Source organism: Modestobacter sp. SYSU DS0875 (assembly GCF_054050915.1).
In genome coordinates, this window is record NZ_JBJHAH010000009.1 from 1 (window position 1) to 54,174 (window position 54,174).

Sequence of the window (54,174 nt, forward strand, 5' to 3'; positions counted from 1 at the left end):
CCCCCCCCCCCCCCCCCCCCCCCCCCCCCCCCCCCCCCCCCCCCCCCCCCCCCCCCCCCCCCCCCCCCCCCCCCCCCCCCCCCCCCCCCCCCCCCCCCCCCCCCCCCCCCCCCCCCCCCCACGACCGCGGACGGACCCGGTGCTCAGGCTCCCAGGTCGGTGTCGCCGGCCGGGGGCTTGACGCCCTCACCGTCCTGGCCCGCGTCGCCGCGGTTGACCGGGTCGGTCGTGCTGCGCGGGTCGTCGCCGCTGTCCTCGACGGACTCGGGGACGAGCGGGGTCTCGTGGAGGACGTTCTCGCGCGCCTGGTCCCGGTCGGTGCCCGGGACGTCGTCGCCTGCTGTCTCGCTCATGGTGACCTCCTGTCGGGGCCCCGCCCCTACCCGGCAGCGGGGCGGCGAACCCGCCACCACCACCGCCGGCGGGTCACGGCGACCGGTTGCGGCTCGGGAACGGCCGGCTGCGCGGGCCGGGCGGCCCGCCAGCGGGCCAGCTCGGCCTCGACGTCGGCCATGCCGACCGGCACCCACACGCCCTCGACCGGGCGGCGGTAGTACTGGTCGACCCGGGCGTTGTGCGCCTCGACGACCGCGCGGGCCGCCGCCTCCGAGGTCTGGCGGGCCACCAGGGCGGGCAGCTGCTCCCGCTCCTTGCGCAGCGTGAACCCGGTCGGCAGCATCCCGGCGACCAGCGTCCCGGCGTCGCCGTCCTCCCGGCGGGCCCAGGCGAGCGCCCAGTCGTAGGCGGTCTCCTCGCGGTCGCGGCGGGGCAGCGGCTTGCCGGCCGGGCCGAGGTCGTCGAAGGCGCCGTCGGCCCGCGCGCGGTCGATCTGCCGCTCCACCCAGGTGTCGAAGGACATCCCCTCGGGCTTCCGCTCGGTCACTCCGCCCCCTCCGCTCCCGCTAACCTCCGACGATACGAGGCTCCACGGGCATGAAGCGGCGGGTGGCCGGGCACAGCCGGGACATGGACGAAACCGCTCCCGGCACCGCTGCCCCGAGCCCCGACAGCCCCCGCACCGCCGAGCTGACCGGCGAGGGTGTGCAGGTCACCACCGCCCAGCCGGACGAGACGACCGCGCAGATCCGGGTCGCCGGCGAGCTCACCGAGGAGAGTCGCCGCCCCCTGGTGCGCGCGATGACCGACCTGATGCTGAACTCGCCGTCGCTGAACCGCGTCGAGCTGGAGCTCTGCGACGTCACCTTCATGAACTCCGCCGGCATGTCGATCCTGGTCCAGCTGGAGCGGCTGGCCGAGCCCCGCGGCATCGAGATGCCCCTGGTGGTCGACTCCGGCACGGTGGCCCGGCCGCTGCAGGTGTCCGGCCTCTGGCGCCGGTTCACGATCATCGACCGCCGCGAGGGTTCCCCGCCGACGGTGCACGAGGGCATGCCGCCCGGCACCGACCACCGCTGACCGGCGGCCCCGTCCAGAGGCTCGCGCCGAGCGTGCGAGGCGTGAGGGGGACGGGGTCCTTCATCAACTGGCGTCGGGCGTCGCTCCCGGCACGCGTCCCAGCGAGACCAGCCAGCGGCGCAGCAGCCCGGCCAGCTGGTCGATCTCCTCGGCCGTCAGCCCGGCCAACATGCCCCGCTCGGTCTCCAGGTGGTCGGGCAGGGCGCCGTCCAGCGCCGTCCGGCCGGCCTCGGTCAGGGTGACGACGACGGCGCGCCCGTCGGCCTCACTGCGCCCGCGGGTGATCAGCCCCTTCTCCTCCAGCCGGTCCAGCCGCTGGGTGATCGCCCCGGAGGTGACCAGCGCGGTGCGCATGAGCGCGGTCGGGGTGAGCTGGTAGGGCGCCCCGGCCCGGCGCAGGGCGGCCAGCACGTCGAAGGACGGCGCGTCCAGGCCGTGCCGGGCGAACGTGGCCCGCTGGGCGAGGAACACCTCCCGCTGCAGCTGGGTCACCCGGCCGATGACGCCCATCGGCGAGCAGTCCAGGTCGGGCCGCTCGCGGGCCCACTGGGCGAGGATCACGTCCATCGCGTCGCCGTCGGGCACGTCGGGCACGCGCACGTCGGGCACGCGCACGTCCGGCGTGGCCCGCTCCGCCGCGGTCATGCCGGCTCGTCGTCCGGGAGGACCTCGACCGGCAGGTCGAGGTCGGCGAGGTGCTCGGCGTAGCTGCGCGGCGGGCGGCCCAGCAGGTCGGTGAGCACCCGCGGGCTGCCGGTGAACCCGTGCGCCCGGTAGTGGTCGAACATGGTGCGCCGGCAGCGGGCGGCGTAGGCCGTGGGCACCTCCCCGCCGGGGACGACGTCCTCGGCGACGATCTCCCGGCCCACCCGGGCGCTGACCAGTTCGGCGATCCGGGGGGCGGTGAGCGGCTCGGGCCCGGCCGCCTCGAAGGTGCCGCCGTCCAGGCCGTCCTCGGTGAGCAGCACGGCGGCGGCCTCGGCGACGTCGCGCACGTCGACCAGCGACTGCGCCGTCCGCACGCCCCACAGGCTGCGCAGCTCGCCCCGGGCGACCACCTCCGGCAGCTCGTCGTCGAGGTTGTCGGCGTAGGCGCAGGGCTGCAGCACCCGCCAGGAGGCGAGTCCGCTGGCGTCGAGCGCCTCCTCGGCGAGGTCCTTGGCCGCGTGGTGCGGCATCACCCGCAGCTGGGGGCGGAGGACCGAGTGGTAGACGAGCCGGGACAGGCCCGCGCGGCGCGCCTCGCGGAACAGCGCGGGCGCCCCCTCCGCCTCGTCGGGGTCGAAGTTCGGCCAGATCAGGTACATCGCGTCGGCGCCGGCGAGCACCTTCGACCAGGCCAGCGGCTGGGTCAGCTCGGCCCGCACCACCTCGGCGCCCAGGTCGGTCAGCTCCGGGCGGGGCCCTGGGCGGGACACCACGGCGCGCACCGCCTCGCCCCGCTCCCGGAGAGCACGGACCACCGCGGTCCCGGTCCGTCCGCCGGCGGCGGTCACCACGATCACACCGACACCTTAGGTCTGAGAGACCGTCCCGTCCGGTTCACCACGGGCGCGCACCCGACGGGGTGGGGTTCAGCGGGTGGGCGCGCTCAGTCGCACCGTGAGCCCGTGCGGTCCGCCGATCAGGTCGACGTGCTCCCACAGCTTGCGGGCCAGCCACAACCCCATGCCGCCCTGGGAGAGGTCGTCGCCGTGGGCGGGCATGAACCCGGCCAGCGGGTCGGCGTAGCCGGTGCCGCGGTCGGCGATGGTGCAGACCACCCAGCCGGGCTCGGCCCACACCCGGGCGGACACCGGCGGCGTGCCGTGTCGGAAGGCGTTCGCGGCGATCTCGCTCACCGCCAGGTGCATGTCCTCGCAGCGGTTCCGGTCGGGGACGTACCGGGCCAGCACCTCGGCCAGCTGGTGCCGCAGCCCGGCCAGCGTGGGGGCGCCGTCGACGGCGAAGACCGGGAGCCCGGCCTCCATCGGCTCGCGGGGCAGCGGGAGCTCGGCCAGGTAGCTGGCCGGCGGCCGGTAGTCGGGGTTGGCGGTCGGGACGCCGTCGACCAGCAGGAACGGGTGGGTGGCCCGGGCGCTGTCGACCGCCGCGGCCGGCAGCGCCCGCTCGTCGTAGGGGCACAGCGCCGACATCCGGGTGCCGGCCAGCAGCTCGTTGACCGCCGACTCGTAGCGCTGGGCCTCCCGCCAGTCGCGCGGGGCGGAGCCGAACTCCGGATGACCGAACACCCGCAGCCGGCCGGAGCCGGCGCCGGCGGCGCGGTCGAGCAGGCGCCGGGTGGTGGTGATCGCATCGGGGCCCCGCGCGCCGCGCAGGGAGACCCTCGGCTCGCGGACCACGGCCGCCCCGGCGCCACCCAGCTCGTCGACGAGCAGCTGGGCGGTCTCGTCCGGGCAGGTCAGCACGACCAGGTCACCGGCGACGAGCCCGGCGTCCAGCCACGGCAGGGCAGCGGCGAGCAGGTCCTCCTCCGACCGCAGCACCACGGCCATGTGCCCGACCTGCCCGGAGCGGCCCCTCCCGGGGGCACCGCTGCCCGGACCGCCACGGTCGACCTGCGCACGCTGCGGGGCGCGCACGGGGTGACCGCCGATCGTGGTCATCACACCTCTCCGGACGAGCGGGGACTGCGGGCACAGAACTGGTGGCATTCTCAAACACCCACCCCAGTTCTCGGCAACCACCCCCGGCAACCGGAGCCCCACGATGGGGTGACCCGGCCCCCACCTGCGGTGGGGCGAACCCCGTCACGGAGGGTGCGCACGTCACCGGCGTGTCGCCCGGGGCCGCCCCGCCGGGGACTCAGCTCCGGAAACCGTCGATCGACCGCATCAGCTCCCGCGACATCCGGACCAGGTCCTCCGTGGCCAGCTGCATCCCGCCGACGCCGGAAGAGGTCTCCTGGGCGCCCCGCGCGACGTCGCCGACGGTGGCCGCGATCGCCCGGCCGCCCTGGGCGGCGTCCCCGATCGCCCGGGTCATCTCGTTCGTCGTCGCGGTCTGCTCCTCCACCGCGCTGGCGATGGTCGTCTGGTAGTCGTTGATCGCGGCGATGACCTCGCCGATGCGGCCGATCGCGGTCACCGCACCCGAGGTGTCGCCCTGGATCGCCTCCACCCGCCGCGCGATGTCCTCCGTCGCCCGCGCCGTCTCCTGCGCCAGCTCCTTCACCTCGTTGGCCACCACCGCGAACCCCTTGCCCGCGTCCCCGGCCCGCGCCGCCTCGATCGTGGCGTTCAGCGCCAGCAGGTTGGTCTGCTCCGCGATCGAGGTGATGACCTTGACCACGTCGCCGATCTCCTTGGAGCTGTCGCCGAGCTTGGTCACCGTGCCGTTGGCGCTCTCCGCCGCCTGCACCGCCTCGCCGGCCACCCGTGCGGCCTCGGCGGCGTTGTGCGCGATCTCGCGGATCGAGGCGCCCATCTCCTCGGCTCCGGCGGCGACGGCGTCGATCGCCGTGCTGACCTCCCTGGCGGCGACGGTGACGCTCTCGGCCTGGCCGGTCGACCGGGTGGCGGCGCCGGCGATGCCCTCGCCGGTCTCCGACAGCGTGTGGGCAGACTCCTCCAGGCGGGTCGAGGCGTTGCCCACCTCGGTGACGACCTCGGCGACCCGACCCAGGGTGGTGTTGAGCGCCTCGGAGAGCTGGTCGAGCTCGTTGCGCCCGTCACCGCAGTCCAGCCGCCGCGCCAGGTCGCCGGTGGCCAGCACGTCGGTCATCCGGCGCAGCGGGCTGGTGATGCTGCGCGAGATCAGCAGGGACAGCAGCGCGATGACCAGCAGGACCGGAGCGGACCACATCGCCATGTGCAGCAGCTCGCCGCGGAAGGCGCCGTTGAGGTCGGCGACGTAGATGCCCGACCCGACGATCCAGCCCCAGCGCTCGTAGCCGGCGACGTAGGAGATCTTCGGCTGCGGGTTCTCCTCCCCCGGCTTGGGCCACAGGTACTCGACGAACCCGCTGCCGTCCCGCTCGACGACGTCGGCCATCTCGACGAACAGCTTCTTGCCGGTGGGGTCCTCGGAGGCGGAGAGGTCGGTGCCGTCCAGCTCCGGCTTGATCGGGTGCATGACCATCGCCGGCGTGCCGTCCTGCACCCAGAAGTACTCCTCGCCGGAGTAGCGGAGCCCGCGGACCGTGTCGACGGCTGCCTGCTGGGCGGCGGCGGTGGTCATCGCACCCGACGCCTCCTGCTCCCCGAAGTGGGCGAGCACGCCGAGCACCGACTCCACGGCGGCCTGCGCCTTGTTGCGCTGCTCGTCCTCGATCGTCGTCCGCACCTGCAGCGCGCCGATCACCGCGATGGTGGCCATGCCGACCACCGTCACCACGACCAGCGCCCACAGCCGTGTGCTGACCCGCACCGCACGCAGGCGTGCACCCATGTCCCGCTCCCGTCCTCGGCGCACCCGCGCGCTCGCTGCGGCCGGCCCGGTGGGCCCGCCTCACCGACGGTCTCGACCGGCGCCGGACGGAATCAAGCCGAGCTGTGATCTCCGTCTCTACGGCGGGCGACCCGGTGGTGCACCGTACGACCGCGGGTCAGCGCCTCGCCGCAGTTCCGGCACGACAGCGGACCCGCGCCCGGCTTGCGGTGCGCCCCGACCCGGCTGGCACCATGGCCGGGTGAGCGACCAGCGCGAGACGCTGACCTACGAGGACTTCGGCCGGGCGGCCCGGGAGCTCGCCCAGCAGGTCGCCGACGACGGCTTCGAGCCCGACATCATCCTGTCCATCGCCCGCGGCGGCCTCTTCCTCGGCGGCGCGCTGGGCTACGCGCTGGACGTGAAGAACCTCTTCGTGATGAACGTGGAGTTCTACACCGGCGTCGACGAGCGGCTGGAGCTGCCGGTGGTGCTCCCGCCGACCCTCGACGTCGTCGACCTGACGGGCGCCCGGGTGCTGATCGCCGACGACGTCGCCGACACCGGAAAGACCCTCGAGCTGGTCCAGGAGTTCTGCGCCGGGCACGTCTCCGCCGTCCGGACGGCGGTCGTGTACGAGAAGCCCCGGTCGCTGGTGACCTGCGACTACGTCTGGAAGCGGACCGACGCCTGGATCGACTTCCCCTGGTCGACGCTGCCGCCGGTCGTCTCCCGTGGCGGCGCCGGGCACTAGCGGCGGGTGCTGGCCGTGACGGTGAACGTGGGGTCGCGGGTCACCTGACGGGTGGGGCCGACGAGCCGCTGGAGGGCCGGGCGGTACGGCAGGTGCGAGTTGAACACGCACCACAGCTCCCCGCCGGGTCGCAACACCCGGGCGGCGCCGGCGAACAGTCGCTCGGCGGCGGTCTCGGCGACCGTCGTGCCCAGGTGGAACGGCGGGTTGCACACCACCAGGTCCACGCTCGCGTCGGGCAGGCTCCCCGCGGCGTCGTCCCGGCGGACGTCGATGCGATCGGCGAGCTCGTTGGCGGCCGCCGTGGCCGTCGCCGACGCGCAGGCGGCGGCCGACTGGTCCGACGCGAGCACCGACAGCCCGGGCCGCGACCGGGCCAGCTGCGCGGCCAGCACGCCGGTGCCGCAGCCCAGGTCCAGCGCCACCCGTGCCTCCGGGACGGCGTCCGTCAACACCCGGAGCAGGGCGCGGGTGCCGCGGTCGACCTTGGCGCCGGCGAAGGCGGCGCCGTGCGCGCACACGGTGAGGGCCAGCTCGTCGTCCTCCCGGCACCGGGGGAAGGTGGACTCGACCGGCCGGGGGCCGCGGGCCACCAGCACGCGCGACTTCTGCCGCGCCAGCGTCGCGGACACCTCACCGAAGGCCAGCCCCAGGACGTCGTTCATCGCGTGGGTCATGTGCTTGACCCGGGCGCCGACGTAGAGCGTGACGTCGGGGTCGGCGTCCGCGGCGACCACCTCGGCGAGCTCCCGCAGCGCGTGCAGGCTCTTCGGCGCCCGGGCCAGCACCACCCGGGTGCCGCGCACCAGCTCGGGCCCGAGGGGCAACGTGTCGTGGGAGCCGGTCAGCCCGACCCACTCGGCGTTGCGCGCCAGCGCGAGCTCACCGACCAGCGCGTCCTGGTGCACCCGCGGCCTGGTCACCCCGTGCAGCGCGACGGCGCCCAGGGTCAGCGCCCCGTACGCGTCGTCGATGATCGCGACGCCCTCGGGATGCCGGCGGAGGTCGGCCGCGGCCTCGTCGAGCAGCAGCCGGTCGGTGGCGTCGACGGCGACCAGGTCGGGGGCGTCCACGTCGGGGTCCCGGCGCAGCTGGGCGAAGAGTTCGGCCGGGTCCATGCCGCCCACTCTGCCGGGCCCGCCCGGGGCCGACGGCACCGCCCCGTACGCCTGATCGGGTGATCTCGTTCCGGAAAGGAGCCGGAGGTGCCGATGTGCGTTCTGCCGCGCGTGGACCCACGGGCGGCGACCGCACCCCCGGAGATCCTCATGCCCCTGCTCGGTGCCCAGTGGTTCGCCGACCGCCCCGTACGGATCAAGGTCCTCGCCTCCACGGCCGCCGCCGGCGTCGTGGCCGCCGTGATCGGCGGCCTCGGCCTGACCGCGCTCGCCGACTCCGCGGCGACCAGCGAGGCGATCTACGTCGACAACGTCCTCAGCATCGAGGAGATCGGCCTGATGATCGACGACGTCGAGCAGATCCGGCTGGCGATCGGCGCGGCGACCGCCGTCGACACCCACGCCCCACCCCTGTCCGACGTGCACACGCTGATCGCCGACTACCAGGCGCAGGTGCGCGACTACGCGGCGAAGCACCCGTCCGGGCACGAGCACGACCTGGTCGCCGAGGCGACCGACGACCTCGCCCAGATCGACACCCTCACCAGCACCGTCCTCATGCCCGCCGCATCGGCGGGCGTGACCACCGCGGTGCCCCCGGGCGCCGAGGACGTCGAGCCGCTGCTCACCGAGGTGATCGAGGACCTCGACGAGCTGCGCGCCATCGACACCCGGGAGGCGGCGGCCGCGGCGGCCAACGCCCGGGCGTCCTACGAGCACCACCGCACCATCGCCCTCGTCGTGCTCGGTGTGGGGCTGGCGGTCGCGGTGGGCATCGGCCTGCTGGTCGCCTCGGTGATCACCCGCGGCATCCGGTCGGTGCAGTACGTGGCCGAGGGGCTGGCGCAGGGCGACCTGACCCGCAGCACCGGGCTGACCAGCAAGGACGAGCTGGGCCGGATGAGCGCGGCGCTGGACGAGGCCACCGGGTCGATGCGCGCGGTCATGGGCGAGGTGGTCGGGTCCGCGGACGCGGTGGCCGCCGCGGCGGAGGAGCTGTCGGCGTCCACCACCCAGATCGCCGCCGCCGCGGAGGAGGCGAGCACCCAGTCGCTGGTGGTGAGCTCGGCCGCCGAGGAGGTGTCCCGCAGCGTCAGCACCGTCTCCGCCGGCGCGGAGGAGATGGGGGCCTCGATCCGGGAGATTTCGCTGAGCGCCAACGCCGCGGCCGGCGTCGCCGCCCAGGCGGTGGCCCAGGCGCAGGAGGCGACCGCGACCGTCACCGCTCTCGGTGAGTCGAGCCGCGAGGTGACCACCGTCGTCAAGCTGATCACGTCCATCGCCGAGCAGACCAACCTGCTGGCGCTCAACGCCACCATCGAAGCCGCCCGGGCCGGCGAGGCCGGCAAGGGCTTCGCCGTCGTGGCCGGGGAGGTCAAGGAGCTGGCCGAGCAGACCGCACGGGCGACCGAGGAGATCGTCCGCCGGGTCGAGGCGATCCAGGCCGACTCCTCCGGTGCCGTCGCGGTCATCGACCGGATCAGCGGCGTCATCGGCCAGATCAGCGACCACCAGACGACGATCGCCAGCGCGGTGGAGGAGCAGACCGCGACCACCGCGGAGATGGCCCGGTCGGTCACCGAGGCGGCCGGTGGGTCGAACGAGATCGCCGCGAACATCACCGGCGTCTCCCAGGCGGCGGACTCGACGACGCAGGCGCTGACCCAGACGACGACGGCGGTGGCCGAGCTGTCCGGGATGGCGGCCGGCCTGCGCGGCACGGTCGGCCGGTTCACCTACTGACGGCGGGCCGGTACCGGGCCCGCCGTCAGCAGCCCCCTCGCAGGACCCCGACGCGAGCCTGCGAGCGGTGGGGGCGAGGGTCAGGCCGTCAGGCCCCGTCCAGAGGCTCGCCCCGAGCTTGCGAGGGGTGAGGGGGACGGGGCCCTCTTTCAGACGCCGGGCAGGCCGACCGGGCAGCTCACGCCGGTGGAGTTCACCGGGCAGTAGCCGTTCGGCACCTTGTACAGGTACTGCTGGTGGTAGGCCTCGGCGTAGAAGAACTCGCCCAGCGGCGCGATCTCGGTGGTGATCTGGCCGTAACCGGCGGCGGTGAGCCGCTCCTGGAAGACGTCGCGGCTGACCTTGGCGGCCGCCTCCTGCTCCGGGCCCTGGGTGTAGATCGCCGAGCGGTACTGGGTGCCGATGTCGTTGCCCTGCCGCATGCCCTGGGTGGGGTCGTGCTCCTCCCAGAACTCCTTCAGCAGGCGGTCGTAGGAGATGACCGCCGGGTCGAAGACGACCAGCACGGCCTCGGTGTGCCCGGTGCGCGCCGAGCAGACCTCGTCGTAGGTCGGGTTCGGGGTGTACCCGCCGGCGTAGCCCGCGGCGGTGGAGTACACACCGGGGGTCTCCCAGAAGACCTTCTCGACGCCCCAGAAGCAGCCGGCGCCGAAGACGGCGGTCTGCATGCCCTCGGGGAAGGGCGGCTGGATGCGGTTGCCGTTGACCGCGTGCACCTCGGGGATGCCGGGGAGCGGCTCGGAACGGCCGGTCAGGGCGTCCTCCGCGGTGACCGGCTGGGTCTTGGCGCGGGAGAAGAACATGCCCCCACTGTAGGTCGGTGGTGCAACACCGACCCAGCTGCTGACCTGCACCGAGAGCCGGGCCGATCGGGAATGATCACGGTCGGCCCGGCCTTCTCCCGGCGCCACGGCGGCCGGATCCCCGACCGCCGCACGGTGGGCCAGGACAGGCCCGGCAGGAGGTCGAGAGATGAACGGACGCCGAGACTGGCCGGTGTGGGTGGCCGGCGCGTACGCGGTGGCGGTGCTGGCCACCGCGGCGTGGGTACAGGTGACCGCATCCGGTGCGGAGGACGCGAGCTTCGCGGGGATCTGGCTGCTCGCCCTCACGCTGCCCGGGTCGCTGCTCTTGCTGCTCCTGCCGGGCGAGCTGGGCTCACTGCTCACCTTCACCGTCGTGGGGCTGCTCCAGGCGGTGGGCACCTGGTGGCTGCTGACGCGCCTGCGCGTCCGTCGCGCCGGCCGTCCGGCCCGGGGTTGATGGGCATGGAGTCGATCGGCACGGCCAGGGCGGTGCGGTTCAGCCGGTACGGGGGTCCGGAGGTGCTGGAGGTCGTGGACGTGCCCCGTCCCTCCGCCGGCCCCGGCCAGGTGGTGGTCGCGGTCGTCGCCGCGGCACTCAACCCGGGGGAGATCGGCATCCGGGAGGGCGTCTTCGCCGCGATGTGGCCGGCGACCTTCCCCGAGGGCCAGGGCAACGACTTCGCCGGAACGGTCGCCGAGGTGGGCGAGGGGGTGACCGGGCTCGCCCTCGGCGACGAGGTGCTCGGCTTCTCGCCCCGGCGCGCGCAGGCGGAGTTCGTGGTGGTCGGCGCCGACCGCCTGGCGGCCAAGCCGGCCGACCTGGCCTGGGAGACGGCGGCCTCGATCGCCGGCGCGGGAGCGACGGCGTGGGCGGCGGTCGAGGCGGTGCGCCCGAGGGCCGGGGAGACGGTCGTCGTCTCCGCGGCGGCCGGCGGTGTGGGCGTCGTCGCCGCCCAGCTGGTCCGGCTGCGCGGCGCCCGGGTCATCGGCACCGCGAGCGACGGCAACGCCGACTTCCTGCGCTCGATCGGCGTCGAGCCGGTGCGGTACGGGGACGGGCTGGCCGACCGGCTGCGGGCGCTCGCCCCGGAGGGCGTCGACGCGTTCGTGGACACCTTCGGGTCGGGCAACGTCGACGTCGCGATGGCGCTGGGCGTGGCGCCGTCGCGGGTGAACACCACGGCCGACGGCCGGGCCGTCCAGCGCTACGGGGTCCGGTCCCAGGCCCAGGAGCAGGCCGACGAGCCGGCCATCTGGCGGCGGCTGGCCGAGCTGGTGGCCGCCGGCGACGTGATCGTGCCGATCACCGACACCTACCCGTTGGACGACGTCGTGCGGGCCTACCGCGACCTGGCCACCCGGCACGTCACCGGCAAGCGGGTGCTGCGCATCCGGTGAGTCCGGCCGGTTGACACCGCCGCGAACCGGGCAGGGTCGAGGGCATGTGGCTCTTCCTCACCCGCCGGTTCCGCATGTGGGTCATCCTGACCGTCCTCGCCCCGCTGGCCACCAAGGTGCTCCGTGGCCTGGGCGAGGCCCTGCAGCGGCGCAACGGCCCGAACGCCGTCAGCAACGGGCTGCTCAAGGCCGGTGACCTCGGCGAGCGGGCGCGCACCAAGCTGGGCGGGAAGCGCCGCCGACGCTGAGCACCAGACGACGCCGAGCACCAGACGACGCCGAGCACCAGACGACGCCGAGGACGACAGCGAGACTGGGGACATGGACGCCTCCGCCACGCCCGACGCCCACCGACCCGACCCGGGCTCCCCGGCGCTGGAGCAGCGGCCGGCGGCCGGCGAGACCTCCGGCATCGCGCTGTTCTGCCACGGCGGCACGGTGAGCAGCGTGGAGCCGCCCCGCGAGCGCGCGCTGAGCCTGGTCCGGATGCGGGCGTTCGAGGAGTTCGTGCACCGCAGTGCCGCCGAGCGCGGCATCGGCACCGCCCTGCTGCGCTACCGGGTCGCCGGCTGGAACGGCGAGGCCGCCGACGCCCTCCAGGACGTCCGCTGGGCCATCGGGCAGCTCCGCGAGCAGCACGGCACCGACGTGCCGATCGTCCTGGTCGGCCACTCCATGGGCGGCCGCGCCGTGCTCCGCGCCGGCGGCGAGCCCTCGGTCACCGCCGTCTGCGCGCTGGCCCCGTGGACCCCGCCCGGTGAGCCGGTCATGCACCTGCGCGAGCAGACGGTGGTCATCGCGCACGGCAGCGGCGACCGCTGGGTGCCCGCGAGGCTCTCCGCGGACTTCGCCGTCCGGGCCCGCCGCGCCGGCGCCCGGGTGGCCCGGTTCACCGTCCCCGGCGGGCACGCGATGATCCGCCGCGCGCACCGCTGGCACGCCCTCGCCCGGGACGTCGTCCTGGCCGGCAGCGGGCTGGAGCCGATGCGGCCCGACGTCGCCACCGCGCTGGAGCGGCCCAGCCCCGAGGGCCTCGCCGTCCCGCTCTGAGCCGGGAAGGGGGCGGAGGCGAGTCCACGCGGTCGTTCGCCGCGCCGGATCAGCCCAGGCCGGCGCGGAAGTGCTCGATCGTGCGCTCCAGGCCCTCGCGCAGCTCCACCGTCGGCGCCCAGCCCAGCGACTCCCGGGCCCGGGTGATGTCCGGCTGGCGCCGGGTCGGGTCGTCGACCGGCAGCGGCCGGCGGTCCAGCGTCGAGGTGGAGCCGCTCAGCTCCACGACCAGGTCGGCCAGCTCCCGGATGGTGAACTCGCCGGGGTTGCCGAGGTTGATCGGCCCGGTGACCTCGCGCGGGCTGTCCATCATCGCCAGCAGCCCCTCGATGATGTCGTCGACGTAGCAGAACGACCGGGTCTGCGACCCGTCCCCGTAGACGGTCAGCGGCTCGCCGGCCAGCGCGGACACCACGAAGTTCGAGACCACCCGGCCGTCCTGCGGGTGCATCCGCGGGCCGTAGGTGTTGAACAGCCGGACCACCTTGATGTCGAGCCCGTGCTGGCGCCAGTAGTCGAAGAAGAGGGTCTCCGCGGCCCGCTTGCCCTCGTCGTAGCAGGCCCGCGGGCCGATCGGGTTGACCCGGCCCCAGTAGTCCTCGGTCTGCGGGTGCACCTCGGGGTCGCCGTAGACCTCCGACGTCGAGGTGAGCAGGATGCGTGCCCCCGTCCGCTTCGCCAGGCCCAGCGCGTTGATCGAGCCGTGCACGGCCGTCTTGGTCGTCTGCACCGGGTCGCGCTGGTAGTGGATCGGGGAGGCGGGGCAGGCCAGGTGGTAGATCTCGTCGACCTCGACGTACAGCGGGAAGGTGACGTCGTGGCGCATCAGCTCGAAGCGGGGGTGCCCGAGCAGGTGGGCCACGTTGGCCTTCGTCGAGGAGTAGAAGTTGTCGACGCACAGCACGTCGTGGCCCAGGTCGATCAGCCGGTCGCACAGGTGCGACCCGATGAAGCCGGCTCCCCCGGTGACCATGACCCGCTTGCTCTGCGGCACGTGACGTCCTCCAGTCCACCCGCTCCAGCCCCCGGCGCGTGATCACGCAGGGCCTGCGAGATGCTCCCACGCCGGTCCCGGGGCTCAGCCGAACAGGGCGCTGTAGCCGTTGAGCGCCGGCTGCCCGCCGAGGTGCGCGTAGAGGACGGTCGACGACCGGTCGATCTCGCCGCGGCCGACGAGGTCGATGGTCGCGGCCATCGACTTCCCCTCGTACACCGGGTCGGTGACCATGCCCTCGGTGCGCGCGGCCACCTCCATCGCGGCGATCGTCGCGGCGTCCGGGATGCCGTAGGTGCCCGCGTGGTACCGCTCGTCGAGCTCGACGTCGCCGAGGGCCAGCTCGCGTTGCACGCCGATGGCCCGGGCCGTCCGCTGGGCGATGCGCAGGACCTGGTCCCGGGTCTCGGCCGGCTTCGCCGAGGCGTCGATCCCGAGCACCCGGCGCGGCCGGGCACCGGCCTCCTCCAGCCGGGCGAAGCCGGCCACCATGCCGGCCTGGGTCGACCCGGTCACCGAGCAGACGACGACGGTGTCGAAGAAGACCCCGAGCTCGGCCTCCTGGGCGGCCACCTCGTGCGCCCAGTTGGCGAACCCGAGGCCACCCAGCGGGTGGTCCGAGGCCCCGGCCGGGATCGGGTACGGCTTCCCGCCGCGCGCCTCGATCTCGGCGAGCGCCGCCTCCCAACTCTCCTTGAACCCGATGCCGAACCCGGCCCTGACCAGCCGCACGTCCGCCCCCGCCAGCCGGCTGATGAGGATGTTGCCGACCTTGTCGTAGACGGCGTCCGGCCAGTCGACCCAGCTCTCCTGCACCAGCACGCACTGCAGGCCGACCCGGGCGGCGACCGCGGCCACCTGCCGGGTGTGGTTGCTCTGCACCCCGCCGATCGACACCAGGGTGTCGCAGCCCTGCGCCAGCGCATCGGCGACCAGGTACTCCAGCTTGCGGGTCTTGTTGCCCCCGAAGGCGATGCCGGAGTTCACGTCCTCGCGCTTCGCCCAGACGGCGGCGCCGCCCAGGTGCTCGGTCAGCCGGTCCAGCCGGTGCACCGGCGAAGAGCCGAAGAGCAGCGGGAAGCGGGGGAAGTCACTCAACACGGGGGGGTCTCCAGTTCCGACAGCAGCGCCGTCCAGATCTCGGTGGTGGTGGCGACGGCGTCGGCGACGTCCCCGGCCGCGCAGGCGGCGATCAGGTGGTCGTGCAGGGCCACCGACTCCCGGCCGTGGGCCGCGGCGAACCGCTGCCGCTCCAGCCGCCGGACCGCCGGGGTGAACCGGTCGACCGTCGCCTGCACCGCGCCGTTGCCGCAGCGGGTCAGCAGCACCTGGTGCAGCTCGTCGTCGGCGGCCAGCGCGGCGGGGAGGTCGCCGGCGGCCACCGCCGCGGCGAAGCGGCTGTTGGCCGCGCGCATCGCGGCGACGTCCTCGGCCGTCGTGCGGCCGGCGGCCTCCCCGGTGGCGAGCTCGTGCATCGCCCGGACGACGACGGCGGCGTCCCGCACCTGCCCGGGGTCCAGCGGGGTGACCCGGGTGTGGCTCTGCGGCTTGGCCTCGACCAGCCCTTCGTCGGCGAGCCGGGCCAGGGCCGTGCGCACCGGGGCGACCGACAGCCCGAGCCGGGAGGCGAGCTCGGCGTCCTTGACGACGGCGCCCGGCGCCAGCTCGCCGCTGACGATCGCCGCGCGGATCAGCTGGGCGGCCTGGTCACGCAGCAGCACGCGCGGGACGGGACGGATCGGCACAACTGACATCTCAGATGTCAGCCACGCGCCCGTCAAGACCTGATCGCTGCGATTCCTGTCCGTCCTGCCCCTCGTCGGCCGTCCCGCACCGGGCCACCCTCGATGCCATGACGCTCGACTGGTCCACCCCGCCCGCGGACGCCGCCGCCCACTTCGCCCACCGGCTGGCCGTGGAGACCGACGTCTCCGACGTGCACGCGGCGCTCGAGTCCGGCGATCCGGGCTTCGTCCTGCTGGACAGCCGGAGCGCCGAGGCGTGGGCGCAGGGGCACGTGCCCGGAGCGCTGCACCTGCCCGGCCGGGAGATCACCGCGCGCGCCGCCGAGCTCGACGCGGGCGTCCCGGTGGTCACCTACTGCTGGGGTCCGGGTTGCAACGGCGCCACCCGGGCCGCGCTGACGCTGGCGACGCTCGGCTTCCGGGTGCGGGAGATGATCGGCGGCTTCGAGTACTGGGCCCGCGAGGGCCTGCCGGTGGAGACCGCAGCAGGCCTCACCCGCCCCGACGTCGACCCGCTCACCGCACCGGCCGGGATCAGCTGCGGCTGCTGAGCGCGGGCGGCGGGTCGTCGGACAGGCGCGACCAGAGGAACTCGTCGTGCTTGACGCCGTCCCCGTAGCGGTAGGACCGACGGAGACGCCCCTCGCGGGTGAACCCGGCCTTGGCCGCCACCCGGCCCGAGGCCTGGTTCTCCACCGCGTGGTAGAGCTCCACCCGGTCGATGTCGGCGGCGAACGCCCAGCGGCAGACCGCGTCGGCCGCGCGCGCCGCCACGCCCCGGCCCCGGGCGACCGGCGCGATCCAGTAGCCCAGCTGCGCATCGCCGCGCACCCGGTCGATCGAGTGCAGCGACACCGAGCCCAGCAGCGCCCCGCCGGCGTCGGTCACCGCCCAGGACGCCCGGTTCCCGCCGCTCCAGTCGGCCAGCCGGGCGACCATCTCGCGCACCTCCTCCGGTGAGCCGAAACCACGCGCGTTCCACCGCCGCAACGCCGGGTCGGCCGCGAGCGCCCACACCGCCCCCGCGTCCTCGGTGCGCCACGGCCGCAGCACCAGCTCGCCGACGGCGAGGGTGCACGGCTCCGCGTCGCTCACCCAGCGCCCAGCTCGACGGTCATCGCCACCTCGTACCGGTCGCCGCGGTAGGTCGACAGCGCGTGCTCGACCGGCCGCCCGGCGCTGTAGGAGACCCGGTCGAACACCAGCACCGGGCGTCCCACCGGCAGCCCGAGCAGCACCGCGTCCCCCCGGTCGGCCTCGGCGGCCCGCACCGTCTGCTCGGCACTGTCGATCGTGCAGCCGTAGTGCTCGGCCAGCAGGGTGTAGACCGAGCCGGTCAGGTCCTGGGCGTGCAGGTCCGGAGCGAGCGCGGCGGCGTACCACGCGTCGTCGATCGACATCGGCTGCTCGTCGGCCAGCCGCAGCCGGCGCAGGTGCCAGGCGGGCTCCCCCGGCGCCAGCTCCAGCGCCCGGCGGGTCGCCGGTGGCGGCACGGCCCGCACCAGCTCCAGCACCGCGGTGCCGGGGTGCAGGCCGAGCCGGCGCATGTCCTCGTGGAAGGACGCCAGGTGCAGCCGCGAGCGCGCCGTCCGCTCGGCGACGAAGGTGCCCTTGCCGCGCACCCGCAGCAGCACGCCCTCGCTGACCAGCTGGCCGATCGCCTCGCGCACGGTGATCCGGCTGACGCCGTGCTCGATGCACAGCTGCCGCTCGCCGGGCAGCGGCGCCCCGGCCGGCAGCCGGGCGACGAGCTCGGTGAGCCGGGCACGCAGCTGCTCGTGCTTGGGGACGACCCCGTCGGTGATGCGGCCGTCGGTGGCGCGGCCCTCGGCGGCGCGGCCGTCGGTGGTCAGGTCCGTCACGACCGCGATGCTCCCAGCCCGCTCACCAGCCCTGCTGTGGCAGCTTGTTGCCCAGCACGTACCGGTAGTAGTCCGCCCGGCCCAACCGGGCCCCGGCCGCCTCGTCGACGACGAACGTCACGTGCGGGTGCAGCTGGAGCACCGACGCCGGGCACGACGCGGACACCGGGCCCTCGACCGCCGCGGCGACCGCGGCCGCCTTCGCCTCCCCGGTGGCCACCAGCACCAGGTGCTCGGCCTCCAGCACGGTGCCCAGCCCCTGGGTGATCACGTGCCGGGGCACCGCGTCGACGTCGCCGCCGAAGAACCGGGCGTTGTCCCGCCGGGTCTGCTCGGTGAGCGTCTTCAGCCGGGTGCGGCTGGCCAGCGAGGACCCGGGCTCGTTGAAGCCGAGGTGCCCGTTGGCACCGATGCCCAGCAGCTGCACCGCCACCGGCCCGGCCGCCTTCAGCCGCGCCTCGTAGTCGCGGGCCGCCTGCACCGGGTCGTCGGCGGCGCCGTCCGGGCCGTGCACGACCGCCGGGTCCAGCCCCAGGTCGTCGGTGAGCTCCCGGCGGATCACCTCCCGGTAGGACTCCGGGTGGCCGGCGGGGAGGCCGACGTACTCGTCGAGCAGGAACGCCTGCACCCCGGTGAGGTCCAGCCCCTCCTCGGCGTGCCGCCGCAGCAGCTCCCGGTAGGCCAGCAGCGGCGAGGAGCCGGTCGCCAGCCCCAGCACGACCGGCCCGCCACGGGCCAGCGCCGCGAGCACCGACCCGGCGACGGCGTCGGCCACCACCCGGCCGCAGCCCTCGGGGGTGGGCAGCAGGACGACCTCCACGCCTCAGCGCTCCTCTCGGGTCACCCACGCACCGGCCCGCAGGACGGCGATGGGGGTCAGGTCCAGGTCGGCGACCAGCACGTCAGCACGCCGGCCGGCGACCAGCTCGCCCCCATCGTCGCGGCCCAGCAGCCGGGCCGGGGTGACGGCGGCGGAACGGACGGCGTCGGCCAGGGGAACGCCGGCGGCCACGGTGCGCCGGACGACGTCCACCAGCCGCGCCGTGCCGCCGGCGATCGCGCCGGACTCCCCCGCCAGCCGGGCCACACCTCCGCGCACCTGCACGGGCAGGGGGCCCAGGTGGTAGCTGCCGTCGGCCATCCCGGCCGCGGCCATCGCGTCGGTGACCAGCGCGATCGCGTCCGGGCCGACGAGGTCGAAGAGCATGGCCACCGTCTCCGGGGCCAGGTGCACGCCGTCGGCGATCACCTCCAGCACCAGCTCACCCCGCGCGGCGGCGGCCAGGCACGCGCCGACCGGGCCGGGGGCGCGGGACAGCAGCGGCGGCATCCCGTTGAACAGGTGGGTCGCCGAGACGCGGCCGGAGGCCGCTGCACCCCGGACGGCGGCGGTGACGGTGGCCGCGTCGGCGTCGGTGTGGCCGAAGCTCGGCAGCACGCCGTGCTCACGCAGGACGGCGACCAGCTCCGCGGCGTGCGCGGTCTCGGGGGCCAGCGTCATCGAGACGACCGTGCCGGGACTGCCCGCCAGCAGCTCGTGCAGCGCGGCCGGGTCACCGGGTACCAGCGCCGCGGGGTCCTGGGCGCCGCAGCGGGCGGCGGACAGGAACGGCCCCTCCAGGTGCACCCCGGCCAGCTCCCCGGCGGCGACCAGCGGGGCGAGGGTGGTCAGCCGGTCGCGCAGCACGTCCAGCGGGGCGGAGACCAGGCTGGCCAGCTGCGTCGTCGTCCCGTGCGCGCGGTGGTGCGCCGTCGCGGCCAGCGCACCGGCGGGGTCGCCGTCCGGGAAGCCGTGCCCAGCGGCGCCGTGGCAGTGCACGTCGACCAGGCCGGGCAGCAGCAGCCGGTCCGGCGCAGGTGGGGGCAGCGCCCCGTCCCACTCCCCCGCCGGACCGGCGAAGGCGACCCGGTCCCCGGTGACGGCGACGACGCCGTCCTCGACGACCGGGCCGCCGGTGACCAGCCGGCCCCGCAGCACGGGGCCGGCCGGGACGTCGGTGCTCAGGATGGCGGACGCTCCTCGAGGGCGGCGCCGGCGACCTGCGGCGGCGCGGTGGCCGCCCCCGCCTCGACCGGGGTGTCGGGCGTGGGCTCGACGTCGGCGGTCTCCTCCTCGCGGCCGGGTGTCCTGAGGTTCCACTTGCGGATGACGAAGCGGAACAGCACGTAGTAGACCGCCGCGTAGGCCAGCCCGATCGGGATGAGCCAGATGGCGTTGGTGGCCTGGCCGAAGTTCAGCACGTAGTCGAAGAACCCGGCGGAGAAGAAGAAGCCGTCGTGGATGCCGAGCGCGTTGGTCAGCGCGAGCGAGGTGCCGGTGAGCACCGCGTGCACGACGTAGAGCGGCCACGCGACGAAGAGGAAGGAGAACTCCAGCGGCTCGGTGATCCCGGTGAGGAACGCGGTGAGCGCGGTGGAGACCATGATCCCGCCGACGACCTTGCGCTGCTCCGGGCGGGCCTCGTGCCAGATGGCCATCGCCGCGGCCGGCAGCGCGAACATCATGATCGGGAAGAAGCCGGTCATGAAGGTGCCGGCCGAGGGGTCGCCGGCGAAGAACCGGTTGATGTCGCCGTGGACGACGTCGCCGGCGGCGGTCTCGTAGTCGCCGACCACGAACCAGACCACGGAGTTCAGGATGTGGTGCAGGCCCAGCGGCAGCAGCAGTCGGTTGACCAGGCCGAAGATCCCACCGCCGACCACGGTGTTGCCGTCGACGGCCTCACCGAGGTTGGTCAGCGCGGTGTCGAACACGCCGTAGACCAGCGACATCAGGCAGGCGACGATCGTCATGGTGAACGCGGTGATGATCGGGACGAACCGGCGGCCACCGAAGAAGCCCAGGTAGGTGGGCAGCTTGATGCGGTAGAACCGCTGCCAGAGCACGGCGGTCAGCAGGCCGACGACGATGCCGCCGAGCACGCCGAAGCTGATCAACTCCTGCGTCTCGCCCTCCGCCGGTTCGCCCAGCACGATCGGGCTGAGCGCCTCGAAGACGTTGGTCAGCACCAGGTAACCGACGACGGCGGCCAGCGCGGTCGACCCGTCGGCCTTCTTCGCCCAGCCGATCGCGATGCCGACGGCGAAGATCAGCGGCAGGTTGTCGAACAGCGCTCCGCCGGCCGCGGCCAGCACCGCGGCGACCGTCTCCAGCGCGCTGAACCGGCCGAGCATGTCCTCCTGCCCGAGCCGCAGCAGGATGCCGGCCGCCGGCAGGGCGGCGATGGGCAGCATGAGGCTGCGACCCAGGCGTTGCAGGCCACCGAGCCCGCGGACGCCGGTGGGTGGGGCGGTCAGGAAGCTCATGGGTGGTCTCCCGGGGAGGGGGCGGCGGACGGCGGCGGGTGCGTTCACCGGCCATTCCCTCCGGCGCCGTCCTACCGGTACCGTCCGGTCATGACCAGTTGACCGGGGAGGATGGCCGGGTCCGCGGACACCTGTCAACACCCTGGACGCCACCGGGTCCCGGCCGCTTGGCTGAGCGCTCCGGACCCGGCACCGACGCGGCTCCGAGCCGCGGGGAGGAGCACACGTGGGCGCCACTGACAAGGCGGAGCAGATCGTCGCCGGCCTGGGCGGGGCGGCCAACATCGACGAGGTCGAGGGCTGCATCACCCGGCTGCGCACCGAGGTCAAGGACCCCTCGCTGGTCGACCAGGACGCCTTGAAGCGCGCCGGCGCGCACGGCGTGCTCGTCGCCGGCAGCGTCGTCCAGGTGGTCGTCGGTCCCGAGGCCGACTCGCTGGCCGACGACGTCAACGACCTGCTGTGAGCTCACCGCTCACCGTCACCGCCCCGCTGCCCGGCCGGCTGCTGCCGATCGACCAGGTCCCCGACCCGGTGTTCGCGGGCTCGCTGGTCGGTGCCGGTGTGGCGGTCGACCCGGCCCCGGACGCCGGGGTGCTCGACGCGGTCGCCCCGGTGTCCGGGCGGCTGCTCAAGGTGCACCCGCACGCCTTCATCGTGCTGACCCCCGAGGGCCGGGGCGTGCTGGTGCACCTGGGCATCGACACGGTGCAGCTGGCCGGCGCGCCGTTCACGGTGCACGTCACCGAGGGCGACGACGTCGCCGCCGGTGACCGGGTCACGACGATGCACGTCGCCGCGGTGCGCGCCGCCGGGATGTCGCCGGTCACGCCGGTCGTGGTGATGGACGCCCCTGCCGAGACGGTGCCCGAGGTCGCCGCCGGGACGCCGGTGGCCGTCGGGGACACCCTGTTCACCTGGACCGCCCCGAGCTGAGCGTCTCCGTGCGGTCCGCCGGCTCACCGGGTAGGGCGCGCACGTGACCGTCGTCCGGGTCGACCCGTCGCTGCGCTTCCTGCTGCCCCTCCGGTGCCGGGCGGCCGGCGAGCGGGAACTGGGGTACGACCCGGACGCCACCGTCGCCCACCTGGTGCAGGCCGCCGGGGTGCCGCTGACCGAGGTGGGCGAGGTGCGGGTCGACGGGGTCACCGTGGACCGCACCGCCCGCCCCGCCCCCGGCGCCGTCCTGGAGGTGCGGCCGGTCGGCCGGCCGCAGCCGGTGCCGGCCGGGGGTTTCCTGCTCGACGTCGGGCTGGGGACCCTGGCCCGGCGGCTGCGGCTGCTCGGGCTGGACGCCGCCTGGCGGAACGACGCCGACGACCCGGATCTCGTGGCGCAGGCGACGGCCGAGGACCGGGTGCTGCTCACCCAGGACCGCGGCCTGCTGATGCGCCGGGCGCTGCAGCACGGCGCCCTGGTCCGCGGGAGCGACCCGGACGACCAGCTCGCCGACCTGCTGGAGCGGTTCGCCGTCGCGCCGGCGCCGCTCACCCGCTGCACGGCCTGCAACGGGGAGCTGACGCCGGTGCCCAGGGCCGAGGTCGCCGGCCTGCTCGAGCCGGGCACCCTGCACACCGCCGAGGAGTTCTCCCGGTGCACCCGCTGCGGGCGGGTCTACTGGCGCGGCGCCCACTCCCGCCGGATCGACGAGCTCATCGCGGCGGCAACGCGCGCACGTCGGTGAGCACGTGGTCGACCAGTCCGTAGGCCTGCGCCTCGGCCGGGGAGAACCAGCGGTCGCGCTCGGAGTCCCGGGCGATCCGCTCGACGTCCTGCCCGGAGTGCTCCGCCTGCAGCTCGTTGACCTGCTGCTTGAGCTGGCCGAGCATCTCTGCCTGGATGGTGATGTCGGCGGCCGTGCCGCGCAGGCCGGCCGAGGGCTGGTGCATGAGGATCCGCGTGTGCGGCAAGGCGTGGCGCTTGCCCGCCGTTCCAGCGGTGACCAGGAACTGGCCCATCGAGGCGGCCATGCCCATGGCGTACGTGGCGACGTCGCAGTCGACGAACCGCATGGTGTCGTGGACGGCCAGCCCGGCCATCACCGAGCCGCCCGGTGAGTTGACGTACAGGTGGATGTCGCGGGCCGGGTCCTCGGCCGAGAGCAGCAGCATCTGGGCGCACAGCTCGTTGGCGATGTCGTCGTCGACCTCGCGGCCGAGGAAGACGATCCGCTCGCGCAGCAGCCGCTCGTAGACGGCGTCGCCGAGGGTGGTCGCCGTCGGGGCAGCGGTCCGCATCGTGATCGGGAAGGGCGTACCGGGAAAGGTCATCGATCTTCCTCTCGGGCATCCGGAATGGACGACGCGAGCCAAGCAGGAATGCACACCCGGCGACCTGCAGAAATGACCGATTGCGCGGTCAGCGCACTTCTTGTGCCCTCGGCGAATGCGGGTTGACGGGCTGGGTCCGGCGAGCAGGGGGTGGCCGGGGCGGGCGCGTGGTCTGATCGACCGGTGAGCACTCCCCCCGTCGTCCGGCGCGCGACCCGGGCCGACGTCCCGCGGCTGGCCGCGACCCTGGCCGCCGCCTACCCCGACTACCGGTGGACCTCGTGGGCGCTGCCCGAGGACGGCCGCACCCAGCGGCTGTCCCGCTGGGCGGAGCTGTGGGGCGCGCTGGTGCCGGTGCTGTCCGAGACCGCGTGGGTCACCGACGACGTGAACTCGGCCGCCGCCTGGGCGGCCCCGGACGCGCCGCCGCACGCTGCGGACCTGCAGGCGGTGATCGACCGCGATCTGCCCCGGGTGTTCGGTGCCCGGCAGCCGGTGGTGCTGGCCAGCGAGCGGCTGGGCGCGCTGGGCCGGCCGGACGAGCCGCACTGGTGGCTGCACGCCGTCGGCACCCGCCCCGCTGCCCGGCACCAGGGCCTCGGCGCGGCGGTGCTGCAGCCGGTGATCGAGCGCTGCGACGCCGACGGGGTGCCGGCCGCGGCCACGGTCTACACCTCCACCGTCGTCCGCTGGCTGCAGCGGTTCGGGTTCGCCGTCACGCACAACACCCGCACCGCCGTCGACCACGAGCTGCCGATCTGGACCCTGGTCCGCCAGCCCCGCCGGAGTTGACCCGCGGGGGCCACGCACCGGCACCGGGGTGACGTGCGGCCCGGGATGACCCACACCGTCCGCACGCCGCGACGGAGGAGACCCCGTGCCCGAGTACACGCTGCCCGACCTGCCCTACGACTACAGCGCGCTGGAGCCGCACATTAGCGGCCGGATCATGCAGCTGCACCACGACAAGCACCACCAGACCTACGTCACCGGCGCGAACACCGCCCTGGAGAAGCTCGCCGAGGCGCGGGAGACCGGGAACTTCGACACGGTCAACCAGCAGGAGAAGAACCTGGCGTTCAACCTGGCCGGGCACGTCAACCACTCGGTGTTCTGGCCGAACATGAGCCCGGACGGCGGCGGTCGGCCCGAGGGGGAGGTCGCCGCGGCCATCGACGACCAGTTCGGCGGGTTCGACGGCTTCCAGGCGCACTTCACCGCCGCCGCCCTGGGCATCCAGGGCTCCGGCTGGGCCGCGCTCACCTGGGACTCCGTCGGCCAGAAGCTGCTGGTCAACCAGTTCTACGACCACCAGAGCAACCTGGCGGTGGGGCTGGCGCCGATCCTGCTGCTGGACATGTGGGAGCACTCGTTCTACCTGGACTACCAGAACGTGAAGGGCGACTACGTCAAGGCGTGGTGGAACGTCGTGAACTTGACCGACGTGGAGCAGCGCCTCGCCCGGTCCCGGACGGCGACCAGCGGGCTGATCGTCCCGGCGTGAGCTGAGGCTTGCCTGACCCCCGGGGGCCACAGGTCGGCCCCTGCGGCCCCCGGGGGCCGGGCAGCCACAGAGGAGCCAGCCCCCTGAGCCAGCCTGCGAGGAAGCCGTGTTCCTGTCGAAGACCGAGGCCGCCGTCCTCACCAGCACGCTGCCGCACGTCCGGCCCCCGGCGCCCCCGGCCGCCAAACGGCGGCTGTGGCCGATGCTCGGCCCGGCGTTCGTCGCCGCCGTCGCCTACGTCGACCCCGGCAACTTCGCCACGAACTTCTCCGGCGGCGCCTCCTTCGGCTACACGCTGCTGTGGGTGATCGTCGCCGCCAACCTCATGGCGATGCTCATCCAGGCACTCACCGCCAAGCTCGGCCTGGCCACCGGACGCGACCTGGCGACCAACTGCCGGGAACGGCTGCCCCGGCCGGTCACCTGGGGCCTGTGGGGGCAGGCCGAGGCGGTCGCCATCGCCACCGACCTCGCCGAGATCGTCGGTGGAGCGGTCGCGCTGAACCTGCTGTTCGGGGTGCCGCTGCCGATCGGCGGGCTGATCACCGCCGTCGTCGCGTTCATCCTGCTGGCCGCCCAGTCCCGCGGCCACCGCCCGTTCGAGCGGGTCATCACCGGGCTGCTGCTGGTGATCGGCGGTGGGTTCGCCTACACGCTGGTCGGCTCCGGGGTCGACCCGGCGGGCGTCGCGTCGGGCATGGTGCCCAGCTTCTCCGGCAGCGAGAGCCTGGTGCTGGCCACCGGCATCCTCGGCGCGACCGTCATGCCGCACGTCATCTACGTGCACTCCGCGCTCACCCCGGGCCGCTACGGCGACGTCGTCACCGAAGGCCGGACGCACGGTGGACGGCGGCGCCTGCTGCGCGCCCAGCGGATCGACGTCCTGGTCGCCATGGGCCTGGCCGGGCTGGTCAACGCCGCCATGCTGATCATCGCCGCGCAGCTGTTCACCGCCGGCGACGGCATCGAGTCGCTGGAGAGCGTGCACGCCGGTCTCGGCGACCAGCTCGGCGGCGGGGCCGCGCTCGCCTTCGCCCTGGCCCTCCTCGCCGCCGGGTTCGCCAGCTCCTCGGTCGGCACCCACGCCGGGCAGGTGGTGATGGCCGGGTTCCTGCGCAAGCACATCCCGGTGCTGGTCCGCCGGCTGATCACCCTCGCCCCGGCCCTCGGCGTGCTCGTCCTCGGCGGCGACCCGACGACGGCGCTGGTGTGGTCCCAGGTCGTGCTCTCCTTCGGCATCCCGTTCGCCCTGGTGCCGCTGCTGTGGCTGACCAGCCGCAAGGACCTGATGGGCGCCTGGGTGAACCGTCGCGTCACCACGGTCGCCGGGGGCGTGATCGCCGTGCTGATCATCGGGCTCAACGGCTACCTGCTGGTCGACATCGTCCTCGGCTGATCCGGCGGGGTCCGGCAGCGGACCGATGAGTTCCGCGGCGCGGCGCCGTCCATCCTCGTGACGGCATCCGGCGACCGACCGGGGCGACGAGCGAGGGAGCACCACGATGGGCGCACTGCGCGTGCACGAGTTCACCACCGTCGACGGCGTCGTCGACGCCCCGATGTGGACGATGGAGTACGGCTTCCCCGACGACCTGGCCGCCTCGATCGGCGCGCTCACCGCGCCGGCCCAGGGCATCCTGCTCGGCCGCGTGACCTTCGAGATGTTCGCGCCGGCCTGGTCGACCCGGACGGTCGAGGACGACGAGGGTGCCCCGTTCTTCAACGACACGACCAAGTACGTGGTCAGCTCGACGCTCACCGACGCCGAATCGGTCTGGCGGCACTCGACGGTGCTCGGCGGTTACGACGCCGACCGCATCCGGGCGCTCAAGGACGGCGTCGGCGACCTGTACGTGAGCGGCAGCGCCACCCTCGTGCGCGCGCTGCTGGCCGACGGGCTGGTCGACGAGCTGCACCTCTACGTCTATCCGCTCGCCGTCGGCACCGGGACCCGGCTGTTCCCCGAGGGGCACCCGCAGACGACGCTGTCGCTGCTCGGCACCGAGTCGCTGAGCAACGGCGTCGCCCACCTGACCTACGGACCGTCCGCCGCCTGAGCCGCGCCACCTGACGTTCCCGCGGGAACGTCAGGCCGGCGGGGCCTGGCCGCCCGGCGGGACGCCGGGCCGCTGGAACCGGCCATCGGGCCCGGGTTCGAGGACCGGTGGCCGCATCGGCCGCATCCCCACCATCGCCCGGGCGCGCAGGGTGAGCGGGAAACGACTGGTCACCCGGTGGGCGGCGGCCGCTGCCTCCGGGCTGCCGGCCGCCTCGACCAGGCGCGGGATGAGGTCCACGTCGATCCCGTCGCCTCCGGGATCCGGGCGGACGCCGGTCACGCTCGGCAGCCGGATCAGCCGGTCCGCCTCGGCCCGGAGCTCGCCGACCGGGAAACGCGTCTGCTCGACGACGACCTCCACCTCCGGGACGCCCGGGTCGTCGACCACGGCCTGCACCGCTGCCGGGAGCCGGCCGTGCCACCGGACGATCAACCGGGTGCGGTCCCGGCTGATCTCCACGTCGCCGAAGTCCGGCGAGTCCCCGGCCGCGGCGCGCAACCGATCGGCGAGCTCGACCAGCTGCACCGTCACCGGTGGCAAGTGCAGGGAGGCGAGCAGCTCGTCGTCCGGCATCGACCGGGGAGTCGGCTCGTCCGACGGCGGGAAGTCGTGCAACGACACGGCGCGCTCAGCCGGCAGCGGCGGGGACGATCTCCCCGGCCTCGACGAACAGCGGGAAGCGACTGGTCACGCCCCCGCGCGTCAGGGCCTCGTCCGCGCCGCCGGCGGCGTCGGCCGCCGAGCTGCGGATCAGGACGTCGAGGCCGTCCCCGGCCGGGCGCGCCCCGATACCGGAGATCAGATCCGGGTGCTCGGTGATCAGCCGGTCCGCCTCGGCCCGGAGCTCGCCGACCGGGTAGCGGGTCTGCTCGACGACGACCTCGATCTCCGGGACGCCCGGGTCGTCGACGACGGCCTGCACGGGTGCGGGGAGCCGGCCGTGCCACCGGACGATCAGCTGGGTGCGGTCCCGGCTGATCTCCACGTCCCCGAAGTCCGGGGAGTCCCCGGCCGCCGCCCGCACCCGGTCGATGAGCCCGTACACGTCCAGCGACACCGGTGGCAGCACCAGCTCTTCCAGCAGCTCCGGCGGCAGCGTCTCGGGGAGGGCGGGCGGCTCGTCCGGCATCGGCTCCAGCTGGACCAGGCCCGGCGGTACGGACGGCGCACCGGGGGGCTCCGGCGTCGCGGAGGCGTCCGCGCACCCGACCAGCGCCACGGCCGGGACGGCGAGGAGCGCGGCGAGTGGCCGGGCGCGACGGGTCTGCACCGCGTGATCATCGCGATCCGGACTCCCCGGGTCCAGAGGTCACCTCACGAGGCGGCACGAAACGGACCCGACCGGCCGGATGTGCCACGATCACCCATGGGCGTCTTCTGGCTGGTCATGGGCCTCGGGCTCGCCGCGCTGCTGCTGACGGCCTGGCTGATGGACCGGGCCGCCCGGCGCCGCGGGGCCCGGATGAGCCCCGGCGCCGACGTCGCCTGGGAGGTGAGGGAGAGCCGCCGGGACGCCGAGATCCTCGGCAAACCCTACAACCAGGACGTCACCTGGAGCAGCTGGAGCCGGCGCAACCACCCGAAGCGCTGACCGGCTGGGACTGACCCGCCTCGCGATCCCGGGGTAACGCCACCCGCTGCGTTCGGGTGACCGGACGCCACGCTCGGTGAAGGCACGCCTGGGCTGTGCCCGGCTGGGCGGCCCGGTCCGCCGCCGGAACCTCACATGCCTTGACCCGCACTCGGCCGCCCCGAGAGCGTGGCCGCCTGCTCGAACACCGCGAGTGACGAGGACGGCGATGGCTTCCTACGTGTACCGATGCGACGACCACGGCCTCACGGAGCACTCGCTCCCGATCGGCACCGCCGAGCCGACGACGAACTGCCCGACCTGCGGGTCCACCGCTGTCCGGGTGTTCACCGCGCCGCGCCTCTCCCTCGGTGACCCCGCGCGTCGCGCGCTGATCGACCGGACCGAGCGGACCCGCGACGCACCCGAGGTCGTGTCCTCCCCGGCCCCTCGACCGGCCCGCCCCTCACCGGTGGCCGCCAACCCCGCGCTCCGCCACCTGCCCCGACCCTGACCGCGCGCCGCCCCGACGAAGGGAGGTCCCGTGTCCAGCGTCGGACTCCTGTACGTCGGGGCCGTGCTGATCCTGAACGGGCTGATGCTGCTCGGGCGGGTGGACGCCCGAGCGGCCGCACCGTTGAACTTCTTCGTCGGCGGGCTGCAGGTGCTCACCCCGACCTTCCTGATCGTCACCTCCGGCGGTGACCCCGACACGATCCTCGCCGCCTCGGGCCTGTACCTGTTCGGCTTCACGTACCTCTACGTGGGCTGCAACCTGCTGGGTGACCTGGACGGCACCGGGCTGGGCTGGTTCTCCGCGTTCGTCGCGTGCTGCGCGCTGGTCTACGCCGGGCTCAACTTCGGACGCCTGGACGATCCCGCCTTCGGCGTGATCTGGCTCTACTGGGCTGTCCTGTGGGCGCTGTTCTGGGTCGTCCTCGGGCTGAAGCGGGAGGAGTGGACCCGGTTCACCGGCCTCGTGGCCGTCGTCGCCGGCGTGTTCACCGCCGCCGTGCCCGCGTTCATGCTCCTCACCGGCGTCTGGGACGACCACCGCACCGAGTCGGCGATCGCCCTGACGGTGATCTGCCTGGCGTCGCTGGCGCTGTACCCGCGGCTGCGCATGCCGCAGCCGGCCGCGGCGCGAGCGCCCGCCCGCGAACTCCGGGAGGGCGACGCGGACCAGACCCGCCACCCGGACGCCCCTGCCGCCGGCACCGGTGGTCCCGCCGGCGAGAGGGGGTGACGCCGACCCCGTACGCCGTACCGCACCGCGCTCTCATCCCGGACGCACACCGCCCAGACCCGGAGGTCATCCGTGCCGAAAGTCGTGTACCCCCTCGACTCGTCGAAGAAGTTCACCGAGCAGCAGTACGTCGGGCACAACCGCTGGCACCCCGACATCCCGGCCAACGTCACCGTCCGCCCGGGCGACACCTTCCGCGTCGACTGCCGGGAGTGGTTCGACGGCGCCATCCACAACGACGACTCCGCCGACGACGTCCGCGACGCGCCGCTGTCCCGGGTGCACTGCCTGAGCGGCCCCTTCCACGTCGAGGGGGCGCAGCCGGGTGACCTGCTGATCGTCGACATCCTCGACCTCGGGCCGATCCCCCAGGAGGACTCCGGTCCGCTCGCCGGGCAGGGCTGGGGGTACACCGGCATCTTCGCCAAGCAGAACGGCGGCGGCTTCCTCACCGACCAGTTCCCCGACGCCTACAAGGCCATCTGGGACTTCTCCGGGCAGACCGCCACCTCCCGGCACGTCCCCGGCGTCTCGTTCACCGGGATCATGCACCCGGGGCTCATGGGCACTGCGCCGTCGGCCGAGCTGCTCGCCCGCTGGAACCGCCGGGAGCAGGCGCTGATCGACACCGACCCCGACCGGGTGCCGCCGTTGGCGCTGCCGCCGCTGCCCCAGGACGCCATCCTGGGCACGCTGCAGGGCGACGACCACGACCGCGTGGCCCGCGAGGCCGCGCGTACGGCACCGCCCCGGGAGAACGGCGGCAACCAGGACATCAAGAACTTCACCAAGGGCAGCCGCGTCTTCTACCCGGTGTACGTCGACGGCGCGAAGCTGTCGCTCGGCGACCTGCACTTCTCGCAGGGCGACGGTGAGATCACCTTCTGCGGCGCGATCGAGATGGGCGGCTTCATCGACCTGCACGTCGACCTGATCAAGGGCGGCATGGACACCTACGGCGTCCGCGAGAACGCCATCTTCCTGCCGGGCAACGTCGAGCCGCGGTACGAACGCTGGCTGGCCTTCTCCGGCACGTCGGTGACCCTGGACGACGAGCAGCGCTACCTCGACTCGCACCTGTCCTACCAGCGCGCCTGCCTGCACGCGATCGACTACCTGACCAGGTTCGGCTACACCCCGGAGCAGGCCTACATGATCCTGGGGGCCGCGCCCATCGAAGGCCGGCTGTCCGGGGTGGTCGACATCCCGAACTCGTGCTCGACGGTCTACCTGCCCACCGGGATCTTCGACTTCGACGTGGAGCCGTCCGCGTCGGGGCCGACCCGCATCGACCCGGGCATGGGGGTCCCGCGGTCCGGCTTCTGAACGGCTGCCGGGGCGCGGCCGACCCGCTCCGGGTCGACCGCGCCCCGTCGGCGACGCCGGTCAGCCCGGCTGGGCCTCGCCTGCCTCGGGGAACAGCGGGAAGCCGCTCTCCACGCCCGCGTCGAGGACGGCGGTCTCCGCACTCCCGGCGGCCTGGACGGCGTCCGGTGCGACGAGCACCTCGATGCCGTCCCCCTCGGGCCGGGCACTGGCGGCCTGGACGACCGGGGCGTGCTCCGCGGCGATCCGCTCGGCCTCGGCCCGCAGGTCGCCGGGGCGGAACTCGGTCTGCTGCACGACGACGGTGAGCCCCTCGCCGGCTGCGTCGACCACCTTCCGGACGTGCGCGGGGAGCTCACCGAACCAGCGGACGGTCAGCCGGGTGCGGTCCAGACTGAGCCCCGGCGTCCCGTGGTCGGGCGAGTCGCCGGCGGCCGCGGACAGCCGTTCGAGAAGGTCGTACACCTCGGCGCGGGTGCCCGGGTACATCACGTACTCGCCGTGACCGACCCCCGGGGACGGCGGAGCGGACCGGCGGGGCTGCTTGCGCGGGGCCATGCGCCCATCATCCAGGCTGGGGCCATGGAGATCAGCGGAGCACGGATCTGGGTCACCGGCGCCTCGACCGGGATCGGCGCGGCGCTCGCGCGGGAGCTCGCCGACCGCGGCGCGCGGGTGGCGATCAGCGCCCGCAACGCCGAGCAGCTCGCCGAGGTGGCCGGGGACCGGATGACCGTCGTCCCGGTCGACGTCACCGACCGGGCGGCGACGGTGGCCGCGGGCGAGCAGGTGCGCGCGGCGCTGGGCGGCATCGACGTCGCCGTCGCCAACGCCGGCACCTGGTCGGGGTTCCACGTGGAACCGTGGGACTCCGACGCCTTCGCCGACCACCTGCGGATCAACGTGATGGGCGCGGTGCACACCTTCGAGGCCGTCGTCTCGCAGATGCTCGCCGACGGACGAGGGCGGCTCGTCGGGGTGGCCTCGGTCGCCGGCTACCGCGGGCTCCCCGGCTCGGAGGCCTACAACGCCGGCAAGGCCGCGCTGATCAGCCTGCTGGAGAGCCTGCGCGGCTCGCTGGCCCCGCGCGGCGTCGTCGTCCAGCTGGTCAACCCCGGCTTCGTGACCACCCGGATGACCGACCGCAACCGCTTCCCGATGCCGTTCAAGGTGCCGGTCGACGTCGCCGCCCGGACCATCGCCGACGGCATCGCCCGGGACAAGGCGGAGATCGTCTTCCCGCTGCCGATGGCGCTGCTGATTAAGACCGCCCGGCTGGTGCCGGTGCGGGCCTGGACGGCACTCACCGCCACGATGGCCCGCCGGGGCTTGCACGGCGGGCCGGGCCGGCGGGAGGGTCGAGCCGCCTGACCGTCCGTTGAGAGCCGGGTCGTGACGCGGCTCAACGGACGGCGGTGCGGCTCAACCCCGCGGCTCAGCCCCTCGGCTCAGCCCCTGCGGCTCAGCCCGCCGCGTCAGTCCTTCGGGCCGCCGGCGACGTAGATGACCTGGCCGGAGACGAAGCCGGCACCCTCGCTGGCCAGGAACGCGGCGGTGTGCGCGATGTCCTCGGGCTGGCCGACGCGGCGCACCGGGATCTCCTTGGCCGCACCCTCCTTGAACTGCTCGAACGGCACCCCGACCCGCTCGGCCGTCGCCGCGGTCATCTCGGTCTCGATGAACCCGGGCGCGATCGCGTTCGCGGTGACGTTGTAGCGGCCCAGCTCGATGGCGAGGGTCTTGGTCAGCCCCTGCATGCCGGCCTTCGCCGCCGAGTAGTTCGCCTGCCCGCGGTTGCCCAGCGCCGAGACGCTGGACAGGTTCACGATCCGGCCCCACTGTGCGTCGACCATGTGCTTCTGCGCCGCCCGGCTCATCAGGAACGCCCCGCGCAGGTGCACCCCGAGCACGGCGTCCCAGTCGCCGACGCTCATCTTGAACAGCAGGTTGTCCCGGGTGATCCCGGCGTTGTTCACCAGCACGGTCGGGGCGCCCAGCTCGGCCGCCACCCGGTCGACCGCGGCGGCCACGGAGTCCTCCCCGGCGACGTTCGCGCCCACGGCGAGCGCCCGGCCACCGGCGCCGGTGATCGCCTCCACCGTGCCGGCGCAGGCGCCCTCGTCCAGGTCGAGCACGGCCACCGCCATGCCGTCCGCGGCGAACCGCTTCGCGATGGCCGCGCCGATCCCGCGCGCCGCCCCGGTGATGATCGCCGTCCGCTGCTCTGCCACTGCATCTCCCTGCGAGTTGGTTGCTGTCGAGTCGTGTGCTGTCACTCCTGTGCATACACCCGTGCGGCCGTCAGTCCTCCGGGCGGGCGGTGAGGACGGCGAGGGCGCCGACGGCCAGTGCCCAGCCCAGCTGCACCGGCACCCACACCGCCGACGGCGTGCCCACCAGCAGGGCGATGCCGAACGGCACGGTGCCCACCACGCCCAGGTCGGTCCCACGCACCAACGTCTGGCCCACCCCGGTGGGCACCGCGCCCATCGGGGTCGCCACCACCGGCCCCGACCAGTCCAGCTCCGGCCGGTAGCCGCCGCGCACCGCGGCACCGGCCCACGCCGGGGCGACCGCGACACCGAGCCCGGCCCACACGACCATCGCGCCCGTGCCCTGGCCGACCAGCGCGCCGGAGACGCCGCACACCACGACCAGCACGGCCAGCGGCACGACCGACCGCAGCCGGACGACGACGTCGGCCGAGAGCGGCAGCACCCGGTCCAGCGCCGGGGAGGCCTGCGCCCGCCGGCTGGGCTCGCCCAGCGCCACCGCCGCCAGCGCCCACCCCAGCACGGCGGCGACCGCGACCAGCGCCGGCAGGTTCCCCAGGCCGGACGTGCGGGCGGCCAGCACCGGCAGCGCCGCGCCCACCGCCAGCTGACCCCAGCGCCACGGCGACCGGGTGAGCACCACGAGGTCGGCGGCGAGCAGCGCCGACCGGGCACCGCGCACCCGCCGCCACCGGCGCGGCCGCCGGGGCGCCCGCGGTGAGCTGGCCAGCGCCCGGCCCAGCTCGCGGGTGTCCATCGAGAACGTCGAGGCGGTCGCGTACTGCACGATCTCCCCGCGCGCCCGCAGGTCGCCGGCGCGCAGCCGGCCCAGCCGGCGGTCGGCGGCGACCACCCCGAGCACCGCCAGCACCCCGGCGACGACGGCGGCGGCTGCCAGCGGCGTCCCGGTCGGCTGCACCGCCCAGCCGGACACCGGGCCGGCGTCGACCGCGGCCAGCACCGTCCCGGCGACCGCGGCGCCCACCACCGCCGAGCAGGCCAGCGCCCCTGCGGCGGTCGGCAGCCGACGGCCTCGGCCCGCCGCCTGCAGCACCACCAGCAGCCCGGCGCCGGCCGCGGTGAGCAGGGCCGCGGCGGACACCCCGACCAGCACGTCGGCCGCCGCGGGGTTGCTCGTCGGGGTGGCGCCCGGCACGGCGAGCAGCACCGGGACGACGACCACCGCGGCCGCCGTCGCCGAGATCAGCACCACCCGGAACAGCTCGCCGCGCAGCAGCCCCCGACGGTCGGCCGGCAGCGGCAGCCACCAGACGGCCGCGGCAGGGGTGGCGCTCACCGGGCCGAGCCGGGCGAGCACCCAGGCCAGCCCGGCGACCACCAGCACGGCGGCGACCAGCGAGGTGATCGCCCCGGGCAGCACCGCGGCTCCGGTGGCCGGCCGGGCGGCGATCTGGACGCGCAGGCTGGAGACGGTGCCGCCGACGACCGCGACCAGGACGCCCAGCGAGGTCAGCCAGCCCACCACGTCGCCGACCAGGCTCACCCAGCTGGTGTCGGCCCGCGCCGCTGTCGCCCGGCGGGTGACCCGGCGGACGGCGGCGCCGCTGAGCACCGGGGCCCCGGCGGTGACCGTCAGCGGTCAGCCCTCCGACAGCACGGCGACGGCCTCGTCGGGGGAGAGCAGCGGGCACTCCTCGTCGTCGACGACCAGCACCTCGTCGGCCAGGGTGCGGAGGAACTCCGGGTCGTGGCTGGCGAACACCACCGTGGCGCCGGCGGTGACGTCGTCGCGCAGCCGGGCGGCCAGTTGCCGGCGCATCCCGGTGTCCAACCGGCGCTCGGGCTCGTCGAGCACCAGCAGCCGGGCCGGGCGCACGAGCGCTGCGGCCAGCGCGAGCCGCCGCCGCTGCCCGGAGGAGACCGCCGAGGGCAGCGCCTCGGCCCGCTCGGCCAACCCGAACGCCTCGACCTCCCGGGCGACGACGTCCTCGGGGTCGGCCACGCCGTGTCCGCGGGCGGTGAGCAGCAGGTGCTCCACCCCGGTGAGCGCCGGGAAGAAGGCGTCCTCGTCGAGCACGGTGGCCACCTCGGCGCGGAAGGACGCCGAGCGCTCGTCGACCGGCTCCCCGGCGTAGCGCACCGTCCCGCCGAGCGGGGTGAGCAGCCCGACCAGGGTCTGCAGCACGGTCGACTTGCCCGCGCCGTTCGGTCCGACCAGGCCCAGCGCGGTGCCCGGCTGCACCGCCACGGTGACCGGGGCGCAGACCGGCTCGCCCGCGGCGTAGCCCACCAGCAGGTCGTCCGCCGCGAGCAACGCCGCCTCAGGCACCGGCCCAGGCGGCGTCGAAGAAGCCCACCTCCAGCTCCATGGCCCGGCGGAAGGCGGCCCGCACCGCGACGAGCTGCTCGTCGGCCGCGCCGGCGCACAGCTGGTCGAGCAGCCGCTCCAGGGTGGCGGCGAGCTCCTCGAACTCCGGCGCGGCGTAGGTGTCCACCCACTCCCGGTAGGGCCCGGCGGCGCGCGGGGCCAGCTGCTGCCCCAGATGGGCGTACAGCCGCATGCACGGGGTCATCGCGGCGCAGGTCAGCGCCGCGTCCCCCCGGCCGGCGGCGTCGAGCAGGAAGTCGACGTAGGCCGACGTCGCCGGCAGCGGCTGGACGTCGGCGAGGTCGATCCCCCACTGCTCCGCGTAGCCCGCGTGCAGCCGCAACTCCTCCTGCACGCCCGCCCGCAGGTCGGTGAGCACCGCGCGCACGCCGGGGTCACCGCTGCTCTCCGCCCCGAGCCGGTAGGCCCGGGCGAAGGCGTCGAGGAAGAACGCGTCCTGGGCGACGTAGCCGGCGAACCGCTCGCGGGGCAGCGTGCCGTCGGCGATCCCCTGCACGAACGGGTGCGCCAGCGCCGCCGCTGCCAGGTCGGCGTCGGCCGCCCAGAGGCCCGCCGCGACGCTCACGCCGCGCCCCCCGCCGTGGTGCCCATCGCCATGTCCCAGAACGCCACCTCGGCGGCGACCACCTCGGCGAACACCGCATCCGGGTCGGCGGCCGGGAACGCGTCGGCCGCCGCGGCGAGCCCGGCCACGTAGCCGGCGAACCCCGGCACGGTCCAGTGCTCGACGAACTCGCGGTACTGCGGGGCCCCGGGAAGGGCGCCGGACCAGGCGTCGAGGTAGGTGCGCTCGATCGTCCACAGCGCGGTCAGCCCGGTCGGGACGTCGGCGCCGTCCAGCCGGGCCAGCAGCTCGGCGTAGGCGGTGGTGGCCGACAGCGTCGGGGCCTCGAGGTCGAGCCCGCGGGCCGCGGCCAGCTGCTCGAACCAGGCCAGCTCGTCGACCAGCGCGACCAGACCGCCGGCCAGCACCGCCTGCGCGGGCCGGGGCGCCCGGGCCAGCAGCCGGGCCTGGAAGCGCAGCAGGTCGGCGACGAACCGGGCGTCCTGCACCAGCCAGGTCTCGAAGGCCGCCACCGGCACGGTGCCCTCGCGCACCCCGGTGAGGAAGGGGTGGGCGGTGGCAGCCCGCCAGGCGTCGGGGGAACGGGTCAGCAGCTCGTCGACCGGCACGACCGCGACTCTAGCCAGCCCGGCGACGCCAGCCGAGTTCCGAACGGGGTGTTCCGGACGAGGGGGTTCCCCGGCGGTGCACCCCCGCGCCCCGGTGGCCTACTGTGGCGGGCGTCATGGCCGATGCCATGTGCGGGAGCTCGGGCGGAACCGGGCTGAGAGGGCGGCTGAGCGCCGCCGACCGCTGGAACCTGACCGGGTAATGCCGGCGTAGGGAGCGACACCGTGAGCACCGATACCCCTCCGTCCCCTGTCACCGGGGACGCCCCCCTCACCCTCACCGAGGCGCCGCCGCGCACCCTCGGGCTGCGCGACGCGCTCGGCCTGTGGGGCAACCTCGGCGTCAGCCTGCTGCTGCCGGTGGCCGCGGTCTACGTGGTGCTGCCCGGCCGCTCGCTGGCGGTGACGATCGGCGCCATCGTCGTCGGCGCCCTCATCGGCGCGGCGCTGCTGGGCGCCACCGCTGCCGCCGGCGCCCGCGAGCAGGTGCCGGCGATGGTGCTGCTGCGCGGCCTGCTCGGCCGGCGCAGCTCCTACCTGCCGACGGCGCTGAACCTCGTGCAGTGCGTCGGCTGGGCCACCTTCGAGATCGTGATCATCGCCGAGGCCGCCTCCCGGGTGCTCGACGCGCCGCGCTGGCCGTTCGTCCTCGGCGCCGGGGTGCTGGCCACCGCGATGGCGCTGCGGCCGCTGGGCGTCGTCCGGGTGCTAGCCCGCTACGCGGTGTGGGCGGCGCTCGCCGCGCTGGTCTACCTCTACGTGCAGGTGCTCCGCGAGCCGCTGCCCGAGCTCGCCGAGGGCAGCGCCACCTCGTTCTGGACCGCCGCGGACATCGTCATCGCGCTGCCGGTCTCCTGGATCCCGCTGGCCGCCGACTACACCCGGCACGTGCGCAGCAGCCGGGCGGCCGGCCTCGGCGCGGGCCTGGGCTACGGCATCGCCACCGTCGTCATGTTCACCCTCGGGGTGCTCGCGCTGGCCGCCTACGGCAGCGCCGGGCTGGACGTCATCGACGCGCTGCTGGTGGTGCCGCTGGGCGCGCTGGCGGTGCTGCTGCTGGTGGTCGTCGAGCTGGACGAGGCGTTCGCGAACGTCTACTCGACCGCCGTCTCCGCGCAGAACGTCGTCGCCCGGGCCGACCGGCGGGTGCTGGCGGTCGCCGTCGGCGCGGTCGCCACGCTGCTGGCGCTGACCTTCGACATCGCCGCCTACGAGCCGTTCCTCTTCCTGATCGGCGCGGTGTTCGTGCCGCTGGCCGGGGTGTTCCTGGTGGCCTACTGGCTGCTGCCCCGCGGCGCCTGGAACACCTCCGACACCGCGCCGGCCCGCCTGGAGCTGCTGCTGCCGTGGCTCGCGGGATTCGTCGCCTACCAGCTCACCCTGCCCACGTACTTCGCCGGCCCGGGTGCCGGCTGGACGACGTGGTGGACCGAGCGGCAGACCGACCTGGGCATCGACCCGGCCAACGGCTGGTCCGCGTCGCTGGTCAGCCTGGCGGTGGCCGTGCTGCTCACCCTGGTCGTGCGGGCTCCGGCGCTGGTCCGGGGGCGCCGGCGGTGACCCTGGGACGGCTGCACGTGCTCACCGACGCCCACGGCGGGGCGGCGGCGCTGGCCGCGGTCGAGGCCGCCGTCGCCGCCGGGGCGCCGGTCGTGCAGGTCCGCGCCAAGGGCGGCACCGACCGGCAGCTGTACGAGTTCGCCCGCGCCGTCGTCGCCGTCTGCGCCCCGGCCGGGGCGACCTGCCTGGTCAACGACCGGGTCGACGTCGCCCTGGCCGTCGGCGCCGCCGGCACCCACCTGGGTGCCGACGACCTGCCGCTGGCCGCCGCCCGCCGGGTCGCCGGCCCCGATCACCTGCTCGGCGGCACCTGCCGCGACCCCGGGCTCGCCCGGCAGCTGGTCGCCGAGGGCGCCGACTACCTCGGCGTCGGCCCCGCCTGGCCCACCACCACCAAGACCGGGCTGCCCGACGCGCTGGGCCCGGGCGGCATCGCGGCGGTCGCCGCCGCGGTCGACGTCCCGGTGATCGCCATCGGCGGGGTGACCGCGGCGCGGGTGCCGGCGCTGCTGGCCGCCGGGGCCACCGGGGTCGCCGTCGTGGGCGCGGTCTCCGCCGCCGCCGACCCCGCCGCGGCGACCCGGGAGCTGCTGGCCGCACTGGACGCCGCCCGGTGACCGCCCCCGCCCCTGCCCGCCAACATGGCCATCTTGGCGGAGGTGAGGAGGCCGTGGGCGGTGACCGGGTGGACGTCGTCGTCGCCGGGGGCGGGCTGATCGGTCTGTCGGTGGCCTGGCGGGCCGCGCAGCGCGGGCTGTCGGTCACCGTCGTCGACGATGCACCCGGTGCCGGTGCCTCCGCCGCGGCCGCCGGGATGCTCGCCCCGGTCACCGAGGCGTCCTACGGTGAGGAGGCGCTGCTGCGGCTGTGCGTGGCGTCCCTGCAGCGCTACCCCGCCTTCGTCGCCGAGCTCCAGCAGGCCACCGGTCTCCCCGTGGAGCTGCGCACCGCCGGGACGCTGGTCGTCGGGTTCGACGCCGACGACGTTCGCCAGCTCGACGAGCTGCACGCCTTCCAGACCGAGCTCGGGCTGGCCGCCGAACGGCTCACCCCCCGGGAGACCCGCCGCCGGGAGCCCGCGCTCACCCCCCGGGTCCGCGGCGGGCTGGCGGTCGACGGCGACCACTCCGTCGACGGGCGCGCACTGCACGCCGCCCTGCTGGCCGCCGGCACCGCCGCCGGGGTGCGGCTGGTGCGCGACCGCGCCACCGAGCTCACCGTGGCGGCCGGCCGGGCCACCGGCGTCGTGCTGGCCGGTGGCGAGGAGCTGGCCGGCGGCACCGTCGTCCTCGCCCTGGGTGCGCACAGCGGGAGCCTGCCCGGCGTGCCGCCGCTGCCGGTGCGCCCGGTGAAGGGCCAGATCCTGCGGCTGGCCGGCGCGGGCGGGCTGCTGGGCGGCACGGTGCGGGCGCTGGTCCGCGGCCGGCACGTCTACCTGGTGCCCTACGGCGAGGGCCGGCTGATCGTCGGGGCCACCGTGGAGGACCGCGGTTTCGACGCTCGGGTGACCGCCGGCGGCGTGCACGAGCTCCTGCACGACGCGATCGAGGTCGTTCCCGAGGTCGCCGAGCTCGAGCTCACCGAGACGCTGGCCCGCTGGCGCCCCGGCACCGCCGACAACGCCCCCCTGCTGGGCGCCTCCTCGCTGCCCGGGCTGGTGCTGGCCACCGGCCACCACCGCAACGGGGCCCTGCTCACCCCGGTGACCGGCGACGTGATCGCCGAGCAGCTGACCACGGGCCGGCTGCCGGCCATCGCCTCGTCGTTCACCGCCGACCGGTTCGGGAGGACCGCGTGATCACCCTCTCCGTCAACGGCGCCCCCGCCGAGCTGCCCGACGGCGCCACCGTCGCCGACCTGGTGGCCCAGCGCGCCCCCGGCCACGACCGGGTCGCCGTCGCCCGCAACGGCGACGTCGTGCCGCGCAGCAGCTGGCCGGCGACGCCCCTCACCACCGGCGACACCGTCGAGGTGCTCGCCCCGACCGCAGGAGGCTGAGCGCATGAGCACCGCAGAGGAGCTGGGCGCGGCGCTGGCCGCCGAGGAGTCCGGCGACACCTTCGCCCTCGCCGGGGAGACGTTCCGCTCCCGGCTGCTGCTCGGCACCGGGGGCGTGCCCAGCCTCGAGGTGCTCGAGCGGGCCATCCGCGCGTCGGGCACGCAGCTGGTGACCATCGCCCTGCGCCGTGTCGAGGCCTCCGCCAGCGGCGCGATGCTGCAGGTGCTCGAGCGCTGCGGCGTCCGGCTGCTGCCCAACACCGCCGGCTGCTTCACCGCCCGCGAGGCGGTGCTCACCGCCCGGCTGGCCCGGGAGGCGTTCGGCACCGACTGGGTCAAGCTGGAGGTGATCGGCGACGAGCACACCCTGCTGCCCGACGCGGTGGAACTGGTCGACGCCGCCGAGCAGCTGGTCGCCGACGGGTTCCAGGTGCTCGCCTACACCACCGACGACCCGGTGCTCGGCCGGCGGCTGGCCGACGCCGGCTGCGCCGCGGTGATGCCGCTGGGCTCGCCGATCGGCAGCGGGCTGGGCATCCGCAACCCGCACAACATCGCGCTGCTGCGCGAGGCGGTCGACGTCCCGGTGGTGCTCGACGCCGGCATCGGCACCGCCTCCGACGCCGCCCTGGCCATGGAGCTGGGTTGCGACGCGGTGCTGCTGGCCTCCGCGGTCACCCGGGCCCGCGACCCGGAGCGGATGGCGCTGGCCATGCGCCAGGCCGTGGAGGGCGGCCGGCTGGCCCGCACCGCCGGCCGGATCCCCCGGCGCTGGCACGCCGAGGCCTCGACCCCGATGGCGGGGCTCCCCGAGCTGTGAGGCCCGGCCGGTGACGTCGCTGCCCCGCCTGCTGGTGCTCACCGACCGGAGCCAGTGCACCGCTCCGCTGGTGGGCACCGTCACCCTGGCGGTGGCGGCCGGGGCCCGCGCCGTGGTGCTGCGGGAGAAGGACCTGCCCGAGCCCGAGCGCGACCGGCTGGCCGACGAACTCGCTGCGGTGCTCGCCCCCGTCGGCGGGCTGCTCGTCCGCGCCGGCCGCACCGGCGGGCACGCCGTCCACCTGGCTGCGGCGGACCCGTTCCCGGTGCCGCGGCCGGCGCTGGTCGGGCGCTCGTGCCACGACGCCGCCGAGGTGGCCCAGGCCGCAGCGGAGGGCTGCGACTGGGTGTTCGTCTCCCCGGTCAACCCGACCGCCTCCAAGCCCGGGTACGGCCCGCCGCTGGGGCTCCCCGGTCTCGCGCGGCTCACCTCCGGCGCGCCACCGGTCTACGCGCTGGGGGGCATCGCCCCCGGCGACGTGGCCGGGTGCCTGGCCGCGGGTGCGCACGGGGTGGCGGTGATGGGCACGGTGATGCGGGAGCCGGCGGCCGTCCGGGAGTACCTGACCGCGCTGGGCTGAACCGCGGCCCCAGCCGGGCCGACCCGGGCGAGCCGAGTGGAGCCGTGCCACGGCGCGGCTCCAGGTCCGGGCAACCGGGTCGACCCGGGCGGTGGAGCCGTCGGTCCCGGTCGCAGCCGAGGCGCAGGGCAGGATCGAGGCGTGGCCTACCTGCTCCTTGCCTGCGCCATCGCCGCCGAGGTGGCCGCGACCTCGCTGCTCCCCCGCACCGCCGGGTTCACCGTGCCGCTGCCCACCGTGGCCGTGCTGGCCGGGTACGCGCTCTCGTTCGTGCTGCTGGCGCAGGTGGTGAAGACCGTCCCGGTCGCCGTCGCGTACGCCATCTGGTCCGGAGCGGGCACCGCCGCCGTCGCCGCGATCGGCGCGGCGTTCCTCGGCCAGCCGCTGTCCGGGTGGCAGGTGGCCGGCCTCGTGCTCGTCGTCGTCGGTGTGGTGCTGCTCAACCTCGGTGGGGCCGGGCACTGACGCCCGTGGGGCCGGTGTGACCACGGAACGTGTCCGTCTGATGACATGGCCGCTGTCCGGCGACCGGATGCCCTAGCGTCGGCCGAGGCCGGGTCGGGCACGACCCACGACCGCGATGAGATGTGGTTCACATTGGCTGGATGTTTGCCCGTGCCCGACCGAGCCAAGACAGTAGGTCGCCCGTCGAGCAGCCGACGGTCGGAGCGCGAGGAGACCGAGTGAGCGGCGAGCCGGCACGCCTGGCGTGGCCGTCGTCGCCACCCCCACCGGCCGCTGACGGCTGGACCTGGGAGCTCACCACGGTCGCCGAGCTGCCCCGGGTGCGCGCCGAGCTGCGCCGCGGGCTGGCCGCCCAGTCCGGCAGCGACGCCCGCGCCGAGGAGCTCGACGAGGCCGTCGTCCTGGCCTTCGACGAGATGGCCTCCAACGCCCTGCGGCACGGCGGCGGCGGGGTCCGCGCCCGCGTGCAGCAGACCCCGCGGGCCTGGCTGATCGAGGTGCGCGACTCCGCGGCCACCCGCCCGCCGCAGCCGGCCGTGGGCCGCGACCCGAGCCAGGGTGGTCTGGGGCTCTACCTCATCGCCGAGATGGCCGACGACCACGGCTGGCACCTGGCCGACGGCCAGAAGAGCGTCTGGGCACTGCTCCCGCGCGGCTGAGCCCCGCTCAGCCGATCGGCTCAGCAGACCTGCGGCACGACCTCCGGCCCGGCCTCCGGTGGGCGGGGCCGGTCCTCCGGGTGCAGCCGGACGGCGACCAGCGCGACGTCGTCCTCGGACCCGCCGGGCCGCATCCGCGCGACCAGCTGGTCGCAGAGCTCGGTGAGGGTCAGGTCGCCCAGCTCGGCGAGCAGGCCGGCCAGCCGGGCGACGCCGTCGTCCAGCGGCAGGTCCGGCCCCTCGACCAGCCCGTCGGTGTACAGCAGCACCGTGGCTCCCCGCGGCAGGGTGAGCACCTGCTCCTTGCGCGGGGCCGTCGGGTGGACGCCGAGCATCAGGTCCGCCCGCTCCGTGGCCAGCACCTGCACCGCGCCGTCGGGAGCCAGCACCATGAGCGGGGGATGCCCGGCGCTCGACCAGCGCAGCCGGGTCTCGCCCCGCCCGCGCTCCTCGGGGCTCTGCTCGAACCGCGCGACCGCCGCGGTGGCCAGGGTGTGCACCTGCAGGCCCTCGATGGCCCGGTCCAGGTCGCCGAGCACGCGCGCCGGCCCCCCGCTGGTGCTGTAGGCGATGCCGCGCAGCAGGCTGCGGAGCTGGCCCATCGCCGCAGCGGCCACCGTGTCGTGACCGACGACGTCCCCGATCGCGATGACGGTCGCCCCGTCGGGCTGCAGGAAGGCGTCGTACCAGTCACCCCCCACCTGGGCGGCGCGCACCGCGGGCACGTAGCGCACGGCGATCTCGGCGTGGTCGGGCTCCGGTGGCGCGGTGAGCATGCTGCGCTGCAGGTCCTCGGCCATCCGCCGCTCCTGCTCCTGCAGCGCCGCGCTGTCCAGCGCCAGGGCCACCCGGTCGGCGATCTCGCTGAGCGTCTCCTGGTCCCAGAGGTCCATCGGCTCGCGCGCCTCGCCGCGGTAGACGCTCAGCGCGCCCAGCACCCGGCCGCGGGCCCGCAGCGCCAGGGTCACCGCCGAGCGGGGCGCCAGCGCGCGGTAGGCGTCCCGGACCTCGCCCTCCGGCAGCCCATCGCCGACCGCGGCGTCCACGTCGGGCACGACCCGGGCGCCGCCGCTGAGCACCGCCTGCACCAGCGGCGCGGTGGAGTCCAGCGCTGCCAGCCGCAGCTCCGCGTAGCGTGCCGCGGCCGGGCGCAGGTCCGGGTCGGCGTGCCAGCTGGCGACGTCGTGCAGCCGGCCGTCCTCCTCCACGAGACTGACGATGGCCCAGTCGCCCAGCGCCGGGACGACGGCCCGGCTCAGCCCCTGCAACGCCTCCCCGGCGCCGCGGCGCTCGACCAGCGCCGTCGACAGGGCGTCGGAGACGCGGGCGATCAGGGCCAGGCGCTCCTCCCGGCGCCGGGCGGCGTCCTCGGCGCGGCGCCGCTGGGTGACGTCGAGGAAGTACACCGCCAGCCCGTCGGGGTCCGGCCAGGCCCGCACCTCGTACCAGCTGTCCAGCGGAGGCGGGTAGTACGCCTGGAACACCGTCATCTCGCCGGTCTCCGCGGCCGCCCGGTAGTGCACCTCGAAGTCGCTGCCGACCGCGGCGGGGAACAGCTCCCACACCTCGCCGCCGAACAGCTCCTCCCGCGGTCGCCCCAACAGCCGTTCCGCCTCCGCGTTGACGTAGGTGAACCGCCAGTCCCGGGACAGCGAGAAGAACGCCGCCGGCATCGACTCCAGCACCCGGGAGACCCGCACGTCGGCCATCCGGTCGGCCGTGGTGTCGTGCGCGGCGCCGAGCAGCCGGACCGCCACGCCGCGCTCGTCGCCGAGCGCCCGGCCACGGCCGCGGATCCAGCGGGTCTGCCCGGAGGGCAGCACCGCGCGGAACTCGGTGTCGTACACCCCGCACGTGTCCACCGCCGTCTGCAGCGCCGTCCGGACCCGCTCCACGTCGTCGGCGTGCACCCGCCGCAGGAAGGCCTCGATCGTGCCGGCGAAGTCGTCCCGGCCGTAGCCGAACATCGCCAGCAGCCGGTCGTCCCAGACGAGCCGGCCGCCGACCAGGTCCCAGTCGAAGCTGCCGATCCCGGCCGCGTCGATCGCCAGGTCCCAGCGCACCCGGCCGGTCTCCAGCTCGGCGGTGACCGCGGAGAGCTCCAACTCGGTGACCACCGGGTGGGCCAGCCGCTCGAGCAGCGCCACCTCCTCGGTCGACCACTCCCGCGGCTCGGGCCCGAACACCGCGAGCACGCCCACGACGTGCTCGCCCTCGGCGTCGAACAGCGGGACGCCGAGGTAGGTGGCGACGTCACCGGCCCGCACGGCCGGCAGCGCGGACAGCCGCGGGTCGGTGCGGACGTCGGGGTAGACGCGGGGTGCCCGGGCGGTGACGACCGTGCCGCCGAGGGTGTCGTCGAGCCGGCGCTGGGTGCCGACCTGCCAGACCGGGCGTCCGGCGGTGCCCACCACGGTCTGCACCTCGCCCGCGAGCGCCACCCCGGCCGACGGCGCCCGCAGCAGGGTGGCGGCGAGCTCGGTCAGCCGCTGCAGCCCGACCGAGCCGGCGGCGGCTGCCGTCCTGCTGCCGAGGGTGCCGTTCGGCTCCAGCGACGTCATCCTCGGTGGCCTCCACCCCCTCGCCGGCGCGGAGGCGGTGGCCTCCGTGCCGTCGCCTGATTCTGCCCGGTCCCGTCGGGGCAGGAAGGCGGGGGTGGAGTTCCCCGACCGTCCCCGCCTCCGAGCCGGGTTCCTCGCCCGGACCTGGGCGCGTCACCCCCGAGCCGGCCTCGCCGTCAAGGCCGCCGTCGCGGCGGCCATCGCCTGGGCGCTGGTGCAGCTGCTGCCCGGGCCTGCCGCCGACTACCCGTACTACGCGCCGATGGGTGCGCTGCTGGCCACCACCACGAGCCTGGCCGGCTCGGCCCGCGAGTCGTTCCAGACCGTCGCCGCGGTCGCCCTGGGCGCCGCGATCGCGCTGGTCGCCGACGCGGTGACAGCGCCGAACCTGGTCAGCATCGCCACCGTCATCGGGATCGGGGTGCTGCTGTCCGGCTGGAACCGGCTGGGCAGCGCCCGGACCTGGGTGCCCACCGCGGCCCTGTTCGTGCTGATCTTCGGCGACCGCGATCCGCTGGACTACGTCGCCGGGTACGTCGGGCTGATCCTGTTCGGGGCGCTGATCGGCATCGTGGTCACCGCCCTGCTGCCCCAGCTCCCGCTGGCACCGGCCCAGGAACAGCTGGCCCGGTTGCGCGACGTGCTGGCCGCTCAGCTCGCCGACCTGGCCGACGGCCTGGAGCAGGAGCACCCGCCCACCGAGGAGGAGTGGCGCCGGCGCACCCACACCATCGACCCGCTGCTGGCCCAGATGCGCACTGCCGTGCAGGAGGCCGACGAGGCCCGCAAGGGGAACTTCCGCGCCCGCCGCTACCGGCAGGACGCGCAACGGCAGTACGCGCAGGCCCGGGCGCTGGAGCGGCTGGCCCTGCTGGTGGAGGAGCTGACCGAGCTGCTGGCCGACACCGAGCGGGCCGACCGGGACCGGGTGACGCTGGGCCCGGCGCTGCGGCCCGCCGCGTCGACGGCGCTCTCCCGGCTGGCCGGGGTGCTGCGCTCGGTGGACGGCGGGGCGAGCGCCGCCGGCCCGGACGAGACCCGGGCCGCCTACGACGCGCTGCACCAGCTCGCCGACGCCCTCCGGAAGGCGCGGCGGAAGACCGACGACGACCTGTTCGCCGCCAGCAGCGTCGTGGTGGCGATCCGCCGGGCGCTGGCCGCCGTCGTGCCGCAGGAGCTGGCCGAGGAGGAGGCCCCGCGCTGAGCCGCCGTCGACCTCTTGCCGCAGTCGATCATCGGCGCGGGGCGGAGGTGCGGGGAACAGGACCGCGGAGGCCTCCGATGCCCCTCAGCGGCCGACCGCGTACCCCTGCATGCCGCGGGGGTTGGCCGCCGCCTTGAGCACGCCGGTCTCCGGGTCGATCGAGACCGCCGAGAGCCGGCCGAGCGACCAGGGGTCGGAGACGGTGACCGTGTGCCCGCGGCGGCGCAGGTCGGCGAGCACCCCCTCGCCGATCCGGGACTCCACCACCAGCTCGCCGGGGACCATCTCCCGCGGGTAGAACGACGACGGGAAGCTGGTGGTGTGCCAGGCCGGGGCGTCGATGGCCGCCTGCAGGTCCAGCCCGCCGTGCACGTGGGCCAGCCAGAAGCACAGCTGCCACTGCTCCTGCTGGTCACCGCCCGGCGTGCCGAAGGCCAGCGTCGGGACGCCGCCGCGCAGCGCCAGCGACGGGGTCAGGGTGGTCCGCGGGCGCTTGCCCGGCACGAGCGAGTTGGGCAGCCCCGGCTCCAGCCAGAACATCTGCGCCCGGGTGCCCAGCGGGAAGCCGAGGGAGGGGATGACCGGCGAGCTCTGCAGCCAGCCACCGGAGGGGGTGGCCGAGACGATGTTGCCCCAGCGGTCGACGACGTCGACGTGGCACGTGTCGCCGCGGGTCGTGCCGCGCGTGTCGACCGTGGGCTCCCCGACACCGGCGATGGTCCCGGCAGAGGGCCGCTCCGCCGCGGAGGTGTCGGTGACGAAGCGGGGCAGCCGCGGCGGGCGCCCACCGGGGGAGCCGGGCCGCAGCTCGGTGCTGGCCCGGTCGCCGATGAGCGCCCGCCGTTCGCTGGTGTAGGCGGCCGACAGCAGGTCGTCCACCGGCACGCTCTCCTCGTCGCCGTACCAGGCCTCACGGTCGGCCATCGCCAGCTTCGTCGCCTCGACGCTGGCATGCACCACCTCGGCGGTGTCGGCGTCTTCGGAGACGGAGGCGGACCTCCCCGCGCCCCCTGCCGGGAGGACGCCGTCCAGCATCGCGAGCGCCTGGAGCAGCGCCGGGCCCTGGGACCACGGCCCGGCCTTCGCGAGCGTCCACCCGCGCCAGTCGAGGGTGACCGGCGGCTCGTACGTCGGCTGCCAGCGGGCGAGGTCCTCACCGGTGAGGAAGCCGCGGTGCGGACGACCGGAGTCGTCCATGACCGGGGACCGGGAGAACTCGTCGATCGCCTCCGCGACGAAACCCGTGTACCAGGACGCCAGTGCCGCGTCGATCTGCGCCTCTCGGGAGGGTCCGCGCGCTGCGTCGAGCAGTCGGCGGTAGGTCGAGGCGAGGACCGGGTTGCGGAACAGGCGGCCGGCGGTGGGGGGTGCGCCGTCGGGGGCGAGCCAGGTGGCGGCCGAGGTAGGCCAGTGCGTGCGGAAGTGCTCGGAGACCGAGGCGACGGTCGCGGCGACCCGCGGGACGAGCGGGTGGCCGTGCTCGGCGTACTCGATGGCGAAGCGGAGGACGGCGTCCAGCGGCAGGGTGCCGTGGTCGCGCAGGAGCGTGAGCCAGGCGCCGATGGCGCCGGGCACGGTGGCGGCCAGCAGACCCGTCCCGGGCACGAGCCCGAGTCCGAGGTCGGCGAACGCCTGGGTGGTGGCCGCGGCCGGGGCTACGCCCTGGCCGGAGAGCACCACCGGCTCTCCCGCCCAGGTCCCGCCCGCGCCTCCGGCTGCCCGCGGGCTCCGGGCGAAGAGGATCGGGACCTCGCCCCCCGGGCCGTTGAGGTGCGGCTCGACCACCTGCAGGGTGAGACCCGCAGCGACCGCGGCATCGAACGCGTTCCCACCGGCCTCGAGGGTCGCCATGCCCGCGGCGCTGGCGAGCCAGTGCGTCGAGGCGACCATGCCGAAGGTGCCGGCGAGCTCCGGCCGCGTGGTGAACACGCAGCCACCCTAAGGAGGCGCGGGCGGGTGGCGCTGCGCGGCGGCGCTGCCGGGGTGCGCGGTGCCTCCCGGGCCGGCGTCGGCTCGTCCTCCTCCGGCGCGCGGTGGCGCCAGTCGGCGGGCAGCGCGGGGGAGCGCTCCTCGGTCAGGACGAGCGGCCGGGCGAGGGGCGGCTGCGGGCGGTTCCACGCCAGGTGCGCACCGTGCTCGCCACTGCCCCACGTGGCGGCCGCGCGGGCTGCGCCGCGCACCCGGGCCGCCAGGGCACGCAGCGGGGCGGTCACCCGGGGAGCCGGCGGCGCCAGGCGCAGCGGGGTGGTGAGCAGGTCGGTGCCGAAGTCGGTGGCGAAGGCGATCGCCGCCTCGAGCTCGGGGTCGACCGGCGCCGCGCGGCGCGGGGTGGCCGCCGGGGCCGGGGCCGGCCGCTGCGCGGCCGGGCGCGGCACCGGGCGGTCGACGCCGTCGGTGAGCCGGTAGACCCGCTGCGGCGGCCGGTTCCACGCCAGGTGCTGGCCGTCCGGTCCGGCGCCCCACCGCCCGGCCCGCTCCACCAGCGCCCGTGGCCGGCTGAGCAGCCCGCGGCGGACCGGGGCGGTACCCGGCCGGGCCTCGGCTGGGCCGCTCACCCGGAGCCCCAGGACACCGACCGCCAGGCCGACGGCCAGCCCGGCGGCCAGGTCGCTCATGCCGTACTCGTCGGGGCCGACCTGCCCGGCCCCGACGAGGGCCGCGTCGGGCCGTCGCGTGGGGTGACCGGTCAGGTGCCGGGTCGCCGTCACCGGCGCGCCGACCCGGGCGATGGCCGGCGCTGCGGTCGCGGCGGCCGAGCGGGCCGTCCGGACCAGCTGTGCGTCGTCCATGTCGTCCTCCGTGAAGTAGTCGCCGCGGCCGGGGAAGGGGCCGCGGACAAGGAGAAAGGTAGGGACGACGGCGCCTCCGGACCCGCTTCCGGGACGCCCCGGTCCGATCGCGTGACCGAACCGTTGCCGGCTCCCCGCGAACCGGCGGGTCACCGTCCCGGAGAGCGGCCACATGTCGACAGCCCTACGGGAAACCGCAGGTCAGGGCATCGATCGACGACGGAGCCGGTCGATGACCTCGGCGGTGACCGCGCCGTCCCGGCGTGTCGGGTGTGTCTGGTGGGATGGGCGGGTGACCGACCCCGCCCCGCAGCAGGGCTCCACGCCCACTCCACTGGTGATCGACACCGACCCCGGCATCGACGACGCCCTGGCCGTGCTGCTCGCGCTGGCCAGCCCGGAGGTCGACCTCCGGCTGGTCACCACGGTGCACGGCAACGTCGGCCTGGCGCAGACCACGGAGAACGCGCTGCGGGTGCTCCACCTGGCCGGCCGGTCCGACGTGCCGGTCGCCGCCGGCGCCCGCGACCCGCTCGTGGTGCCGGTGCCGCGGCGGGCCGGGCACGTGCACGGCGAGGCCGGGCTGGGCGGGGTGGACCTGCCGCCCGCACCGGTGGGGGTCGACCCGCGGCCGGCGGTGGTGGCACTGGCCGAGGAGCTGCTGGCCAGCCCCACCCCGGTCACGGTGGCCGCCATCGGGCCGCTGACCAACATCGCGCTGCTGCTGGCGGTGTACCCCGACGCCGCCGCCCGGATCGGCCGGCTGGTGGTGATGGGCGGCTCGGCGGCCCGGGGCGGGAACGTCACCGCCGCCGCGGAGTTCAACATCTGGGCCGACCCGGAGGCGGCCGCCGTCGTGCTCGGCGCGGGGCTGCCCACCGTGCTGGTCGGGCTGGACGTCACCCTCCCCACCGTGCTGACCGGGGCCGGCATCGCCCGGTTCGCCGCCGCCGGCCCGGTCGGTGCGCAGGCGGCGGCGATCCTGCGCCAGTACCTGGACCACGCCCGCGACGCCTACGGCACCGACGGGGTGGTGGTGCACGACGCGCTCGCCCTCACCGAGGCGATCGCGCCGGGCACGCTGTCCACCGTGCGCCGGGACGTCGTCGTCGACACCGGCCCGGGCGCCGGCAGGGGGCAGACGCTGGTCGACCGCCGCGCCCCGTCGACGGCCCCCTCGGCCGTCGCGGTGGCCGAGGGCGTCGACAGCGCGGCCGCCGTGGAGTTCCTGGTCGGCCGGCTGGAACGGCTGGCCCGGGGCTGAGCCCGGGCCGGCCCGCTCGTCAGCCCCGCTCGACGAGCCCTTCGGAGACCATCCAGTCCAGCGCCACCTCGGCCGGTTCCTCACCCTCGACGTCGACCCGGCCGTTGAGCTCGACCATCACCTCGTCGGTGAGCAGCGGGGTGATCTCGGCGAAGACGTCGGCGATCTCCGGGTACTCCTCGAGCGTCTCGGTGAGCACCTCCGGGGCGATGTTGTACGCCGGGAAGTAGCCGCGGTCGTCCTCCAGCACGGTCAGGTCCAGCGACGCGATCCGCCCGTCGGTGGTGTAGACCTCACCGAAGTTGCAGATGTCCCCGTTGTCGGTCGCGGTGTAGACCGCGCCGGTGTCCAGCACGCTCACGTTGTCCCGCGGCACGCCCTGCGGGTCGCCCAGCGGCATGCCGTAGAGCTCCAGCATCGGCTCGAAGCCGTCGACCCGGGTGGCGAACTCCGACTCCACGCAGAAGGTGCGCTCCTCCACCGGCAGCTCGGCGACGTCGGAGAGGGTGGCCACCCCACCGAGCTCGTCGACCGCCTCGCTGCGGACGGCGAAGGCGTAGGTGTTGTTCGCCTCCGCCGGCGGCAGCCAGGTGATCCCGTTCTCGGCGTCGGCGTCCCGGACCGCCTCCCACTGCTCCTGCTGGTCCGGGATGCCCTCGGGCTGGGCCAGGTAGTTGATCCAGGCGGTGCCGGTGTACTCCCACTGCATGTCGGTCTCGCCCTCGAGCATCGCCGCCCGGGCCGGCGCGGCGCCCGGGATGCCGCTGCGGTCGGTGACGTCGAAGCCAGCCGTCTGCAGCGCGATGACCGCGATCTTGCCCAGGATCAGCTGCTCGGTGAAGTTCTTCGCGCCCACGGTGATCGGGGCGCCGTCGACCTCGGCGATCGGCTGGATCTCGCCCGGCTCGGACGGCGGGGTGAAGCTGGTGGCGCTCTGCAGACCGCAGCCGCTGAGCAGCAGCACCCCGGCCCCGAGCGCGGCCACGGACCTCGTCGGTGTGCGCATCAGAGTCCCTTCGGTCGGGCGACGTGCTCGACGACCCGGCCCAGCCAGTCGACGGCGAGCGCGAGCAGGCCGACCAGCACGCCGCCGCTGATCAGCAGCGAGTTGAGCGACAGCGTGATGCCGGTGTTGATCAGCACACCGAGGCCGCCGCCGGAGATGAAGGTGGCCAGCGTGGCGGTGCCCACCAGCAGCACCAGCGCCGTCCGGACACCCGCGAGCATGACCGGGACGGCCAGCGGCAGCTCGACCTTCCGCAGGACGGCGGCGCCGCTCATGCCCATGCCCCGGCCGGCCTCCACCAGCCGGGCGTCGACGCCCTGGATGCCGACCATGGTGTTGCGCAGCACCGGCAGCGCCGAGTAGATGACCAGCGCCGCGATCGTCGTCCAGAAGCCGAAGCCCAGCCAGATCGCCAGCAGCACGAACAGGCCGATCGCCGGAGCGGCCTGCCCGATGTTGGCCACGGTGATCACCAGCGGCGTGAACCGGCGCAGCGCGGGGCGGGTCAGCGCGATGCCCAGCGGGATCGCGATGGCCAGCACGATGACCGCGGCGACGACGGTCAGCGCCAGGTGCCGCAGCACGCTGTCCCACAGCGTGGCCGCGCCCAGCTGCCGGGCCTCGGTCTCGGTGAGCGTGGCGGTGGTGCGCCACAGCAGGAAGGCGGCGATGCCGACGACGACCAGCACCGGCTGCACGGCCAGCGCGCGCCAGCCACCGCGCGCCTGTTCCGGAGCGGTCGCGTCGCGCGCGTCCCGGCTGGCGCTCTGCGCCGCCTCGGGACGGCGCAGCGGGTCGGGGCGCTGCCCGGTGTCCGACTGCTGCGCGGCGGTCATCCGCTCACCTCGTTCCGGGTGCGCTGGATGCGGTCCATGATCGTCTCGATGGAGACGACCCCGGCCAGGCTGTTGTGCCGGCCGACCACGACGGCGCCGCCCTGGCTGGCCGCGAGCATGGTGTCCAGCGCGTCGTTGAGCGTCGAGCCGAGGCCGACGACCGGCAGCCGCTCGTCGACGGTCGCCGGCAGCGTCGACATCCGGCTGACCTCGGCCACCGTCGGCCAGCTGATCGGCCGGCCACGCCGGTCGAGCACCACCACGAAGTCGTCGCCGGCGGCCCGGGCGCGGGCCACGGCGTCGGCGGCGTCGTCGCCGACCGAGGCGGTGGTGACCGGCCGCAGGTCCAGCTCGTGCACCCGGGTGAGGGTGAGCTGCTTGAGGGTGGCGCCGGCGCCGACGAAGTCGGCCACGTACTCCTCGGCCGGCTCGGCCAGGATCGCCTCGGGGGTGTCGTACTGGACGATCCGGGCGCCGACGTCGAAGACCACGATCTTGTCGCCGAGCTTCACGGCCTCGTCGAAGTCGTGGGTGACGAAGACGATCGTCTTGCCCAGCTCCTCCTGGATCCGCAGCAGCTCGTCCTGCAGCCGCTGGCGGGTGATGGGGTCGACGGCGCCGAACGGCTCGTCCATCAGCAGCACCGGCGGGTCCGCGGCCAGCGCGCGGGCCACGCCGACGCGCTGCTGCTGACCACCGGAGAGCTCCTTGGGGTAGCGGTCGCGGTAGACCTCCGGGTCCAGTCCGACCAGCTCCAGCAGCTCGTCGATGCGGGCGGTGACCCGCTCCTTGTCCCAGCCCAGCATCCGCGGCACCATGCCGACGTTCGTGCCGACGGTCATGTGCGGGAAGAGCCCACCGGCCTGGATCACGTACCCGATCCGGCGGCGCAGCTGGTCGGGGTCCTGCCGGGTGACGTCCTCGTCGCCGAGGTGGATGCTGCCGCCCGTCGGCTCGATCAGCCGGTTGATCATCTTCAGCAGCGTGGTCTTCCCGCAGCCCGAGGGGCCGACGAACATGACCGTCTCGCCGGCCGGGATCTCCAGCGAGACGCCGTCGACGGCGGGCTTGTCCTGGCCCGGGTAGCGCTTGGTCACGCCGTCCAGCCGGATGGCGACGCCGCTGACCCGACGCTCGCCAGAGGTGGGGGCGTCGCCCGCCTGGGCGGTGGCGCCGGCCGGGGTGCCGGCGGGTGTCGTGGTGTCAGGCACGGATCCCCCTGGGGGTGGTGAGGCGACCCAGCAGCAGGAGCAGCAGGTCGAGGACGAGGGCCAGGACGACGATGGCGATCGTCCCGGTGAGTGCGGAGTTCAGGGCGTTCGCGCCGCCCAGCCGGGAGAGCCCGGTGAAGATGAAGCCGCCGAGCCCGGGGCCGAGCACGTACGCGGCGATCGCCGCGATGCCCATGACCATCTGGGTGGAGACGCGGACCCCGGCCAGGATCACCGGCCAGGCCAGCGGGATCTCCACCCGCAGCAGGGTGGCCAGCCGGCTCATCCCCATGCCGCGCGCCGACTCGATCAGCGCCGGGTCGACCCCGGCCAGGCCGACGACGGCGTTGCGCAGCACGGGGAGCGCCGCGTAGAAGGTCACCGCGATCACCGCGGGGGCGATGCCGAAGCCGAAGGGCGCCAGCAGGATGCCCAGCAGGGCGAACGCCGGGATGGTCAGACCCACCGCCGAGAAGCCGTTGGCCACGCCGGTGGCCCGGGGGCTGCGGTAGACCAGCACGGCCAGCACCAGGGCGATGAGCGAGCCGAGCACGACGCACTGCACGACCAGGCTGACGTGCTGGAAGGCCTGGAAGGCGATCTGGCCTCGCCGGTCGAGGACGTAGTCCCACATCCGGTCTGTCTCCTCCTCTGCGGGGTCGCGCTGCGCGGGCGGCAGGACCCGTCGGAACCGGTCGGTCGCGCGCACCGGCGGCGGGTGGGCCCGACCGCGTCCTCGGCGATGCACTGACCTCGGAAAACGGCCGTCCTCAACGGTCACACACCCGGCACGGCGATGCGACTCGTGGGTCATGACGATGCTGTGCCGGCGCGCAGGCCGGCACCCACTGCCCCCATCGGGCGACGACCCCGGGCGTGGCCTGGCCGG

General features: G+C 75.2%; 62 protein-coding genes and 1 riboswitch. Of the genes, 31 read left to right on the plus strand and 31 right to left on the minus strand.

Features of this window, described 5'->3' with window-relative positions; translation table 11 throughout:
* Window positions 1-143 precede the first annotated feature (143 nt).
* Together ACI79Y_RS07010 and ACI79Y_RS07015 are read right to left on the minus strand one after the other, a co-directional pair.
* Window positions 144-353 (minus strand): hypothetical protein, encoded by a 210-nt coding sequence (locus tag ACI79Y_RS07010; RefSeq protein WP_457157781.1) that lies wholly within the window; start codon window positions 351-353, stop codon window positions 144-146.
* 26 nt (window positions 354-379) lie between these two features.
* Window positions 380-883, minus strand: a complete 504-nt coding sequence (locus tag ACI79Y_RS07015) for a DnaJ family domain-containing protein (protein WP_457157782.1) — start codon at window positions 881-883, stop codon at window positions 380-382.
* Window positions 884-933: 50 nt separating this feature from the next.
* Here ACI79Y_RS07015 and ACI79Y_RS07020 point away from each other — a divergent pair, with 50 nt between their 5' ends.
* On the plus strand, window positions 934-1,416 hold the full coding sequence (locus tag ACI79Y_RS07020) for an STAS domain-containing protein (protein ID WP_457157783.1): 483 nt from the start codon (window positions 934-936) through the stop codon (window positions 1,414-1,416).
* 63 nt (window positions 1,417-1,479) lie between these two features.
* On the opposite strand, the gene ACI79Y_RS07025 is transcribed toward ACI79Y_RS07020, so the two are convergent.
* The 4 genes from ACI79Y_RS07025 to ACI79Y_RS07040 all read right to left on the minus strand — a co-directional run bounded on the left by ACI79Y_RS07025 (window position 1,480) and on the right by ACI79Y_RS07040 (window position 5,805).
* A complete protein-coding gene (locus ACI79Y_RS07025; protein WP_457157784.1) occupies window positions 1,480-2,061 on the minus strand; it encodes a MarR family winged helix-turn-helix transcriptional regulator in 582 nt (193 codons plus the stop codon).
* Window positions 2,058-2,921, minus strand: a complete 864-nt coding sequence (locus tag ACI79Y_RS07030) for an SDR family oxidoreductase (RefSeq protein WP_457157785.1) — start codon at window positions 2,919-2,921, stop codon at window positions 2,058-2,060. The genes ACI79Y_RS07025 and ACI79Y_RS07030 overlap by 4 nt, the downstream gene beginning before the upstream one ends.
* 69 nt (window positions 2,922-2,990) lie before the next feature.
* Window positions 2,991-3,911, minus strand: a complete 921-nt coding sequence (locus tag ACI79Y_RS07035) for an anti-sigma factor RsbA family regulatory protein (RefSeq protein WP_457157786.1) — start codon at window positions 3,909-3,911, stop codon at window positions 2,991-2,993.
* A gap of 310 nt (window positions 3,912-4,221) precedes the next feature.
* Window positions 4,222-5,805, minus strand: a complete 1,584-nt coding sequence (locus ACI79Y_RS07040; RefSeq protein WP_457157787.1) for a cache domain-containing protein — start codon at window positions 5,803-5,805, stop codon at window positions 4,222-4,224.
* A gap of 241 nt (window positions 5,806-6,046) precedes the next feature.
* Between ACI79Y_RS07040 and ACI79Y_RS07045 the strand changes: the two genes are divergently transcribed.
* Window positions 6,047-6,538: a phosphoribosyltransferase gene (locus ACI79Y_RS07045; RefSeq protein WP_457157788.1), complete on the plus strand. Its 492-nt coding sequence runs from the start codon at window positions 6,047-6,049 to the stop codon at window positions 6,536-6,538.
* On the opposite strand, the gene ACI79Y_RS07050 is transcribed toward ACI79Y_RS07045, so the two are convergent.
* The gene (locus ACI79Y_RS07050; RefSeq protein WP_457157789.1) at window positions 6,535-7,656 is read right to left on the minus strand and encodes a class I SAM-dependent methyltransferase; all 1,122 of its coding nucleotides are present in this window, start codon (window positions 7,654-7,656) and stop codon (window positions 6,535-6,537) included. The two genes, ACI79Y_RS07045 and ACI79Y_RS07050, sit on opposite strands and share 4 nt — an antisense overlap.
* A gap of 150 nt (window positions 7,657-7,806) precedes the next feature.
* Between ACI79Y_RS07050 and ACI79Y_RS07055 the strand changes: the two genes are divergently transcribed.
* The gene (locus ACI79Y_RS07055) at window positions 7,807-9,399 is read left to right on the plus strand and encodes a methyl-accepting chemotaxis protein (RefSeq protein WP_457157790.1); all 1,593 of its coding nucleotides are present in this window, start codon (window positions 7,807-7,809) and stop codon (window positions 9,397-9,399) included.
* Between the two features lie 149 nt (window positions 9,400-9,548).
* Here the strand turns inward: ACI79Y_RS07055 and msrA are convergent, their stop codons facing one another.
* Complete coding sequence (gene msrA / locus ACI79Y_RS07060; protein ID WP_457157791.1) at window positions 9,549-10,202, minus strand: peptide-methionine (S)-S-oxide reductase MsrA; 654 nt, start codon at window positions 10,200-10,202, stop codon at window positions 9,549-9,551.
* A gap of 169 nt (window positions 10,203-10,371) precedes the next feature.
* On the opposite strand from msrA, the gene ACI79Y_RS07065 reads away from it, so the two are divergent.
* The 4 genes from ACI79Y_RS07065 to ACI79Y_RS07080 all read left to right on the plus strand — a co-directional run bounded on the left by ACI79Y_RS07065 (window position 10,372) and on the right by ACI79Y_RS07080 (window position 12,653).
* On the plus strand, window positions 10,372-10,662 hold the full coding sequence (locus ACI79Y_RS07065; RefSeq protein WP_457157792.1) for an SCO4225 family membrane protein: 291 nt from the start codon (window positions 10,372-10,374) through the stop codon (window positions 10,660-10,662).
* 5 nt (window positions 10,663-10,667) lie between these two features.
* Window positions 10,668-11,603 carry an NADP-dependent oxidoreductase gene (locus ACI79Y_RS07070; RefSeq protein WP_457157793.1) on the plus strand — a complete coding sequence of 312 codons (936 nt, stop codon included), beginning with the start codon at window positions 10,668-10,670 and terminating at the stop codon, window positions 11,601-11,603.
* A gap of 44 nt (window positions 11,604-11,647) precedes the next feature.
* Complete coding sequence (locus tag ACI79Y_RS07075) at window positions 11,648-11,851, plus strand: hypothetical protein (protein WP_457083207.1); 204 nt, start codon at window positions 11,648-11,650, stop codon at window positions 11,849-11,851.
* A 73-nt stretch (window positions 11,852-11,924) separates the two neighbouring features.
* Complete coding sequence (locus ACI79Y_RS07080) at window positions 11,925-12,653, plus strand: alpha/beta hydrolase (RefSeq protein ID WP_457157794.1); 729 nt, start codon at window positions 11,925-11,927, stop codon at window positions 12,651-12,653.
* Between the two features lie 49 nt (window positions 12,654-12,702).
* On the opposite strand, the gene ACI79Y_RS07085 is transcribed toward ACI79Y_RS07080, so the two are convergent.
* From ACI79Y_RS07085 to ACI79Y_RS07095, 3 genes are all read right to left on the minus strand, one after another.
* Window positions 12,703-13,647, minus strand: a complete 945-nt coding sequence (locus ACI79Y_RS07085; RefSeq protein ID WP_457157795.1) for a UDP-glucuronic acid decarboxylase family protein — start codon at window positions 13,645-13,647, stop codon at window positions 12,703-12,705.
* Window positions 13,648-13,731: 84 nt separating this feature from the next.
* On the minus strand, window positions 13,732-14,745 hold the full coding sequence (locus ACI79Y_RS07090) for a 1-aminocyclopropane-1-carboxylate deaminase (RefSeq protein ID WP_457157796.1): 1,014 nt from the start codon (window positions 14,743-14,745) through the stop codon (window positions 13,732-13,734).
* Window positions 14,742-15,368, minus strand: a complete 627-nt coding sequence (locus ACI79Y_RS07095) for a GntR family transcriptional regulator (RefSeq protein WP_457157797.1) — start codon at window positions 15,366-15,368, stop codon at window positions 14,742-14,744. The genes ACI79Y_RS07090 and ACI79Y_RS07095 overlap by 4 nt, the downstream gene beginning before the upstream one ends.
* Window positions 15,369-15,499: 131 nt before the next feature.
* Between ACI79Y_RS07095 and ACI79Y_RS07100 the strand changes: the two genes are divergently transcribed.
* Window positions 15,500-15,943 carry a rhodanese-like domain-containing protein gene (locus tag ACI79Y_RS07100; protein ID WP_457157798.1) on the plus strand — a complete coding sequence of 148 codons (444 nt, stop codon included), beginning with the start codon at window positions 15,500-15,502 and terminating at the stop codon, window positions 15,941-15,943.
* Here ACI79Y_RS07100 and ACI79Y_RS07105 read toward each other — a convergent pair.
* Genes ACI79Y_RS07105 through ACI79Y_RS07125 form a run of 5 tightly spaced genes read right to left on the minus strand, consistent with a single transcriptional unit; the run spans window position 15,927 to window position 20,560 of the window.
* On the minus strand, window positions 15,927-16,487 hold the full coding sequence (locus tag ACI79Y_RS07105) for a GNAT family N-acetyltransferase (RefSeq protein WP_457157799.1): 561 nt from the start codon (window positions 16,485-16,487) through the stop codon (window positions 15,927-15,929). The two genes, ACI79Y_RS07100 and ACI79Y_RS07105, sit on opposite strands and share 17 nt — an antisense overlap.
* Complete coding sequence (locus ACI79Y_RS07110) at window positions 16,484-17,254, minus strand: GntR family transcriptional regulator (RefSeq protein ID WP_457157800.1); 771 nt, start codon at window positions 17,252-17,254, stop codon at window positions 16,484-16,486. The genes ACI79Y_RS07105 and ACI79Y_RS07110 overlap by 4 nt, the downstream gene beginning before the upstream one ends.
* A 22-nt stretch (window positions 17,255-17,276) precedes the next feature.
* Window positions 17,277-18,074 carry a glucosamine-6-phosphate deaminase gene (gene nagB, locus ACI79Y_RS07115; RefSeq protein WP_457157801.1) on the minus strand — a complete coding sequence of 266 codons (798 nt, stop codon included), beginning with the start codon at window positions 18,072-18,074 and terminating at the stop codon, window positions 17,277-17,279.
* Between the two features lie 3 nt (window positions 18,075-18,077).
* Entirely contained in the window at window positions 18,078-19,232 is a 1,155-nt protein-coding gene (locus ACI79Y_RS07120) for an N-acetylglucosamine-6-phosphate deacetylase (RefSeq protein WP_457157802.1), read from the minus strand.
* A gap of 23 nt (window positions 19,233-19,255) precedes the next feature.
* Complete coding sequence (locus ACI79Y_RS07125) at window positions 19,256-20,560, minus strand: PTS transporter subunit EIIC (protein ID WP_457157803.1); 1,305 nt, start codon at window positions 20,558-20,560, stop codon at window positions 19,256-19,258.
* 226 nt (window positions 20,561-20,786) lie between these two features.
* Here ACI79Y_RS07125 and ACI79Y_RS07130 point away from each other — a divergent pair, with 226 nt between their 5' ends.
* The 3 genes from ACI79Y_RS07130 to ACI79Y_RS07140 are packed head-to-tail and all read left to right on the plus strand — an operon-like array spanning window position 20,787 to window position 22,244.
* Window positions 20,787-21,026, plus strand: coding sequence for a glucose PTS transporter subunit EIIB (locus ACI79Y_RS07130; RefSeq protein WP_457157804.1), 240 nt, complete (start codon window positions 20,787-20,789; stop codon window positions 21,024-21,026).
* Complete coding sequence (locus tag ACI79Y_RS07135) at window positions 21,023-21,496, plus strand: PTS sugar transporter subunit IIA (protein WP_457157805.1); 474 nt, start codon at window positions 21,023-21,025, stop codon at window positions 21,494-21,496. The genes ACI79Y_RS07130 and ACI79Y_RS07135 overlap by 4 nt, the downstream gene beginning before the upstream one ends.
* A gap of 43 nt (window positions 21,497-21,539) precedes the next feature.
* Entirely contained in the window at window positions 21,540-22,244 is a 705-nt protein-coding gene (locus ACI79Y_RS07140; RefSeq protein ID WP_457157806.1) for a Mut7-C RNAse domain-containing protein, read from the plus strand.
* Here ACI79Y_RS07140 and ACI79Y_RS07145 read toward each other — a convergent pair.
* Window positions 22,213-22,830, minus strand: a complete 618-nt coding sequence (locus ACI79Y_RS07145) for an ATP-dependent Clp protease proteolytic subunit (protein WP_457157807.1) — start codon at window positions 22,828-22,830, stop codon at window positions 22,213-22,215. The two genes, ACI79Y_RS07140 and ACI79Y_RS07145, sit on opposite strands and share 32 nt — an antisense overlap.
* 183 nt (window positions 22,831-23,013) lie before the next feature.
* Here ACI79Y_RS07145 and ACI79Y_RS07150 point away from each other — a divergent pair, with 183 nt between their 5' ends.
* The 4 genes from ACI79Y_RS07150 to ACI79Y_RS07165 all read left to right on the plus strand — a co-directional run bounded on the left by ACI79Y_RS07150 (window position 23,014) and on the right by ACI79Y_RS07165 (window position 26,391).
* Entirely contained in the window at window positions 23,014-23,622 is a 609-nt protein-coding gene (locus ACI79Y_RS07150) for a GNAT family N-acetyltransferase (protein WP_457157808.1), read from the plus strand.
* Between the two features lie 85 nt (window positions 23,623-23,707).
* Window positions 23,708-24,334 (plus strand): superoxide dismutase, encoded by a 627-nt coding sequence (locus ACI79Y_RS07155; RefSeq protein ID WP_457157809.1) that lies wholly within the window; start codon window positions 23,708-23,710, stop codon window positions 24,332-24,334.
* 106 nt (window positions 24,335-24,440) lie between these two features.
* Complete coding sequence (locus tag ACI79Y_RS07160; RefSeq protein WP_457157810.1) at window positions 24,441-25,730, plus strand: Nramp family divalent metal transporter; 1,290 nt, start codon at window positions 24,441-24,443, stop codon at window positions 25,728-25,730.
* Between the two features lie 106 nt (window positions 25,731-25,836).
* Window positions 25,837-26,391, plus strand: coding sequence for a dihydrofolate reductase family protein (locus ACI79Y_RS07165; protein ID WP_457074131.1), 555 nt, complete (start codon window positions 25,837-25,839; stop codon window positions 26,389-26,391).
* A gap of 30 nt (window positions 26,392-26,421) precedes the next feature.
* Here ACI79Y_RS07165 and ACI79Y_RS07170 read toward each other — a convergent pair whose 3' ends face one another.
* Both ACI79Y_RS07170 and ACI79Y_RS07175 read right to left on the minus strand, forming a co-directional pair.
* Window positions 26,422-27,015, minus strand: a complete 594-nt coding sequence (locus ACI79Y_RS07170; protein ID WP_457074130.1) for a hypothetical protein — start codon at window positions 27,013-27,015, stop codon at window positions 26,422-26,424.
* 7 nt (window positions 27,016-27,022) lie between these two features.
* Window positions 27,023-27,664 (minus strand): hypothetical protein, encoded by a 642-nt coding sequence (locus ACI79Y_RS07175; RefSeq protein WP_457157811.1) that lies wholly within the window; start codon window positions 27,662-27,664, stop codon window positions 27,023-27,025.
* A 96-nt stretch (window positions 27,665-27,760) separates the two neighbouring features.
* Between ACI79Y_RS07175 and ACI79Y_RS07180 the strand changes: the two genes are divergently transcribed.
* The 4 genes from ACI79Y_RS07180 (at window position 27,761) to fmdA (ending at window position 30,536) form a co-directional block, all read left to right on the plus strand.
* The gene (locus tag ACI79Y_RS07180) at window positions 27,761-27,985 is read left to right on the plus strand and encodes a hypothetical protein (protein ID WP_457157812.1); all 225 of its coding nucleotides are present in this window, start codon (window positions 27,761-27,763) and stop codon (window positions 27,983-27,985) included.
* A 208-nt stretch (window positions 27,986-28,193) separates the two neighbouring features.
* Complete coding sequence (locus ACI79Y_RS07185) at window positions 28,194-28,478, plus strand: FmdB family zinc ribbon protein (protein WP_457157813.1); 285 nt, start codon at window positions 28,194-28,196, stop codon at window positions 28,476-28,478.
* Between the two features lie 30 nt (window positions 28,479-28,508).
* Entirely contained in the window at window positions 28,509-29,210 is a 702-nt protein-coding gene (locus ACI79Y_RS07190) for an AmiS/UreI family transporter (protein ID WP_457157814.1), read from the plus strand.
* A 72-nt stretch (window positions 29,211-29,282) separates the two neighbouring features.
* Window positions 29,283-30,536, plus strand: a complete 1,254-nt coding sequence (fmdA, locus tag ACI79Y_RS07195) for a formamidase (protein WP_457157815.1) — start codon at window positions 29,283-29,285, stop codon at window positions 30,534-30,536.
* Window positions 30,537-30,596: 60 nt separating this feature from the next.
* Here the strand turns inward: fmdA and ACI79Y_RS07200 are convergent, their stop codons facing one another.
* Complete coding sequence (locus tag ACI79Y_RS07200; protein WP_457157816.1) at window positions 30,597-31,094, minus strand: hypothetical protein; 498 nt, start codon at window positions 31,092-31,094, stop codon at window positions 30,597-30,599.
* A 24-nt stretch (window positions 31,095-31,118) separates the two neighbouring features.
* Between ACI79Y_RS07200 and ACI79Y_RS07205 the strand changes: the two genes are divergently transcribed.
* Window positions 31,119-31,907 carry an SDR family NAD(P)-dependent oxidoreductase gene (locus tag ACI79Y_RS07205; protein WP_457157817.1) on the plus strand — a complete coding sequence of 263 codons (789 nt, stop codon included), beginning with the start codon at window positions 31,119-31,121 and terminating at the stop codon, window positions 31,905-31,907.
* A gap of 104 nt (window positions 31,908-32,011) precedes the next feature.
* On the opposite strand, the gene fabG is transcribed toward ACI79Y_RS07205, so the two are convergent.
* The 5 genes from fabG to ACI79Y_RS07230 form a co-directional block, all read right to left on the minus strand.
* Window positions 32,012-32,767, minus strand: a complete 756-nt coding sequence (fabG, locus tag ACI79Y_RS07210; protein WP_457157818.1) for a 3-oxoacyl-ACP reductase FabG — start codon at window positions 32,765-32,767, stop codon at window positions 32,012-32,014.
* A gap of 70 nt (window positions 32,768-32,837) precedes the next feature.
* The gene (locus ACI79Y_RS07215) at window positions 32,838-34,382 is read right to left on the minus strand and encodes a DUF6297 family protein (RefSeq protein ID WP_457157819.1); all 1,545 of its coding nucleotides are present in this window, start codon (window positions 34,380-34,382) and stop codon (window positions 32,838-32,840) included.
* 27 nt (window positions 34,383-34,409) lie between these two features.
* The gene (locus tag ACI79Y_RS07220) at window positions 34,410-35,099 is read right to left on the minus strand and encodes an ABC transporter ATP-binding protein (RefSeq protein ID WP_457157820.1); all 690 of its coding nucleotides are present in this window, start codon (window positions 35,097-35,099) and stop codon (window positions 34,410-34,412) included.
* On the minus strand, window positions 35,092-35,724 hold the full coding sequence (locus ACI79Y_RS07225) for a TenA family protein (protein ID WP_457157821.1): 633 nt from the start codon (window positions 35,722-35,724) through the stop codon (window positions 35,092-35,094). The genes ACI79Y_RS07220 and ACI79Y_RS07225 overlap by 8 nt, the downstream gene beginning before the upstream one ends.
* The gene (locus tag ACI79Y_RS07230) at window positions 35,721-36,332 is read right to left on the minus strand and encodes a thiaminase II/PqqC family protein (RefSeq protein WP_457157822.1); all 612 of its coding nucleotides are present in this window, start codon (window positions 36,330-36,332) and stop codon (window positions 35,721-35,723) included. Before ACI79Y_RS07230 ends, ACI79Y_RS07225 begins: the two co-directional genes overlap by 4 nt.
* A 122-nt stretch (window positions 36,333-36,454) precedes the next feature.
* Window positions 36,455-36,566: riboswitch (TPP riboswitch) on the plus strand.
* Between ACI79Y_RS07230 and ACI79Y_RS07235 the strand changes: the two genes are divergently transcribed.
* From ACI79Y_RS07235 to ACI79Y_RS07270, 8 genes are all read left to right on the plus strand, one after another.
* A complete protein-coding gene (locus ACI79Y_RS07235; RefSeq protein ID WP_457157823.1) occupies window positions 36,558-37,892 on the plus strand; it encodes a purine-cytosine permease family protein in 1,335 nt (444 codons plus the stop codon). It overlaps the preceding riboswitch by 9 nt.
* Window positions 37,889-38,509: a thiamine phosphate synthase gene (thiE, locus tag ACI79Y_RS07240; RefSeq protein ID WP_457157824.1), complete on the plus strand. Its 621-nt coding sequence runs from the start codon at window positions 37,889-37,891 to the stop codon at window positions 38,507-38,509. Before ACI79Y_RS07235 ends, thiE begins: the two co-directional genes overlap by 4 nt.
* 53 nt (window positions 38,510-38,562) lie before the next feature.
* Entirely contained in the window at window positions 38,563-39,690 is a 1,128-nt protein-coding gene (gene thiO, locus ACI79Y_RS07245; RefSeq protein ID WP_457157825.1) for a glycine oxidase ThiO, read from the plus strand.
* The gene (thiS, locus tag ACI79Y_RS07250) at window positions 39,687-39,890 is read left to right on the plus strand and encodes a sulfur carrier protein ThiS (RefSeq protein ID WP_457157826.1); all 204 of its coding nucleotides are present in this window, start codon (window positions 39,687-39,689) and stop codon (window positions 39,888-39,890) included. Before thiO ends, thiS begins: the two co-directional genes overlap by 4 nt.
* 4 nt (window positions 39,891-39,894) lie before the next feature.
* Complete coding sequence (locus ACI79Y_RS07255) at window positions 39,895-40,710, plus strand: thiazole synthase (protein ID WP_457140675.1); 816 nt, start codon at window positions 39,895-39,897, stop codon at window positions 40,708-40,710.
* 10 nt (window positions 40,711-40,720) lie between these two features.
* On the plus strand, window positions 40,721-41,290 hold the full coding sequence (locus ACI79Y_RS07260) for a thiamine phosphate synthase (protein ID WP_457157827.1): 570 nt from the start codon (window positions 40,721-40,723) through the stop codon (window positions 41,288-41,290).
* 141 nt (window positions 41,291-41,431) lie between these two features.
* Entirely contained in the window at window positions 41,432-41,755 is a 324-nt protein-coding gene (locus tag ACI79Y_RS07265) for a DMT family transporter (RefSeq protein ID WP_457157828.1), read from the plus strand.
* Window positions 41,756-41,973: 218 nt separating this feature from the next.
* Window positions 41,974-42,414: an ATP-binding protein gene (locus tag ACI79Y_RS07270; RefSeq protein WP_457157829.1), complete on the plus strand. Its 441-nt coding sequence runs from the start codon at window positions 41,974-41,976 to the stop codon at window positions 42,412-42,414.
* Between the two features lie 20 nt (window positions 42,415-42,434).
* Here the strand turns inward: ACI79Y_RS07270 and ACI79Y_RS07275 are convergent, their stop codons facing one another.
* The gene (locus ACI79Y_RS07275) at window positions 42,435-44,975 is read right to left on the minus strand and encodes a SpoIIE family protein phosphatase (protein ID WP_457157830.1); all 2,541 of its coding nucleotides are present in this window, start codon (window positions 44,973-44,975) and stop codon (window positions 42,435-42,437) included.
* A gap of 94 nt (window positions 44,976-45,069) precedes the next feature.
* On the opposite strand from ACI79Y_RS07275, the gene ACI79Y_RS07280 reads away from it, so the two are divergent.
* Entirely contained in the window at window positions 45,070-46,179 is a 1,110-nt protein-coding gene (locus ACI79Y_RS07280; protein ID WP_457157831.1) for a hypothetical protein, read from the plus strand.
* Window positions 46,180-46,263: 84 nt separating this feature from the next.
* Here ACI79Y_RS07280 and ACI79Y_RS07285 read toward each other — a convergent pair whose 3' ends face one another.
* Complete coding sequence (locus ACI79Y_RS07285; RefSeq protein WP_457157832.1) at window positions 46,264-48,108, minus strand: gamma-glutamyltransferase family protein; 1,845 nt, start codon at window positions 48,106-48,108, stop codon at window positions 46,264-46,266.
* Window positions 48,109-48,438: 330 nt separating this feature from the next.
* Here ACI79Y_RS07285 and ACI79Y_RS07290 point away from each other — a divergent pair, with 330 nt between their 5' ends.
* Both ACI79Y_RS07290 and ACI79Y_RS07295 read left to right on the plus strand, forming a co-directional pair.
* Window positions 48,439-48,585: a hypothetical protein gene (locus ACI79Y_RS07290; RefSeq protein ID WP_457157833.1), complete on the plus strand. Its 147-nt coding sequence runs from the start codon at window positions 48,439-48,441 to the stop codon at window positions 48,583-48,585.
* Between the two features lie 675 nt (window positions 48,586-49,260).
* The gene (locus tag ACI79Y_RS07295) at window positions 49,261-50,232 is read left to right on the plus strand and encodes a nucleoside hydrolase (RefSeq protein WP_457157834.1); all 972 of its coding nucleotides are present in this window, start codon (window positions 49,261-49,263) and stop codon (window positions 50,230-50,232) included.
* A 19-nt stretch (window positions 50,233-50,251) separates the two neighbouring features.
* Here the strand turns inward: ACI79Y_RS07295 and ACI79Y_RS07300 are convergent, their stop codons facing one another.
* Genes ACI79Y_RS07300 through ACI79Y_RS07315 form a run of 4 tightly spaced genes read right to left on the minus strand, consistent with a single transcriptional unit; the run spans window position 50,252 to window position 53,919 of the window.
* The gene (locus ACI79Y_RS07300; protein ID WP_457157835.1) at window positions 50,252-51,217 is read right to left on the minus strand and encodes a glycine betaine ABC transporter substrate-binding protein; all 966 of its coding nucleotides are present in this window, start codon (window positions 51,215-51,217) and stop codon (window positions 50,252-50,254) included.
* 20 nt (window positions 51,218-51,237) lie between these two features.
* A complete protein-coding gene (locus ACI79Y_RS07305) occupies window positions 51,238-52,074 on the minus strand; it encodes an ABC transporter permease (protein ID WP_457157836.1) in 837 nt (278 codons plus the stop codon).
* Window positions 52,071-53,285, minus strand: a complete 1,215-nt coding sequence (locus tag ACI79Y_RS07310; protein WP_457157837.1) for an ABC transporter ATP-binding protein — start codon at window positions 53,283-53,285, stop codon at window positions 52,071-52,073. Before ACI79Y_RS07310 ends, ACI79Y_RS07305 begins: the two co-directional genes overlap by 4 nt.
* Complete coding sequence (locus tag ACI79Y_RS07315) at window positions 53,278-53,919, minus strand: ABC transporter permease (protein ID WP_457157838.1); 642 nt, start codon at window positions 53,917-53,919, stop codon at window positions 53,278-53,280. Before ACI79Y_RS07315 ends, ACI79Y_RS07310 begins: the two co-directional genes overlap by 8 nt.
* Between the last annotated feature and the right edge of the window lie 255 nt (window positions 53,920-54,174).

Bases quoted from the DNA above. Each gene is read 5' to 3' on its own strand.
- ACI79Y_RS07010 (WP_457157781.1), bottom strand. From the start codon at position 353: ATGAGCGAGACAGCAGGCGACGACGTCCCGGGCACCGACCGGGACCAG.
- ACI79Y_RS07020 (WP_457157783.1), top strand. From the start codon at position 934: ATGAAGCGGCGGGTGGCCGGGCACAGCCGGGACATGGACGAAACCGCT.
- ACI79Y_RS07025 (WP_457157784.1), bottom strand. From the start codon at position 2,061: ATGACCGCGGCGGAGCGGGCCACGCCGGACGTGCGCGTGCCCGACGTG.
- ACI79Y_RS07035 (WP_457157786.1), bottom strand. From the start codon at position 3,911: ATGGCCGTGGTGCTGCGGTCGGAGGAGGACCTGCTCGCCGCTGCCCTG.
- ACI79Y_RS07040 (WP_457157787.1), bottom strand. From the start codon at position 5,805: ATGGGTGCACGCCTGCGTGCGGTGCGGGTCAGCACACGGCTGTGGGCG.
- ACI79Y_RS07050 (WP_457157789.1), bottom strand. From the start codon at position 7,656: ATGGACCCGGCCGAACTCTTCGCCCAGCTGCGCCGGGACCCCGACGTG.
- ACI79Y_RS07055 (WP_457157790.1), top strand. From the start codon at position 7,807: ATGCCCCTGCTCGGTGCCCAGTGGTTCGCCGACCGCCCCGTACGGATC.
- msrA (WP_457157791.1), bottom strand. From the start codon at position 10,202: ATGTTCTTCTCCCGCGCCAAGACCCAGCCGGTCACCGCGGAGGACGCC.
- ACI79Y_RS07065 (WP_457157792.1), top strand. From the start codon at position 10,372: ATGAACGGACGCCGAGACTGGCCGGTGTGGGTGGCCGGCGCGTACGCG.
- ACI79Y_RS07070 (WP_457157793.1), top strand. From the start codon at position 10,668: ATGGAGTCGATCGGCACGGCCAGGGCGGTGCGGTTCAGCCGGTACGGG.
- ACI79Y_RS07075 (WP_457083207.1), top strand. From the start codon at position 11,648: ATGTGGCTCTTCCTCACCCGCCGGTTCCGCATGTGGGTCATCCTGACC.
- ACI79Y_RS07080 (WP_457157794.1), top strand. From the start codon at position 11,925: ATGGACGCCTCCGCCACGCCCGACGCCCACCGACCCGACCCGGGCTCC.
- ACI79Y_RS07100 (WP_457157798.1), top strand. From the start codon at position 15,500: ATGACGCTCGACTGGTCCACCCCGCCCGCGGACGCCGCCGCCCACTTC.
- ACI79Y_RS07125 (WP_457157803.1), bottom strand. From the start codon at position 20,560: ATGAGCTTCCTGACCGCCCCACCCACCGGCGTCCGCGGGCTCGGTGGC.
- ACI79Y_RS07145 (WP_457157807.1), bottom strand. From the start codon at position 22,830: ATGACCTTTCCCGGTACGCCCTTCCCGATCACGATGCGGACCGCTGCC.
- ACI79Y_RS07165 (WP_457074131.1), top strand. From the start codon at position 25,837: ATGGGCGCACTGCGCGTGCACGAGTTCACCACCGTCGACGGCGTCGTC.
- ACI79Y_RS07180 (WP_457157812.1), top strand. From the start codon at position 27,761: ATGGGCGTCTTCTGGCTGGTCATGGGCCTCGGGCTCGCCGCGCTGCTG.
- ACI79Y_RS07185 (WP_457157813.1), top strand. From the start codon at position 28,194: ATGGCTTCCTACGTGTACCGATGCGACGACCACGGCCTCACGGAGCAC.
- ACI79Y_RS07200 (WP_457157816.1), bottom strand. From the start codon at position 31,094: ATGGCCCCGCGCAAGCAGCCCCGCCGGTCCGCTCCGCCGTCCCCGGGG.
- ACI79Y_RS07205 (WP_457157817.1), top strand. From the start codon at position 31,119: ATGGAGATCAGCGGAGCACGGATCTGGGTCACCGGCGCCTCGACCGGG.
- ACI79Y_RS07255 (WP_457140675.1), top strand. From the start codon at position 39,895: ATGAGCACCGCAGAGGAGCTGGGCGCGGCGCTGGCCGCCGAGGAGTCC.
- ACI79Y_RS07275 (WP_457157830.1), bottom strand. From the start codon at position 44,975: ATGACGTCGCTGGAGCCGAACGGCACCCTCGGCAGCAGGACGGCAGCC.
- ACI79Y_RS07305 (WP_457157836.1), bottom strand. From the start codon at position 52,074: ATGACCGCCGCGCAGCAGTCGGACACCGGGCAGCGCCCCGACCCGCTG.
- ACI79Y_RS07315 (WP_457157838.1), bottom strand. From the start codon at position 53,919: ATGTGGGACTACGTCCTCGACCGGCGAGGCCAGATCGCCTTCCAGGCC.